Below are 57,671 nucleotides of genomic sequence, written 5' to 3' on the forward strand. Positions count from 1 at the left end.
CATTCACTTGGAGGGCAGCAAGATGACGAATCCCATCGTCCGCGTCACGAACCTTTCGACCCAAGCGGTATGCATCGAACGCGATCCCAATTGGGACGATCAGGTTTTGACGATCGACGGCGCGCGTATGCATCACACGCTGTGCCTCTCCCCCGGCGTCGACGCCAACGTCAGCATCGACGCGAACGGCGATACGTCTACCAATCCCAATTTGATGGGCGTGATTTTCTCCGATGGCAAAGACGTCACTTATGGCAATGCAGGCGGATATCAAACGACGATCGGCCATGATGCCGACTCCGGTCTGCTCGCCGTGACCGACGAATTCAAGCTGCGCTCGCCGTCCATCCAGTACTCGCTCGGCAACCAAACGCAATGGTCGATGGACATGACGTTCGCGGACGTGTAATACGCCGCGTCGACGGTGATGCCCAGGGCGACTCGGCGCGTTCCGGGCATCGTTCGACCGCGCGTAGCCATTGAATTCGCCATTGCCCGGCGATGTTTACCTCACGCCGGCGACGCATTCACTCGGAAGGCATAGCGTTGTAGAGCGTGGCAGAACATTTGCTCACAGAGATCGCATCGGGCGTCGCTTCACGCAGGAGGCGTTATGCGAAATCGTCGATCGATGGCCATGCTCTTGTACTCACTCGCGAGCATGGCCTTTTCTTCGCCAGCCTGGACCCAGCCGAGTGCGGCGTCCGCCGTCAGTGGCGCCCTACCCGGCTACCTAGCGCAGATGCGCGGGTCGCCTCAGCGGCAAGCGGCCACCGCCGGTTTGGCAGCGCTTGCCGACCGCTTGCCAGCCTCCGCGCAGCCCACTCGCGAGAATCGAATCTTCAATGTCGACGACTATCGAGTATTACGTGACGCGACGATCGGCAACGGATTCGAGATGTATCTCGTCGATTCCGACGCTTTGATGGCGGGCAAGTCCGTCGAACAAAGCCTTTACGGCAGCGGCGAATGGCGATTCATCGTCATGCGGGGCGGCAGAGGCATCGGCCTCGTCACGGTGGCGCAAATGAATGGGCAATGGAAGATGGTCCAAGCCGGGGCAAGTCAATTGGCCGACGAACTGGTTTCCGTCGCGCAACGCTATGCCCAGCAGGCGCCACGGCCTACGCTGCGCTTCGTCCGATGCCAGCCGGCCGTAGCCGACTTCATCGAAGTTTCGGCGCAAAGCGCAAGCGCAACGCCATCCATGTCCACCGCTAGCCCGTTCTACGTGCCGCTCGCCGGCGCGCGCTCCAAGCCGACAACGTCGGCTGGCACGGCGGCGCCCTCTTCTTCACCTCGCCTTTCCGAAGCCGAGCTCGGCGATGCGCTTCGACACCGCTTGCAGCGGGGCTTGCGCGATCCGAGATTCATGCATTGAGGGAGGTTGCCGTGGACCCTGTACTTAGCGCTCGCCTGCTGTGCTGCCTCGTCGTCGCGACCGCTTGCGCGCCCGTCTTTGCGAGCGAGCGGCAAATCAATGTTCCCCATGTCACGCAGGCGCACAGCGAATGGTGCTGGGCCGCCGATTCGCAAGCGGTGCTCGCCTATCGCGGCATCCCGAGCCGCCAGTGCGCGATCGAAAATTGGGTCGACTCGATCGGGTACGCGTGTCGAAGCGCCCCGTTCTATTGGAACGCTCCCGCCAACTCGCCCAATATGATTGCGGGTACGACGGGCATCAGCGGAATTCTTTGGTCGCTGGGCCGCCGCAATTCGCGCTATGTCGGAGCGGCGCTTTCTTACCGGGCGGTCGGCGCGGCGATAGACCGAGGCGACCCCGTCGTCATCTTATGGACCTGGCCAGGAGGCGGGGGACACTTCGTCGTCATCGACGGCTACGACGATGGGCAGCATGCGCTCTATTTCATGAACCCGTGGCCCGGCGAAGGCCCCGGGTACGGCGATTACGATTGGATGCGCTACGGCTCCGGCAACATGGGCACGCACTGGTGGGCCGAATCGCTCGTCGTTTATTGAACCGAAGCGATCCCTCGCGATCGTCACCGAGGCAATGGCTGGCTGAACCGCGGTTCAGCAACCGTTGAAGATTGGTCGACTCGCTATCGACCGCACAGGCCCGCGCCGTGCGCCGACGCACGATGGCCGCGCAAATCCGGATGCGCACGCGCACGGCATTGACTACGCTGATAGCACACTGCATTCGCGCGAGCCAAGCGCGCCATTACCGTCATGAAACTCGATCTCGTGCGCCATCCCGCATCGTGCGCCTGCGGGCTTATGCGCGTCGTGGCTCTAGGCGCGATGCTCGTCACGGCGGCTTGCACGATCACCCCGCCCTCGCGTCCGCCCGCCGCGACGTTGCCGCCCCCCGCCGCGGTCAATAGCGCGACGCTCGATCAATATCGGGAAGCGATCGCTCGCCGAATCGCCGCACGCAATCCGTCTTATCTCGAGCGACGGGCGCCGCAAGCCATGCTGCGCTCGCTCGTGGTCGTCGCCTTCACCGTGAATCGCAGCGGTGAGGTCGTGCGCTCGTCCATCTACCGGACGAATGGCGACGACGAAGCGGAAGCGACGGCACTGGCCACGTTGCACCGAGCCTCGCCGTTGCCGGCGCCGCCGGCCAAGCTGCTGAACCGGCTCGGTCAGGTCGAAATCATGGAAGATTGGCTCTTCAACGACGACGGCATGTTCCAATTGCGCGAGCTCGCGGCGCCGCAAGCGCTGACCTTCGATTGACGGCGCCCGGCGCACTTGCTTGCATTGGCGCGCGCCGCGCCTCCTCGCTATAATTTTTCCCACCGCGCGGCCGGAGTTCCGGCCATGCTCGCGGTGCGCCGCCTACCCGGCTGCGCGCCGCGGCGCCCGACGCTGCCACCCCGCGCCACGGGCGCGTCAAGCTGTCAAATCTGTCGAATCTGTCGAATCGCATTTCACGTTGTTTCTCGTCGTTCGCATCCCGCCCGCGTGCTTTCATGTTCGCCAGCGAACATCGGCGCGCAGTTCGCCTCTTTACCGAATGTCGCTTCACTGGCGCGCCCGCGCGCGGCGCCGCCCTACGCCACTAGGAGATCCTTTATGTCCGTTTCGCCGTCTTCGCCCTCCGTGACGACCGCGTCGACCGCGGCGAGCGCGCCCGGGCGATCACGCATCGTGTTCGCCAGCTTCATCGGCACAGCGATCGAGTTCTACGACTTCTATGTCTACGCCACCGCGGCGGCGCTCGTGATCGGCCCCGTTTTCTTTCCCCACGGATCGGCGATGGCGCAAGCGCTGTCGGCTTTCGTCACGTTCGGCATCGCGTTCGTGGCGCGTCCGATCGGCTCGTTCCTATTCGGCCACTTCGGCGACCGCATCGGCCGCAAATCGACGCTCGTCGCGTCGCTGCTCGTCATGGGGCTATCCACGACGTTGATCGGTTTCCTGCCCGGCTACGATGCAATCGGCTCGCTCGCGCCGATCCTGCTGTGCATTCTGCGCTTCGGCCAAGGCATCGGGCTCGGCGGAGAATGGGGCGGCGCCGCACTGCTCGCCACGGAGAATGCGCCCGCAGGCCGACGCGGCTGGTTCGGCATGTTCCCCCAGCTCGGCCCGTCGGTCGGCTTCCTGGCATCGAACGGTCTGTTCTTCACGCTCGCGCTGACACTCTCCGACGCGCAGTTTCGCGCTTGGGGCTGGCGCGTGCCGTTCATTTCCAGCGCCGTGCTGGTCGTGCTCGGCTTGTACGTGCGCTTGAAGATCGCCGAAACGCCCGCCTTTCGCGCCGCGATCGAGCGGGCCGAGCGCGTGCGCGTCCCGCTCGTTTCGCTGCTCGCGCACCATAGCCGCGCGACGCTCGCGGGCGCATTTGCGATGGTGGTTTGCTACACGTTGTTCTACATCTCGACCGTCTTCACGCTCTCTTACGGCGTGTCGACGCTGCACATACCGCGGCAAACGTTCCTTGGCATGCTGTGTTTCGCCGTGCTGTTCATGGCGCTCGCCACCCCGCTCGCGGCCTGGGCGAGCGACCGCTTCGGCCGCCGACCCGTGCTGATGGCCGGCATCGCCGCAGCGATCGCCTCGGGCTTCGCCATGGCGCCGCTCGTCGGCAGCGGCTCGCCGGTGCTCGTCACGGTGTTTCTGACGCTCGAGCTGTTTCTGATGGGCGTCACCTTCGCCCCGATGGGAGCGTTGCTGCCCGAGTTGTTCCCGACCGCCGTGCGCTATACGGGCGCCGGCGTCGCGTACAACCTGGGCGGCATTCTGGGCGCGTCGGTTGCGCCCTACATCGCGCAGATGCTGGCCACCCGCGGCGGCCTGGCGTGGGTGGGCGGCTATGTTTCGATCGCCGCGGCCGTGAGTCTCGTAGCCGTGTTCGCCATGCGCGAAACGAAGGACGTGCGGTTGTCGTGAGTGGCGCCAGCTAGCCGAGCCGGTCATCCATCCGGAGTTTTCCCGGCTTGTCGCCAAAGTGCGCGTGCCTATACTGTGTTCAACGCACACAAATAAGGCGCTTTTCTGCACACTTCGCACCGGGAGACGACGATGAACATTCATATCCACAACGCCGACATCGTGGCCATCCTCGCCCTAGCCTTGCTAGGCTCCTTGTTGCTTGCCATGCGCTTTCGCCCGAAGACATGGTTCGCCATCCTCGTTGAAGCCATCGCGGCGAACGCGGCGGCGTTCGCCGCCGTCCTGGCTGTGGAAGCGCTGCTGGCCTAGGGTGGCGAACGTCGCGCGGCGCGCGTCCTCGGCCCTCGTCGCACGCGCCTATCGCTCGTAGTAATGGTCATGGTGGTGGTGATAGCCGCCGTAATAACCGTAGTACCCAGGCGCTGGCGCAATCACGCACCCTCCGAGCAGCAACGCCACCAGCGCGCCTGCCATCAATAATGCCGTCGAGCGTTTCATTGTCTTTTCCTCAAGTCGCTGTCGCTACGTTCGACCGCATGTCGAACGATTGCGATTGAACAGCACGGCAGGCAGGCGCAGCGTTGCAATTTGTAAGCACCGCACCCTCCTTATTACAAGGGCGGAGCCAACCGGCTGTGCGCGCCGCGCGGCGCGGGCGCCGGGCCGTTTCCCAGGCATTTCCCCGGCAATAGACAGCGACACGTTTAACAAAGTCGTAACTTGATGAAAGCGCCTCGCAATGTGGATCCTCGCGGCGGCACATGCCGGCCGGCGATCGGGGCACAGGCATTGCGCACGTATAATCCTTGCTTTGGCTAGCTGACCATCATGGCCCGGACCTCGCTTTTTCATTCCTCCGGCGTCGTCCGGCGCGCCCGGCAACTCTGGCGGCGGTATGGCGTGTTTTGGCTAGGCGCAATCGCTGTCGGCCTCGTGGCCGTGTTCTACGCCCGGCTCATCGATTGGGGCTACGGCCAGTTCCGCGCCGTGCAGCAACAACATGTCTGGCTGCCGCTCATCGCCACGCCCCTCTTGGCCGCCGCTTGCGTCTGGCTCACGCGCCGCTTCTTCCGGGGCGCCGAGGGCAGCGGCATTCCCCAAGTCATCGCCGCATTGCATGAAGGCACGAGCACGCTGGGGCCGCGCACGCTGACGCTCAAGCTCCTAGCCGGCAAGATCCTCGTGTCGCTGCTCGCCATCCTGGGCGGTTTCACGATTGGCCGCGAGGGCCCCACGGTGCAAATCGGCGCCGCGATGATGTACAACCTGCGCCGGTTCTATCCGCGCTCGAACGCGCTGATCGAGCGGCAGCTCGTGCTCGCCGGCGCGGCCGCCGGTCTGTCGGCCGCGTTCAATACGCCGCTCGCGGGCGTCGTCTTCGCCATCGAAGAATTGACGCGCAGCTTCGAAGCGCGCGCGAGCGGCGTGTTGATCACGGCCATCATCGTCGCCGGTGTCATCGCGCTCGGCCTGAACGGCAACTACACCTACTTCGGCACGATCGAGATCGGTTCGCACTTTCCCGATCTGCTGGCCGTGGCCGTGGTGCTGACGGCCATCGTGACCGGCATCGCGGGTGGCATATTCGGCTGGCTGCTGCTGCATACGTCGCGTTGGCTACCGGCGCCGCTCGTGCAGATGCATCGCGAGCGCCCGGTCCAGTTCGGCGCATTGTGCGGGCTGGCGATCGCCATCGTGGGTTTGGTTTCGGGCGGCACGACGTTCGGCAGCGGCTATGCAGAGGCGCGCGGCCTGCTGGACGGACGCGAGCAGTTGTCGCTGCTTTATCCGTTCCTGAAGATGGCGTCGATGGTGGGGTCGTACCTGCCGGGGATTCCCGGCGGCATTTTCGCGCCGTCGTTATCGATCGGCGCGGGTTTCGGCAATTTGCTGCATCACGTCTTCAGCAACATGCAGTTGCCAATGCTGATCGCGTTGGCGATGGTCGGCTACCTCGCCGCCGTGACGCAATCGCCGATTACGTCGTTCGTGATCGTGATGGAGATGATCAACGGGCACGCGCTCGTGATCTCGCTGATGGCGACGGCGCTCATCGCCAGCCGCGTGGCACGCCTGTTCGCGCCCCCGTTGTACGAAGCGCTGGCGCTTCGCTATATGACGCCGCCTGCCCCGCAGGGAGCGCCGGCCGAGCCCGAAACGCCGAAGACGTTGGAGCCGCTGTTCGAAGACGAGCCGGCCGACAAGCGCGAGGGCGAGTCCTCGTCCGATACGCCACGCGGGTGAACCCGCCTCTGCGCGCGCGGCTCAACGCCAGCGACGGCAGCGCATCGCGATGCAATACGACGCCGGCTCGCCCGGCGCCGAACGAGCCGATCGCGTCAGCGCGCCCAGTGCCCCGGGACCCACGCCCAATTCGGGCCGCGTCGCGCCCAATGTCCGGGCGCCCAGTGATAGCCGACGCGCACGCGCTGCCAATGGCCCGGCACCCATACATAGCCGCCGCGCTGCCAGCGCCAATGGCCGCGATCCCAAACATAGCCTACGCGCGGCGCCGGCACGACCTCGTAGCGCGCGGGCGGCGGCGCGTGGGGCGCGACCAGGACGACTTCGGCAGCCGAAGCAGGCGCCGACGCCGAGATTGCGAACGCACCGGCCGCGGCCAAGATGAGTTGGGCAACGAGAAAGCGAGTGGACATTTTCATAAGAGGCCTCCGAATGGCGAATGGGGACGCCGTACGCAGCGACGACGTTACTCCCATAATGCGCGAGGCGACGATTGCGACGACAACAGCCGTATTACCGCGGGGCCGAAAGTGCAACCGAGTATTTTCGGAGCGCGCCGCCACCGGCGACCGCGCCCGAAAATCAGTAAAGGACTGGAGAAGAGATAGCGCGGGAGGCCCGGCGCAATGCCGCCCCGCTTCAGGCCTGCGGAATTTCGATCTTGACCTCGAGCACTTCGAGATCGTCTTGGCGCTCTAGGCTCACGCGGATGTCATCGTCGGAAATCTTCACGTACTTCGAAATGACGGCGACGAGCTCGCGCTGCAAGGCGGGCAAGTAATCGGCCGGCGGATGACCGCCGGCTCGCTCGTGGGCGATGATGAGCTGCAAGCGTTCCTTAGCGACCGCCGCAGATTTCTTCTTCTCGCCGAGCAAGAACGACAAAATCGACATATCGTTCGCCCTCCTTAGCGGGTGCCGAAGAGGCGCTGCAACAGGCCCGGCTTCTGGTAATCGGTGAAGCGCAGCTCTTTTTCCTCGCCGAGGAAGCGCGCGACTATGTCCTTATAGGCTTCTGCCACATCGGTGCCGTCCATGTGGACCGCGGGCAGACCCTGGTTGGACGCATGCAATACGGCTTCCGATTCGGGCACGACGCCGATCAAATCGATGCGCAAAATCTCCTGGATGTCCGACAGCGAGAGCATCTCCCCTTCGCTGACGCGCTTGGGGTTGTAACGCGTGATGAGCAGGTGTTCCTTGATCGGATCCTTGCCTTCGATCGCGCGCTTCGTCTTGGACGACAAAATGCCGAGGATGCGGTCCGAATCGCGTACCGACGAGACTTCCGGATTGGTTACGACGAGCGCTTCGTCGGCGAAATGCATCGCGAGCAGCGCGCCCGATTCGATGCCGGCCGGCGAATCGCAAACGATGTAATCGAACCCCATCTCGGTCAGATCGTTGATGACCTTCTCCACGCCTTCGAGCGTCAGCGCGTCTTTATCGCGCGTTTGCGAGGCCGGCAGCACGAACAGGTTCTCGCACTTCTTGTCCTTGATGAGCGCCTGGTTGAGATTCGCCTCGCCTTGTATCACGTTGATGAAATCGTAAACGACGCGGCGCTCGCATCCCATGATCAGATCGAGATTGCGCAGGCCGACGTCGAAGTCGATCACGGCCGTTTTGTGGCCTCGTAGCGCAAGGCCCGACGCGAAGCTCGCGCTCGTGGTGGTTTTGCCCACACCGCCCTTGCCCGAAGTCACCACAACGATTTTTGCCATTTCCCCTTACCCTGTATTCGTCAAATTTCGTCAGTTGAGTTCGACGCGCGCTGAAGTGGGGCGCGTCGGCGCCGCTTGCCTGCTAGGTCAGCCGCAGCGGTTCGATCATGAGTTTTTCGTCCGCCAGCCGGATCTGCACCGACTTGCCGATCACATCGGCCGGCAGCGGATTCTCCGTCGTCCGATAGATGCCGGCGATCGAGATCAGTTCCGGCTCGAGGCACGTGCAGAAGATCCGCGCGTCGTGATTGCCATGCACGCCCGCGAGCGCCCGCCCGCGCAACGGCGCATAAATATGGATATTGCCCTCGGCGATCACCTCGGCCCCGTAGCTCACGAGACCGAGTATGACGAGATCGCCCTTCGCGTAGATCTGCTGCCCCGAGCGCAGCGGCTTGTCGATGATGAGCGTTTGCGATGAAGGCGTGCCGCGCGCATTCGATTCGGCCTCCGGCGCGACCGGCGCAGGCGCCTGGGCGGCCTCGGGCGCGGCCTGCGGCGCCTCCCCTTTGCCTGCCGAGCTACGCCGCTCGCGCGCCTCGACGAGCGGCAACTCGCCGCTGCCGGCCCACTCGCGCTGCGCTTCCAACGCCACGACACCGATCGGCCGCATGCGCACGCCATCGAGCAAACGCGCGATCTCGGCAACCGGGGCGCGCTCATGCTCGCCCAGGCGGCGCACGTCGATCGTCACGACTTCGCCCGAGAAAAACTCCGGCGTCGCCTCGAAGCGCCGCGCAAGCTCGCTCTTTAGCGCGTCGAGGTCCGTGGTTTTTACGACGAATTGAAGTGCGTCGACGGAGCCGCTGCGAAGTTCGAAGAATGGCGTTTTGTTCAGCGACATGGGGCTCGCGGCGAAAAATTTTGCGTATTTTACAGGGGTCTGCGCCCTGGACCAGATTTTTTGCTTTGGCGCGACGATGCCTGGCGCAGGCGCGGCGCCATGGCAGGATCGATAGCGAGGCGTGGCGTTACGGGTGCTTTACGTGCCGCACGAGCAGCGACTGCCCCTCTTGCGGCGCGCGCGCGATCGGTTGATGCTCGCCGGTCGGGCCGAAACCGAGCGCTTCGTAAAAGCGCATGGCGTTGCGATTGGCGTCGGCCACCCAAGCGTAGATTTCGTGAGCGCCACGCTCGGCGAGCCAGCTGCCTGCCGTATTCACGAGCAGTTCGCCGCCACGCAAGTGGCGCACGGCCGGCGCCACCCAAAGCGCACAGACGAATGCTTTGCGTTCGGGCGTGTCGTCGAAGTAGGCGCCGACGAGCCCGGCCGGATGGCCTTCGGTATACAGAATGAACGACGCGGAAACCTCGGAGGTGGCATGCCGCTCGGCGGCGGCGTCAAACGTCTCTGCTTGTTCGGACAGGGCTTCTTCGAGCGTCTCGTCGAAGGCATCGGGCGCGTCGCGCAAGGCGGCGGTGCGCAACTCGCGCAAGGTGGCGCCCTGATCGGCAGCGATACGGCGAACAGTCAGCGATGAACTCATGAGGCTCCGATTGGCGCGAATGGAACTGGCTTCGTCCGAGCGGACGGGTGAGTCAAACCGATATTTAAACGGTACTGGAATGACTCGTCTACCGCCGCGCATTGTGCAGAGCACAATAAAACGCGTCGGCGATAGCGCGCAGTCTACCGGTTCCGCGCACCGATGTCGGACGTCGATCCACGCCGGCCGCGACTTGCCGTTGCACGATACGCTTACAGCCAGCCCGACTTCTTGAGTTTGCGATAAAGCCAAGCACAGCCGGCGAAGGTTAGGCCGAGCGTCAAAGGATAGCCCCAAGCGGCCTTCAATTCGGGCATGTTTTGGAAGTTCATGCCGTACAGACTGAACACGATCGTCGGCACGGCCAACACCGCGCCCCAGCCCGCCAGTTGCTTGACGATGTCGTTTTGCCGCACGGACACGAGCGCGAGATTCACGTGCATCGCGTTCGTCAGCATTTCGCGCAGATCGTCGCTGGCCGCGATGACGCGGTGCGCATGGTCTTGGATATCGCGCAAATAAGCGCGAAGCTCCTTTGGAATGATGTCCTCGTGAAACCGGACGAGCTGATTGCAGATTTCATCCATCGGCACCGCGGCGTTTCGGAGTTCGATCAGATTGCGGCGCAATTCGTAGCTTTCCTGAATCACGGCAAGATCGAAATCTGCCTTGAACATGCTTGCCTCGATCCGATCGAATTGGGCGTCGTAGCTGCTCATGATGGGCTGGTAATTGTCCACCACGAAATCGAGCACCGAATAGAGCGCAAAACCAGGGCCTTTCGCCAGCAGATGGGGATTTTGCTCGACGCGCGTGCGCACCTGCGCGTAGCTCGACGATGCCCCGTGCCGCACCGTCACGAGGAAATTGCATCCCACGAACACGTGCGTTTCCCCATATTGCACCTCGCCCTCGATGAGCTGCGCCGTCTTGACGACGACGAACAGCGACGACCCGTAGGTCTCGATCTTCGGGCGTTGATGGGCTTTGAGAGCATCTTCGATCGCAAGGTCATGCAGTCCAAATTCGTGCTGAACTTTGCGCAGCAAGGATTCGTCCGGATGATGCAGACCGACCCAGATCAACGTACCGGGCTCGGCCACGAACTCGCTGATCGCGTCGATCTCGATCTCGCGCACACGCTTACCCGCGCGATAAAGCACGCTGTTCACGACCATATTCATTTGCGTTTCTCCCTTGCGTTTCGGCCATTTTGCACGCGTTGCGCCTTCTCTATGCCCGTCTTGCCACATCAGGCAACGTCGCGGCCTCCGGGGCCGGTAGCCGAGCGGATGGCCGAGGAGGACGTCAGCCCCTACACATTGAACGATCCGGATGGAACCGCTTCGAGACCGAGCGGCTGCAAACGCACTGGCTTCAGAGCCGATTGGCCGCGCCCGCCTGCGACAGCAGCGACACGGCAGCCGGATCCGGCATGCCATCGGCGCCGATCGCCCCGGCACTCGCCAATGCCTCGAGGTCGCTATCGACGCCCGCTTGTCCCACCGTGAACGGCGTCGTCAGAAACGACGGCGCCGTCAACGCGACGTTGTAGCGCTGCTGCAGATTGGAGACGACCGCCGATTGCGCGGCCAAGACATCGCCCGCGTTTGCCAATACTTGTTGATAGCGCCCGTTGGTCGACAAATCGGCGACCAAATGAGCGGTGTCCGTACCCAGTTGAGAAGCCAGGTAGACCAGCATCAAGTCGGTTTCCGGCGTGACGTTGAACGTGCCGCCCGCAAAGGCCACCGAATGCAGCGTCGTCCCGCCCGCCGTCGCCGTGATCACGCATGGCAAAACGGCATCGACCGTGAGGCGGTAATTGCCGCCGATGTCCGACACGGTAGCGGCGCCACCCGCAGCGCAGTCGAAGCGAACCGTCGCGCTCGCGAGTGCCCTGCCCGTCGCCGCGGTCCCCGAGAGCGAGATGGTTTGCACGTCGCCATCGTCGAAACAACCGTCGGTGCCGAGGCACACGCTTCCACGGCAGGCCGATAACGCGGCGAGCGAAGCCAAGCACAACGCGCTTGCTGCCGCGCGGAGAAAGCGGGGGCGATGAGCGTTCATAGCGGCAGCGATGGAGGAGAGGAAAGCAACCGAGCTCACACCGGTGGACCGGCGATGACCGACATTCTAGGCGCAACCCCGCCCGAGCGCCTAGCGCGCCGACGCCGGTTTTGCTCGGCTGTCTGGGATCTGCACCGAGCTTTCGCCGCCGAAATAAAAAGAGCGGCGCCGCCCTTCCGGCCGCGCCGCCCCAACGTTCAACCGAACGGGGTTGCGATCGTCACTTGGCCGTGGGCATCGCGAACTCCGCGCCCTTTTCGATGCTTTCGGGCCAGCGCTGCATGATCGACTTTTGCTTCGTATAGAAACGCACCCCTTCTTCGCCATAGACATGCGTGTCGCCGAACGCGCTGCGCTTCCAGCCGCCGAAACCGTGCCATGCCATCGGCACGGGGATGGGCACATTGATGCCGACCATGCCCACTTCGATGCGCCGCCCGAATTCCCGCGCAATGCTGCCGTCGCGCGTATAGCAGGCGACGCCGTTGCCGAACTCGTGCCGGTTGATCAGGTCGACGGCTTCCGCGAAATCCTTCACGCGCACACACGCGAGCACGGGACCGAAGATTTCCTCTTTGTAGATGCGCATGTCGGGGGTGACGTGATCGAACAGCGTGCCGCCCGTGAAGAAGCCGCCTTCTCTTCCGGGCACTTTCAAGCCACGTCCGTCGACCACGAGCTTCGCGCCCTCCTCGATGCCGGCCGCAATGTAGCCTTCGATCCGCTCGAGCGCTTGCCGCGTGACGATCGGCCCCATCTCGGCATCGGGCTCCATGCCGTCCTTGACGACGAGCTTGCCCGCGCGCTCGGCCAAACGCGGCACGATCTTATCGGCCACATCGCCCACCAGCACCGCAACGGAGATCGCCATGCAGCGCTCGCCGGCCGAACCATAGCCTGCACCGATCAGCCCGTCGACGGCTTGGTCGAGGTCCGCATCGGGCATCACGACCATATGATTCTTCGCGCCGCCCAAGGCTTGGACTCGCTTGCCGAGGCGCGCGCCGGTCTCGTAGATATAGCTTGCGATGGGCGTGGAGCCGACGAAGCTGATGGCCTTGACATCCGGGTGCTCGAGTAGCGCGTCGACCACCACCTTGTCGCCTTGCACCACGTTGAACACGCCGTCGGGCAAGCCCGCTTCTTTGAGCAGCCGCGCCATGAAAAGCGATGCCGACGGATCGCGTTCGCTCGGCTTCAGGATGAATGTGTTGCCGGTAGCCAAGGCGACCGGGAACATCCAGCACGGCACCATGCAAGGAAAGTTGAACGGCGTGATGCCGGCCACGACGCCAAGCGGCTGACGAATGGTCCAGTTATCCATTCCCGTCGACACTTGATCCGTAAAATCGCCCTTGAGCAGTTGCGGAACGCCGCAGGCGAACTCGATCACGTCGATGCCGCGCGACACTTCGCCCTGGGCGTCGGAAAACACCTTCCCGTGTTCCGCCGTGATGATCGCTGCTAGTTCGTCGCGGTGCTGATTCATCAGTTCGAGGAATTTGAGCATCACGCGCGCACGCCGGATGGGAGGCGTGTTGCTCCACTTCGAAAATGCCGCCTTGGCGCTCGATACCGCCGCTTCAACGTCGCTGCGCTCGCCGAGCAGCAGCCGGCGAGGACTGTCGCCGGTGGCGGGATTGAAGATGCGCTGCGTGCGCTCGCCTTCCCCGCGCGTGCGCTCGCCGTTGATATAGTGCGTGACGTCGGCGGTATCGTTGTAGGGTTGCATCTTTGCTCCTCGAATGGATTTGACGGTCCCTACAGTGTATGAACCTGTTGGCGCTACGCAAAGCGGCCACCGCTGAACTGATTGTTTTACCTGCCGAACAATAGGCTTATGGACGCTCACGACATCGAGAACCTTTGGATCCATCTGCGCTGGCTGACGGTGCTGGCCGAGCAAGGGTCGTATACGGCCGCCGCGGCCCGGCTGAACGTCAGCAAGGCGGCGATGAGTCAGCGCATCTCCGAACTCGAGCGCGCGGCGGGCGTGCAGCTCGTCAAGCGCACCACGCGCAGCATCGGCCTCACGGAGGCTGGGCAACGCCTCGTCGAAAGCACGCGCGCTCAGTACGATCAGATCGCCTCCGGCTTTTCCACGGTCAGGGAGATGGCCGGCGTGGCGCGGGGGCTGATCCGCGTAACGGCGCCGGTGTCGCTCGCGCGCCAGCAGTTGATACCGAGCATGTCGGCGTTTCTTCGCGCCAATCCCGAGATCAAGGTGCAGCTCGAGATGTCCGACCGGCTGGCGTCGATCTCGACCGAAGGCTACGATCTCGCGATCCGGCATAGCGAACACGTGCCGGAGACGCACGTGGCGTGGAAGCTGTGCGATACGCATTCGGTCATCGTGGCCACGCGGGCCTATCTCGAGCGCCGGGGGCGGCCGCGTCACCCGTCCGAACTGCAAGCGCACGATTGTCTGTTCTATCCCCGGGCGGCCGGCCGCGGCGTCTGGACGTTCGAGCCCAAGGCTGCGCAAAAGACGGCCGAGGCGCCCATCGTCGTCACGGTCGACGGTTGCCTCTCGGCCAACAACAGCGAAGCATTGCGCGACGCGGCAATCGACGACCTCGGCATCGCCCTGCTGCCCGATTTCACGGCGCAGCAGGCCGTGCGCGAGGGACGGCTCGAAGTCTTGCTCGATGAATGGCGCCCGGTAGGCACGTTTGCGAATCAACTCTACGTGATTCGCCCTTACGCGCCGCACGTCTCGCGCGCCGTCACCCTGCTCATCACCTACCTGCGCGAAACGTTTAAAAAAGGATTCGTCTTTTGACGGTGCGGCGGTGCGGCGGTGCGCTAATGAAGGCCCGAGTCGGCGGCGCTCAGCGCGCTGGCCTCGGGCTGCGCCGGGCGGCGCAAACTATCGGGCTCGCCGTCGAGCTCCCAGGCCCAGCGCTCGTGCGACAGGGCGATGAAGGCCGCCATCGCCGATGAGGGCGACACGTCGTTACGCCGGACGAATACCGTTTTGACGTTGGCGATTTCGGCAGGGATGCGATGGATGCTCAGCGCCGAGCGCAAATGGCAGCGCTCGATGACCGTTCGCGGCAACAACGTCACGCCCATGCCCGATGCCACGCACGAGAGGATGCCATCGAGCGTGCCCATCTCCATCACTTCGTTCGGGGCCAGCCCGGTTTGATAGGACCAGTGCTCCAACGTCGAGCGGTGAAAGCAGCCCGTGCGAAAGACGAGCACCGTCTGCTTAGGAATCGCCCGAGACAACTCGGCGAGCGAGGTGTAGTCGCGGCTGCTCGCAACGACGAGTTCCTCCTCGAACATCTCCTCCTGCACGAGCGCAGTATTGCGCTGCAAGCCGCCGATGAACGCGCCGTCGAGCCGATAGTCTTCAACGGCTTTGACGAGCGCTGCCGTTGTGTCGGTCGCCAGCGATAGCCGCACAACCGCCGTGCGCAAAAAAACCATATCGACGTATCCGGTGACGGCTTCATTCACACGATCGGATCACTCCCTTGGAGGTGACATGCAACAATCCGCCGCATCCCATGCGCAGCGTTCCTCGCCGAGCCGCGACCGCCCAAGCGCGACGGCACTTCGAGATAACGGCCTACGGTTTTCCCCGGTCACCATTGTTTTGCATTGGCTCGTGGCCGCATTGGCCCTGTCGATCATCGTCATCGAGTCGCTCGGGCTGCTTCGGCCCGATCCAAGCCGCGCGCGACTCGAGAATCTGCTTGCCGCCCTGCTATTGCCGCTCTCTGTTTACCGATTCTGGGCGAGAGTCACCTCGTACCGCCCGCTACCGCTCGGCACGCCCAATCCGGTGGAGGTGATCGTGAGCCGCTCGGTGGCGATCCGGATACGAGAAACGCGAGAACTGACGGATCGACCTTTCGGCGTCAACTTGGTGCCCTCGTTCGGCGGCCCGGAGGTTTTCGAAGCGCAGGTTCAAGTGGTTCTGCAGGAAAACGTCCGGGCGCTGTCGCGCTTCTATGCTGAAGACTACCCGGATGTGATTCCGCGCGTGAAAGACGCAGGCATGGTCGTGATGGTGCAGGCCGGATCGCTGGCCCTTGCCAAGCTCGCGCTCGAGCGCGGAGCCGACATCGTCATTGCGCAAGGCGCCGAAAGCGGGGGGCACCTGAACAAAGGCACGATCTCGTTGTTTTCATTGCTGCCCGCGATCGTAGACATTGCAAATGGGCGGCCGGTAGTCGGCGCCGGCGGAATCACGGACCGCGAGGACGTGGCTGCAGTGATGCGCGCCGGTGCGGCCGGCGTCCTCGTGGGCACGGCGTTCGTCGCATGCGACGAGTCGAACGCGCATCCCCTGTATAAGCAGAAGATCGTCGAGGCGACGGTCGACGACACGGAGTATCGAACCGGCTACTCGTTCGGCTGGAAATACGGCACGCCTCACCGCGTCATTCCGAACCGCGATCGATGGAACCTGCTGCGATTCGTCGGCGGCGGTGCGCGCGCAATCGACAAACCGAAAATGGCGCAGAAGCTATCGCTCTACGCCGGGCAAGGCGTCGGCAAAGTCACTCGCGTCATGCCCGCCGCCGCACGCATGGCGGAACTCGCGGCAGGACTGACGCATGCGATTGCCCCGCCTCGCGCGCAAGCCGGTCGCGCCGCGCCGGTACTCGGCGAACGAGGGATCGCCGACGCGGCCTCCATTGAAACGCTGGTGCGAGCATGATGCCGTTTCGACTTGCGCGGCTCGGGCAGCAGGTCGAAACAGACGCACGCGTCGTTGCTCGAACCGTCCAGGTCACGTTGGCTGACGATACACGGCGCACAGCTTGTTGCCATCGGGGTCGCGCAAATAGGCGAGATAGTAGCCGCCCACCTGGGGGCCGCGCCAACCGGGCGGGTTCTCGATCGACTTGCCGCCGTGGGCGACCCCGGCGGCGTGCCAGCGATCCACTTCGTCCGTCGATTGGCAAGTGAAGCCGATCGTGCCGCCGTTTGCGTGTGTAGCGGGCTGACCATTGATCGGCTCGGTGACGAACAAGGCAGCCGTGCGCGAGCGATAGATGTAACACGGGCGCGTGCCGTTATTGTCTAAGCGGCCCTCGCTGATACCGAGCGCGCCCAGCGCGGCATCATAAAACCGTTTCGCTTTCTCCAAGTCGTTCGAGCCGACCACTACATGACTGAACATCGTTTGTTGACTCCTGAGAAGTAACACGCCCCGCGAATCGGGGCGTGCGATTGGAACCTTACTGCACCTGCGACGTGTCTTCGCGGCTGAATTCGTCCATTTCGCGAATCAGGCTTTGCGCGGCCAACCTCACCAACGCGCCGCCTTTTTCTCTCGATGCCAGCGCTGGATCGGAGCCCATCCGCCCATCCGGAAAACGCGCGCGGAAGTCGAGCGCTTCGCGAATCGGGCCCGACGGTGCGATTCGCGGGGCGTAGCTGGCCGTCTTGATGGTTTCGGGCAGCGCCCATTGCGTAATGGCGATCTCCGATGGCGTTGCATGCGAGCCGTGCCCCTCGGGGAACTGTTCGCGCGCGAGTTCGCCGACGCCTTCGAGGTCCCACCAGTTGCGCAGCTTCAATGCGAACCCGAGGCGGCGCTTGGTGAAGCTCGCCTCGGCGTAAATTTCGGAGAACGCCGCTTCGATCGACGCGATGTTGCCGCCGTGGCCGTTCAAAAACAAGATCTTCTCGAAGCCATGAACCGCCAGCGAGCGCACCCAATCGCCGAGCGCCGCAATGAACGTCGATGGGCGCAGGGAGATGGTTCCCGCGAAACCGAGGTGGTGTTGCGCCATGCCGATGTTGAAGGTCGGTGCGACCAGGATGTCAGCGCTGAGATGCGCCTCGCGCGCGATGATTTCAGGGCAGAGCCAGTCGGTGCCGAGCAAACCGGTCGGACCATGCTGCTCGTTGGAGCCGATCGGCACGACGATCGAGCGGCTACGTTGCAGGTATTGCTCGATTTCGGCCCACGTCGATAGATGTAAAAGCATTGCGTTCTCTCTGTTTCGCCGCATGCGGTCTGAACGAGTCCGAACGCGGCGCCTTGGGTTATCTACGACTCTCCGGGCTGCCGATGAAAACGACGACGACGCTTGGAGAGTTACCTGATTCCGGTTTCATGGTTGCGGCTCGAGCCTCTAACGCCCCGCCTCCGAGGGTAGTCGATTCACAACGAGCAGCACGGCGCCACAGCACGCCACCGCGGCGACGATCAGCAGGCCGAGATGAAGATTACCGGTTGCCGTCTTGGTCCAGCCGATGATGGCAGGCCCCCAGAATCCTCCCGACAGACCAATTGTATTGATCAACGCGATACCGCCTGCTGCCGCATCGCCTTTGATGTACTGCGCGGGAATCGCCCAAAACACCGTATAAGCCATCCACAACATTGTCGTCGCAAGCGTCAGTAGTATCAGCACGGCTACCAAGTGCCCATCGGCAAGGACGCACAGCGAAAGCAGCACCGCCGCCAGCAGCGCGGGTATCGAACTGTGATAGCGGCGCTCACCGCAGGCATCCGATCGACGACCGATGGCATACATACCCACTGCGGCGCCTACATAGGGGATCGCCGTGTACCAGCCAAGCAGGATCGTATCGTCCACGCCCTCCGACTTTACGATGGTTGGCAACCAAAAGCTGAGCGCGTAGATCGAAGCGATGATGCAAAAGTACGCGCAAGCGAGCAAATAAACTTTCGGGTTGCGCAGAACAGCCTTGAACGAATGCGCCTGTCCCGTTTGCGCCGTTTCCAATTCGGCTTGCAGCAAGCGCTTTTCGTCATCGCCAAGCCAGCGGGCTTGCGAAGGCCTGTCGGACAACACGAACAACGTCAGCACGCCCAATAAGACGCACGGCAGCCCTTCGGCAAGGAACATCCACTGCCAGCCCGCGAGACCGGCGGTCCCGGCGAGCGAGGTCATCAGCCATGCCGAAACCGGACCGCCGACGATGCCCCCGATCGGGCCCGCCAAAAACACGATCGCGATGGCTCGAGCCATTCGTGACGGGCCGTACCAGCGCGACAGATAAAAGATCATGCCGGGCGCGAACCCCGCTTCGAAGATACCGAGCAAAAATCGCATGCCATAAAACATGTGCACGTTGCGCACGAACAGCATGCAAGCCGAGGTGATGCCCCACAACACTAGGATCCGGGAAAACGTCTTGCGCGCGCCGACTCGCGGCAGCATGAGATTGCTCGGCAGCTCGAACAGCACATAGCCTAAAAAGAAAATACCGGCGCCGACGCCGTATGCCGCATCGGAAAATCCAAGATCGCTTTGCATCTGCAATTTGGCGAAGCCGACATTGACGCGATCCATATAGGCAAACAAATAACAGACCAGCAGAAACGGCAGAATGCGCCAGTTGAGCCTGTCGTAGAGCGTGCGCTGCTCGCTCCCGACGATTGCGGTTTGAATGGATGCCATGGTCGTCTCCGGTTTCGGTATTGGGTTCGGCGGTGAGGTGCGTAAATCTTCGCGAACCCGACCGGAACCAGCAAGAGCAACTAAGTTCACGTTGCGTTGCTTATAGAGCAACAGCTACGATAGCGGCGCGCGCAGCGCTGGCACGAGCGCCGAACGCGATCCATGGCAGACACGGCGGCAAGGGGACGGCCAACATGCGTGAAATCAATCAGCAACGCCTGCGGTATTTTTATGAAGTATTGACGCACGGCACGATTCGCGGTGCGGCGGACCACCTGAATACGTCGCCTTCGGTCGTGACACGGCAAATCAAATTGCTCGAAGACGAATTGGGCTCGATGCTGTTCGAGCGGCAAGCGCGCGGCGTCAAACCGACCGAAGCGGCCGCGCATCTACTCGAGTTTTGGCGGGGATACCGATCGCATCAGGAGAAGCTGGAAGACCAGCTTCACGCGTTGAAAGGGTTGCGGCAAGGACATGTGCAACTGGCGATCAGCGAAGGCTATGTCGATGCGCTCATCGACGAAGTGCTGACGCCCTTCTGCGCGCGGTACCCCGAACTGAGCATCGGAGTTCAAAGCTTGGGGGTGGACGACATCCTGAACGAAGTCGCCGAAAGCCGCGCACATATCGGCCTTGCCTACAATCCGCCACCGCACGATCGCGTGGAATATCGTGCGACGTCATCGCAGCCAGTGGTGCTGCTCGTTCGTCGCGGACATCCTCTGGCGGTGCGAGGCGGGGCGGTGACGATCGACGATTTGCTCGCCTATCCGCTCGCCTTGATGCCCGCCACCTTCGGCATCGGGCATGCGGCGAAGATGCTGGCGTTCGCCGAGAACATCGAGATTCGCCCTACGCTCACCACGAATTCGCTGACCGCACTCAAGCGCATCGTCGCCTGCGAGAATTTCGTGACGCTCATTGGCGAATTTGCTGCGTACCGGGAGATCGCCTCGGGCGAGTTGACCGTGGTGCCGATCGACCATCCCTTGTTTCGAGCCGCCAAAGCAAGGCTGGTCGTCAAATCGGGCCGCCCGCTCGTGGCTGCAGCGCAAGAGCTGCTCGATTGGATCTTGGGCCGGATGAGCATGTTCGCGAACTCGGAGGATGGCGCGGCGCGGGGTTGACCGGCGCCCCGCTGCCTGCATGCGTTACGGCCGCTTTCACTTCGCTTCTTCACCGGCCACTTCGCATCGCGCCCAGCGCAAACAATGCGACTACGATTTTCCGGACTACAAAACCATTCCCCATTGCTTCCATGATCGAGTTTCGAACGCTCGTCTTGGGCTCGCCTCTGTCCACCCGCTAAGCACGAGAGTCGCTTACGAGGCGAGGTGACTGCGTGGATCAGCCGTCGCTTACCGTTCCTTGAAACGATGCGAGGACAACCAGGCCGCATCCGTGGACATGGTTGTGATCGAGGGTCTGAATACCAGGGGCGCTAGCTTCGGGAGCGGAAATCGTATTGCGGGCAGGTTCGTGGCAGGAGCATCTGACCGACGTCGGACATCCGCGCGAACAGGGTGAAAGTGCCAAGGAGCACGGGCTTCGCGTCACGGGCAGTTTCAGGAACCGCCCTGCACCGGAGCCCACAGGCAACCGTGGCTACGAATGAAAGCGTAACCGTGCGGCCACGAATCGGCAACGCCCACCTCTGCCCGCGTCGATTGGCAGATCGAAAAACAAAAAACCCCGCAAGCCATCGACTTTACGGGGTTTCTGCTGGAATTCTGGCGGAAAGGGTGGGATTCGAACCCACGGTACGGTATAACCGTACACCGGATTTCGAGTCCGGCGCATTCGACCACTCTGCCACCTTTCCGACTTCTCGAATCGGGTTGCCCCGCCTTCGCTTCGCCAAACTGGTCGTCGTTTGGCGAAGCGAAGATTATAGGATACTCGTCACAATATTCCAAGCTTTTTTGCACAAAAGAAGGCCTGGAACGGTGCGGCCACCCTCAGGCCGCCGCGTCGCGTTCGAGCCGCTCCACCCCGCCCATATACGGGCGCAGCACAGCAGGCACCGTCACCGACCCGTCCGCGTTCTGGAAGTTCTCGAGCACAGCCACGAGCGTGCGCCCGACCGCCAGCCCCGAGCCATTCAACGTATGCACGAGCTCAGGCTTGCCCTGCGCGTTGCGATAGCGCGCCTGCATCCGCCGCGCCTGGAACGCCTCGGTGTTCGAGCAGCTGGAAATCTCGCGGTAAGTGTTCTGCGCCGGCAGCCACACTTCCAGGTCATACGTCTTCGCCGCAGTGAAGCCCATATCGCCCGTGCACAGCGTAATCACCCGGTAGGGCAACTCGAGCTTCTGCAAAATCGCCTCGGCGTGCCCGACCATCTGCTCGAGCGTGTCGTACGACGCCTCCGGCGCCACGACCTGCACCATCTCGACTTTGTCGAACTGATGCTGACGAATCATCCCGCGCGTATCGCGACCGTATGCCCCCGCCTCCGAACGGAAGCAAGGCGAATGCGCCGTCAACTTGATCGGCAGCGCCGCGCCATCGACGATGCTCTCGCGCACCGTGTTCGTCAGCGGGATTTCCGAGGTGGAAATCAAATACTGCGTCACCACGTTCTCGCCACCGCCCTTCTCCACGCGGAACATATCGTCGGCGAACTTCGGCAGTTGACCCGTGCCGTACAGAATTTCCGGGTTGACGATGTATGGCGAATACACCTCGGTATAGCCGTGTTGCTGCGTATGCGTGTCGAGCATGAACTGCGCCAACGCACGATGCAGCCGCGCCATCGCACCCCGCAGCATCGTGAAGCGCGCGCCGGCGAGCTTTGCGCCCGTCTCGAAATCGAGCCCGAGCGGCGTACCGACATCGACGTGATCCTTCACCTCGAAATCGAATTGGCGCGGCGTGCCCCAACGACGCACTTCGACGTTGTCCTTCTCGTCTTCGCCAGCCGGCACGCTCTCGTGCGGCAGATTCGGCATCTCGAGCATCAGCTTCGACAAACGCGATTGCACGTCGTCGAGTTGCGCCGCCGACGCTTTCATCTCGTCGCCGATGCCGCTCACCTCGGCCATCACCGCCGTCGTGTCTTCGCCGCGCCCCTTCATCGCGCCGATCTGCTTCGACAAGCTGTTGCGCCGGGATTGCAGCTCTTCGGTGCGGGTTTGGATGTCGCGGCGTTCGGCTTCGAGCTTGGAAAACGCCGCCACGTCGAGCGTGTAGCCGCGAGCGGCGAGGCGCTTCGCGACGCCGTCGATATCTTTGCGCAGCAACTGAATGTCGAGCATGTTGAATACGAGTCGTATCGTGAGTGAAGTCGCGATTTTAACGCACCGGCCAGCCGCGCCGCGCGGCCGGCCGAACAAACCGCAACCGGTCAATGAACTCGCAGCGCCGGCGCGGTCAGTCGCCTTTCTCTTTATGCTCGCGCCGCCACGCCGCATCGAGGCCGGCCAAACGAGATAGCTTCTCCCCGATCTTGCTCTCGAGCCCGCGCGGCGTCGGCTGATACCAGCGCGGCTCGCGCATGCCGTCGGGCAGATAGGTCTCGCCCGCCGCGTAGGCATCGGGCTCGTCGTGCGCATATCGATACTCGTGCCCGTAGCCGAGCTCTTTCATGAGCTTCGTGGGCGCGTTGCGCAGATGCACGGGCACGCCGCGCGATCGATCCTTGCCGACGAAACGGCGCGCTTCGTTGTAGGCGACGTACCCCGCGTTAGACTTCGGCGCCACGGCCAAGTAGATCAACGCCTGCGCCAATGCGAGCTCGCCCTCGGGCGTGCCAAGGCGCTCGTAGGTCTCGGCGGCATCGAGCGCGATGCGCGGCGCGCGCGGATCGGCAAGGCCGATGTCCTCCCACGCCATCCGCACGATGCGCCGCGCCAAGTAGCGCGGATCGGCCCCGCCGTCCAGCATGCGGCAGAACCAATAGAGCGCGCCATCGGGATTGCTGCCTCGCACCGATTTGTGCAGCGCGCTGATTTGATCGTAAAACGCGTCGCCGCCCTTATCGAAGCGGCGCAGGTTCTCGGTCAGCGCGCTCGCGATCAACTCGCCGTCGATGCGCTGCGCCTTTTGCGCCGCTGCCGCACGCGCGACGATTTCAATGTTGTTGAGCAGCTTGCGTCCGTCCCCGTCGGCCGAGCCGATCAGCGCCTCCTTCGCTTCGTCGGCCATCTCCACGCCGCCGAGCGCCGCGAGCGCCCGTTCCAGTAACTCGCGCAGGTCGTCGTCGTCCAAACTCTTGAGCACATAGACGGCCGCGCGAGAGAGCAACGCGCTGTTCACTTCGAACGAAGGGTTTTCCGTCGTCGCGCCGATGAAGACGAACAACCCCGACTCGACGTGCGGCAAGAACGCGTCTTGCTGGCTCTTGTTGAAGCGATGCACCTCATCGACGAACACGAGCGTGCGCCGTCCATGCGCGCGGTGGTTCTGTGCGACTTCGACGGCCTCGCGAATATCCTTCACGCCCGAAAGCACAGCCGACAAGGCAATGAACTCGGCGTCGAATGCGTGCGCCATCAGCCGCGCGAGCGTGGTTTTGCCGACGCCGGGCGGCCCCCACAAAATCATCGAATGCGGCTCGCCCGATTCGAATGCCACGCGTAGCGGCTTCATCGGCCCGAGCAAATGCTTTTGGCCGATGACCTCGTCGATCGTGGTGGGCCGCAGCCGCTCGGCGAGCGGCATGCCTGCGCGGGTCTCTTCAAACATGAGTCAGTCCGGGTCGTAACGGCGGTGACGGCGGCAACAACGGATCAGGCACTTTCAGGCACAACCGCATCGGGCCGGAAAAACCAACCGGCCTCGCTGGCATGCGCTAGCCGTTGATCACATCGGCGCCCTTGGGCACCGTGAACTTGAACGCGCCGGGCTTCAAGGCCGGGTTCTTTTGAATGTTCGAGAACGTGAGCAGCGTCACGTTGCCGAACACATCGTGCAGTTCCATCGCCTCGAGATTGCCATCGCGAAAACCAATGCCCACCCGCTCGAACTGCGTGTCGCGCGATTTCGGGATCAACTCGAGCCAGTCGATGCCTTCCTTCACACCGGCGTCGTGCAACGTGAAATTCTTTTCCAGATCGTTGCTGCCGAACAGGATCGCCGCCGGGCTCGCACCCAATGCGCCGCCGAGCTTGCGCACCGTGACCTGGTTCAAATCCTTGTCGTACACATACAGATTGTCGCCGTCGGCCTGCAATACCTGTTCGTACGGCTTCTCGTACGACCAGATGAACTTGCCCGGGCGCGCGAACACGAACGTGCCGCTCGACGTGCCGCCGAGCGTGGGCACGACCGCGCCGCCGCTCGCGGCCGCGTTCTTCGCCGGCGCCTTGACTTCGCGCTGCACGAAGTCGCCCCGCGCCGCATGCACCTGCGACACGAACGCCTTCAGTTGCGCCGTGCCGCTTGCCCATGCCGCTGGCGCGAACACCGCGATGGCGACGCCGAGCGCCGCCGCCTGCACGCCGCGCGTGATGGCACGCCGCACGCCGCCGCCATCGACGCGATGCGCGAGCGAGCGAAGCGCCGGCAAACAAGCGCCACGGCGGAAAGAAAATTGCTTCGAATTCAACATAACACTCCGTGTTGGGTCGGAAAACGCGCGATGCCCCAAGACGGCAGACGACGAGGCGCCTGCCCAGAACCTGTTCAATCGACGTCGCGCGATGGGACCAGGATTTCGCGATTGCCGTTCGAGGACATCGCCGAAACGAGCCCCGATTGCTCCATTTGCTCGAGCAGCCGGGCGGCCCGGTTGTAGCCGATGCGCAGATGCCGCTGCACGAGCGAAATCGATGCGCGCTTGTTCTTGACGACGACTTCGACGGCTTGGTCGTAGAGGGGATCGGACTCCCCGCCGGCTTGGCCGCCGCTCGCCGCCGAGCCCTCGTCGCCCTCTCCGGCCAAACCGCCTTCGAGCAGCCCTTCGACGTAATTGGGCTCGCCATGCTCTTTGAGCTTTTGGACGACGCGATGCACTTCATCGTCGGACACGAACGCGCCATGCACGCGAACCGGCAACCCGCTGCCGGGCGGCAGATACAGCATGTCGCCCATGCCGAGCAGCGATTCGGCGCCCTGCTGATCGAGAATCGTGCGCGAATCGATCTTCGAGGAAACCTGGAACGCCATGCGCGTCGGCACGTTCGCCTTGATGAGGCCCGTGATGACGTCGACCGACGGCCGCTGCGTGGCAAGAATCAAGTGGATCCCCGCCGCACGCGCCTTTTGTGCGATCCGCGCGATCAGCTCTTCCACTTTCTTGCCGACGACCATCATCAAGTCGGCCAATTCGTCGATCACCACGACGATGTGCGGCAAGCGCGTGAGCGGCTCGGGCGCATCGGGCGTCAAGCTGAACGGATTGGGCAGCTTTTCGTCGCGCTTGGCCGCTTCGTCGATCTTGTTGTTGTAGCCCGCCAAGTTACGCACGCCGAGCTTGCTCATGAGCTTGTAGCGGCGCTCCATCTCCGCGACCGCCCAGTTCAGCGCGTGCCCCGCCTGGCGCATGTCGGTCACGACGGGGCACAGCAGATGCGGAATGCCCTCGTAGACGCTCATTTCGAGCATCTTCGGGTCGATGAGGATCATGCGCACGTCCTCGGCGCTCGCCTTGTAGAGCAGCGAGAGAATCATCGCGTTGATACCGACCGACTTGCCCGAGCCCGTGGTGCCGGCAACGAGCAAGTGCGGCATTTTCGCGAGATCGGCGCAGACCGGATTGCCGCCGATGTCCTTGCCCAAGCCCATCGTGAGCTTCGAGGACGCATCGGCATACACCTCGGAGCCGAGGATTTCCGACAAGCGCACCGTCTGGCGGCGCTGGTTCGGCAATTCGAGCGCCATGTAATTCTTGCCAGGGATCGTCTCCACGACGCGGATCGAGACGAGCGAGAGCGAGCGTGCGAGGTCCTTGGCCAGGTTGACGATCTGGCTGCCCTTGACGCCCGTGGCCGGCTCGATTTCATAGCGCGTGACGACCGGCCCCGGATAGGCCGCGACCACGCTCACGTCCACGCCGAAATCCTTGAGCTTCTTCTCGATCAGGCGCGAGGTGAACTCGAGCGTATCGGCTGAAATCGTCTCCTGCGCGGGCGGCGCCGGGTCGAGCAAGGCGATCGGCGGCAACGTCGAATCGCCGGGCAGATCGACGAACAGGGGAACCTGCTTTTCCTTTTCGACGCGCTCGGATTTGGGCGGCGACGTGACGGGCGGAACGATCGTCACGGGCTCGTGCTCTTCCAAGCGAAAGCGGCTTTGCTCGATCTTGCCTTCGCGCTTGACCGCCGCGGCTTCACCGAGCTTGCGGTCGCGCCCTGCCTCGCGCCTGAGCTTGGCCAACGTGACCGCCGAGATGATCGAATCGCCCACGCGCTCGGCCACGGACAGCCAGGAAAAACGGAAATAGAGCGACAAGCCAATCGCAAGGGCCAGCAACAGCGCGAGCGTGCCGCCGGTGAAGCCGAGCGCGTGCGAAGTGGCGCGCGCCACGGCGTCGCCGACGATGCCGCCCGGCGCCCGCGGCAACGGGACCCGCAGCGACCACATGCGCAGCGCCTCGATGCCGTCGCAGGCGAGCAGCACGAGCACGAACGAGACAGCATCGGCAATCCAAGCGCCGTCGCGCGGCGCGTCCTCTTGCGCCGCGCCGTGGCGGTTCAGGCGCCGATAGTTGGCGGCGATGCGGCGCACGAGCAACACCACCCACCAGTACGCCGACAAGCCGAACAGCAGCAGCAGGATGTCGGAGGTCCACGCGCCGACGCGCCCCGCCCAGTTGGCGATGCGATCGACCTGCGCGGCATGCGTCCAGCTCGGGTCGTGGCGGCTGTAGCTGACGAGCGCCATCACGAGGAACACGCAGAGCGCGACCTGCAAGATCCAGCGAATTTCGGTGAAAAGGCGCGACATGCGATGCGGCAAGGCTTGCGCAGGCGCCGAATAAGGAGCTTTGGCCATGAATCCGTAGCAGCGTGGCGGGAGCGCCCGCCATGGGGTCGATGCGGGCTATTGTAAACGTTGCGTCGAGACGCCGGCTGTAAATGACGGTAACCGTCGCCAGGCGCGTAAAACCCTATCGCGACGATTGACCGCGCCTTCAGCGCCAGGCGCGGCAGCCCTTTATAATCACGCGGGTGTGCCCAACTGACACGTTGCGGCGCGGCGCGGCCGCTCGACGGCTTCGCGCCCGCGCCGCCGGGCAGCCCTCCTTGCCGCAATTCTTCTCACGGAACGAACAATCATGTCCACGCGCAAACACGCCAAAGTGCTCATTCTCGGTTCCGGCCCCGCCGGCTATACGGCCGCCGTCTACGCTGCGCGCGCGAATCTGTCTCCCGTGCTCGTGACGGGCCTCGCCCAAGGCGGGCAACTGATGACGACCACCGACGTGGAGAACTGGCCCGCCGATGCGAACGGCGTCCAAGGCCCCGAACTGATGCAGCGGTTCCTCGAGCACGCCGAGCGCTTCAACACGGAAATCGTGTTCGACCACATCCACACGGCCAAACTCAACGAGAAGCCGATTCGGCTGATCGGCGATTCGGGCGAGTACACCTGCGATTCGCTCATCATCGCGACCGGTGCGTCCGCGCAATACTTGGGGCTGCCTTCCGAGGAAGCGTTCATGGGCCGCGGCGTCTCGGCCTGCGCCACCTGCGACGGCTTCTTCTACAAACAGCAGCACGTGGCCGTCGTCGGCGGCGGCAACACGGCCGTCGAAGAGGCGTTGTATCTGGCCGGCATCGCCAGCAAAGTGACCGTGATCCACCGCCGCGACAAATTCCGCGCCGAGCCGATCCTGATCGACCGTCTGCTCGAAAAGCAGAAGGAAGGCGTGGTCGAGATCAAATGGAATCACGTGCTCGATGAAGTGACGGGCGACGATTCGGGCGTGACGGGCGTGCGCATCAAGCACACGCAAACGGGCGAAACGTCCGACGTCGCGCTCCAGGGCCTGTTCGTCGCGATCGGCCACAAGCCGAACACCGATATCTTCGAAGGCCAGCTCGAAATGAAGAACGGCTACATCATCACGAACGGCGGGCTCAACGGCAACGCGACCGGTACGAGCGTGCCGGGCGTGTTCGCGGCCGGCGACGTGCAAGACCACGTCTACCGCCAAGCGATCACGAGCGCCGGGACGGGCTGCATGGCCGCGCTCGATGCCCAGCGCTACCTCGAAAGCGTTCACGAGCTCCATCAAGATCACGTGATGAGCGCCGAAGCCGATCGGTAAAATGGCCAGCGCCGTCGCGGCGCGGCTCGCAGCCAGGCGCGTCGGCAGTTGAAGGAGGGCCGCGGCCGCCGGGACAGCGGCCCTCGTCGCGTGGCGCCGGGCCACGCATTACGTTCGACCGCCTTGCACATAGGGCCTACGCGCAGGGCGGTCGAAGCCCGAACCCCGTTTTCGCATTCGCTTCCCGCCGTCGTCGCACCGTCATGTCGAAGAATCGTCCCCGTCCGAGCGAGACCCAGCGTCCCGAGACCGCCGCGCGCGGCTCGGGCCTCTCCGACCTCGCCGCGCTGCGAGACGCGCTCAAGCAAAGCGCCGCCGAACGCGAACGCGAGCGCATCGCCGCGGCCAAAGCAGCGCGCGAAGCGGCGGCCGAAGCCGAACTGTTTCGCCGCGAAGTCGGCGACGTCGCGCCGATCGCGGCCGCGGCCCGCGCCGTTCACGGACGCCAGCCGCCGCCCGCGTTACCGTTGCAAACGCAACGTGACGAGCAAGCCGTGCTCAGCGAGGCGATCTCCGACGAGTTCGATCCCGAAGTCCTGCTCGACACCGACGAATCGCTGTTCTATTGCCGGCCCGAGATCAGCCACGAAGTCGTGCGCAAATTGCGGCGCGGGCATTGGATCGTGCAAGCGCAATTGGATTTGCACGGCATGCGGCGCGAGCAGGCGCGCGAGGCCCTGGCCGAATTCATTCGCGAGAGTGTCAAGCACGGCCTGCGTTGCGTGCGCGTGATTCATGGCAAAGGACTGGGCTCGGTCGGCAAGGAGCCCGTGCTCAAGGGGAAGGTGCGCGCGTGGCTCGTGCAGAAAGCCGAAGTCATCGCGTTTTGCCAGGCTCGCGCGCACGACGGCGGCGCCGGCGCCGTGCTCGTCCTGCTGCAGCCAGGGCCCGCCAAGCCGAGCGTCACGCGGGGGCAAAGGGAGCACGGTAGTGCATCCTAGGCTCACGTTCGCGCTCGCCATCATCGAGGGCCTTGCGATCCTCGCCTATGCCTTCTCCGGTTTCATCGAAGCGCGCAAGCGCCGGCTCGACGCCGTCGGGACTTTTCTCGTCGCGCTGGCGACGGCCTTCGGCGGCGGCACCGTGCGCGACGTGCTGCTAGAGCGGCGGCCGTTCTATTGGGTCGAGCATCAAAGCTATGTGATCCTCATCTTCGTGCTGTCGCTGTTCGCACCGATCGTACTGCGCATGGCCTCACGCCTGTTCAACGAGCGCGCGTTGCTCATCGCGGATGCCATCGGTCTCGGTCTGTTCAGCATCTCTGGCACATCGATCGCGCTCGACGCGAGCATGCCGCCGTTCATCGCCGTCATGATGGGCGTCGTGACCGGCGTATTCGGAGGCATCATCCGCGACGTGGTCTGCAACGAGGTGCCGCTGCTGCTGCGCGACTCGCGCCCGTATGCGACTTGCGCGTTCGCCGGGTGCTGGGTCTATCTGCTCCTCGATCATCTGCAGGTCGATTCGGTCTACAGCGTCATCGCCGCCACCGGGTTCATCCTCATCGCTCGGCTCGTCACGTTCAAGCTCGACGTGCGCCTGCCGCATTGACGCACCACCCCGAGCTATTGCGCCGTGACCTTCACGGCCACTTCGACGGTATGCGCCCCGCCGCCGAGGATGATGCCGCGCAATAGCGAGACGTCGCTGTAATCGCGCCCCGTGGCCAGCGTGACGTGGTCGAGGTCGGCCAACACATCGTTCGTGGGATCGAGATCGACCCAGCCCACGTCCGGACAAAAAACCGATATCCAGGCATGCGAAGCATCGGCGCCGATGAGACGCGGCGCGCCTGCCGGGGGCAGCGTGCGCAGATAGCCGCTGACATAGCGCGCCGCCAATCCCAGCGAACGCAGACAACCGATCATCACCTGCGCGAAGTCTTGGCACACGCCTTGGCGCAAAGCGAACGCGTCCAGCGCCGGCGTATCGAATGCGGTCGCCTGCGGCTGATAGGCGAAGTCGGTATGAATCCGGTGCATGAGGTCGATCGCGCCCGCAACGAGCGGCACGCCAGGCGCAAAGCTTGGCAACGCGTACGTGCGCAACTGCGGCGCGAGCGCAATATTCGGCGAAGCGAAAACGAACTCGCTTTCGGGCCGATAGAGGCCGCCCGCGCAATAACGCAGGTCAGCGGCGACGTCGTTCCACGAGGGCGTCGCCAACGGGTCGAGGCCGCCCCAGCGCGGCGTCAGCACGACCGTCGTCTCGCTCGTCACGAGCAAGCTATCGTGCGCCGAATCGAACGAAAAGTAGCGCACTTCGTTGTCGAACGCATCGATGCGGGCGCTCTCGTACGACGGCGCCGGATCGATGCTCACGCGATGCGAAAGCACGCGCTGCCAAGGACGATCGAGCGGCCGCACCGTCGCGAGGTGCAAAGCCGTCTCGACGGGCGTCGAGTAGCGATAAGTGGTGGCATGCAACACCGACAAAGTCACATCGGCGCTCATGACGAGACCCTCGCCGCAAGTGCGTTGTCCGCATGAATGAAAAAGCGGGCGCTGATCTCGTTCGATGCGGCCGTGACATGCGCGGCAAGCTCGTCGCACAGCGCCGAGAGCCTTGCGTAGCGCCCCGCTGCGTCGGTCGCGCACAGGCGCTCGAGCGACGGCAGCGACGCGACGGGCGGCATCATGTCGCCAAAGGGCGGGCGCGGCGGGCCGCCTGCCGCCGCGGCGATCTCGTCGAGCTTTTTGGCGAGCCGCTCGTAGACGCCGTACAACCCGCGCGGATTGGTCGGATCGACCACGACGAGATCGAGCAGCGCCGGCACTTCGAGCCGCCCAGGATAAAGCGAGCGGTAGGTCAGCGTACTGTCGAAGAGTTGCAGCAGCAGATCGAAGCCGGCCGTCGTCGCCAATACGCCGGCGTCGGCCGCGACCTGCAGAAATGCCGTCATGCCGATCACGCGCTCGATGTGCCGCCCGGCGAACAGCAGCCGCCACGCTTCGTCGCGCACCATGCGGTCGCCCTGCGCGCCGCTGATCGCCGAAAGTTGCATCGCGAGCGTCTCGAGCGCACTCATCAGCGCGACCCGATCGTAGGATTCGTAGCGCTCGCCGCGCGCTGCCCCGCCGCCCTCGCCTTCGCCGTCCGCAGCCGGGCCGTCAGGGGAGGAAGCGAGCGACAGCGCATGCAGCGCATCGCGAAAGTCGTTGCGCGCGGCGAGAATCGTGCGCCAGTGATCGTTCGAGAGGCGTGCGCGGATCTCGCCGCATGCCCTCACCTGGCTCGCGATGGTTCGGCCCACGCTCGCGGCGCCCGAGTGCTCGTGCAAACCCGCCGCGAGTGCGCGCTCGAACGCGTGCCGCGTGCCGCGGACGGACGGATCGGCCGGCGCGATCAGTTCGAAGCGCGCGGCCAGTTCGGTGAGCGCGGGCAGCATATCCCCAGCGTCGTCGTTGTCGAGCGACTCGAGGATCACGCGAGCGAGCCGCACGCTGTTTTCCGCGCGCTCGCAATAGCGCCCCGCCCAAAAGAGGTTCTCGGCGGCGCGGCTCGACACCGTGCGCCGGCGATGGGCGAAATCGCCCGGCTTCATCGGCGAAGGCAGCAGCGAGAAGCTCGGGCCCGGTCGGCTCGACAGCACCCAGGTATCGACGCTGCTGCCGCCGGACTGCATCGACACGCTCGTTTGGCGCGCCCCCGCCATCCGCGTGAACGCGCCCGGCAGCACACTCCAGCCGCCGGCGACATCGGCGACCGCATAGACCCGCAGGGAGCATGGCCGGTGGGTCAGCGTCCCGTCCTCATAGCGCGGCATGCATGAATGCGGCAACGGCGCTTGTATCGTGAACGCGTCCGGCGCCGCTTCGATGCTCGCGCGCCAATCGGCCAGCACCTGGGGGCCAGCGGCGAGCCCCGGCGGCATATCGGACGATGCCGGATGCGGCACGCCGGCCCAGGTCGGCATGAGCCATCCCTGCGAAAGCCGCGCAAGCGCGTCTTCTCGCACGGCCTGCTCGCCGCACCACCAGGTCGCCACGCTCGGCAACGCGAGCGTCTCGCCAAGCAGCGCATTGGCGATGCCGGGCAAAAACCCATGCAACGCCGCCGATTCGACGATGCCGGCTCCCGGCGCGTTCGAGACGACGACGTTGCCTGCGCGCATGACTTGCAAGAGGCCCGGCACGCCGATGGTCGAATCGGCGCGCAACTCGACCGGATCGCAAAAGCTGTCGTCCAGCCGGCGCAGCAGGCCATGCACGCGCTCGAGGCCGGCCAGCGTTTTCAGGTAGAGCTTGTCCCCGCGCACCGTCAGATCGGACCCTTCGACCAGTGTCAGGCCGAGATAGCGAGACAGGAAGACATGCTCGAAGTAAGTCTCGCTGAACGGGCCGGGACTGAGCAAAGCGATGTGTGGCGAGCCGGCCCGCGCGCGCCGCTCGTCCTCGGTCATCGTCGTGCGCGCGGCCTGCGCGAGCGTGGCGATGAGCTGCGAGTAGGACGGGGCGAGGCGCCGCACGCCCAACGAGCGAAACGGTTCCGTAAAGAGGCTGGCGACGATGAGCCGGTTCTCCAGCGCATAGCCGAGCCCCGAAGGCGCCTGCGTCTTGTGCCCCATGACGGTCCACTCGCCGCCCGGCCCGCGCGCGAGATCGACGCCCACGATCTGCAGATGTCGGCCGCCCGGCGGCACGGCGCCTTTCATCGCGCGCAGATAGCCCGGGTGCCCGAATACCAGCGCCGGTGGCAACAGGCCGCGCTCGAGCATCGTTTGCGCCCCGTAGATATCGGCGATCAGTGCATCCAGCAGCCGCGCGCGCTGAGCGACGCCGCGCTCGATCGCGGCCCATTCGTCCTCGCCGACGATGAAAGGCAGCACATCGAGCGCCCACGGCCGCGGCTCGCCGTTATCGGCGTAGGCGTTGTAGGTGATGTCGTTGTCGCGGATTTGCCGGGCGACCGCCGTCGCGGCGTGTTCGAGCCCAGCCACGCCCTCTTCCCCGAGCAGACCGAAAAACCGCCGCCACGGTGCGCGCAGCATCCCCGCGCCATCGCGCATCTCGTCCCAATGGCCCGCAGGCGCGGGAACGTCGCACAAACGCGCGAGGACATCGTTGACATCACCTGCGACATCGAACGGCAAAATCGATTGGAAAGGCAAATTGCACTCTGGCTTCGGTCAGTCGTCGAACCCGGCCCGCCGCAGATCGAGCGTGAAAGGCATCTCGAGGCTGCGCTCGCGCGTTTTCACCGATATCGGCCCGGGCGTATGGCCGATCGTGAGAAAACGCGCGCGCTGCCGGCTCTGCGCTTCATAGGCGTTGACGGGAAACGTCTGATAATTGCGTCCGCCCGGATGGGCGACATGATACTGGCATCCGCCCAGCGAGCGCCCGGCCCAATTGTCGATCAGATCGAAGGTGAGCGGCGCATGCGAGCCGATGGTCGGATGCAGCGAGGCCGCAGGCTGCCATGCACGGTAGCGCACGCCCGCCACATACTCGCTCGTGCGCCCCGTGGGTTGCAGCGGCACAGGCACGCCATTGACCGTCACGGTGTGGCGGTTTTCGTTCAGACCGAGCGCGCGCACCTCGATCCGCTCGAGCGACGAATCGACGAAGCGCACGGTGCCGCCGGGCGCGCCTTCTTCGCCCATGACGTGCCACGGCTCGAGCGCGTGACGCAGCGTCAGCGCGACGCCGCTCGCGTTGAATTCGCCGACGAGCGGAAAACGGAACTCGAAATGCGGCGCGAACCAAGCGCGCTCGAATGCGTAACCGGCGGCCCGCAACTCGGCCAGCACATCGTCGAAGTCCATCTGCACGAAGACGCCGAGCATGAAGCGATCGTGCAATTCGGTGCCCCAGCGCGTGAGCCGCGTCGTATACGGCGTGCGCCAAAAACGCGCCACGAGCGCGCGCAGCAGCAACTGCTGCGCTAAGCTCATGCGCGCATGCGGCGGCATCTCGAACCCGCGCAACTCGAGCAACCCGAGCCGGCCTGTGGGACCGTCGGGCGAATAGAGTTTGTCGACGCAAAATTCGGCGCGGTGCGTATTGCCCGTCACATCGATCAAAATGTTGCGCAGCGTGCGATCGACGAGCCAAGGCGGCACCGGTTGCCCGCCTTCGCCAAACGCCGCGAGGCGGTCGAGCTGACGCTGCAGTTCGCGAAAGGCGATTTCCAGTTCGTAGACTTGATCGTTGCGCGCTTCGTCCACGCGCGGCGCTTGACTCGTCGGGCCGATGAAGAGCCCGGAAAACAAGTACGACAGCGACGGATGGTTGTGCCAATAGGCGATGAGGCTCGCGAGCAGATCCGGGCGACGCAAAAAGGGGCTATCGGCCGGCGTCGCTGCGCCCAGCACCATATGATTGCCGCCGCCCGTGCCGGTATGGCGGCCGTCGAGCATGAACTTCTCCGGGGCCAGATACGATTCGTGCGCGGCGCGGTAGAGAAACTCCGTGTGCTCGACGAGTTCGCCCCAGTTTGCCGCCGGATGGATATTGACTTCCACCACGCCCGGATCGGGGGTCACCTGGAGCAATTCGAGCCGGGCGTCGCGCGGCGGCGGATAGCCTTCGAGCACGATCTCGAAATCGAGGTCGGTCGCCGTCGCCTCCACCGCGGCAAGCAAGTCGAGGTAATCGTCGAGCGCAGCAAGCGGCGGCATGAACACGTAGAGCGCCCCGCCCTTGCTTCCGGCTGCCGACGCTTCGGCTTCGGCTTGAGGCCCGGCCGCACGTGAGGGGTCGCGCGCTTCCACGCACAGCGCCGTGCGCCCCAGCCACGAGGCCGACTCGCCGTGCTCGGGCGCACGCGCATCGGGCGTGACGCCATCTGAACGTTGCGCTCGCGGGGCATCGGCGTGCCGCGCATACTGTGCGCGCAACTGAACCGCACCGCGCAAGGTCGGCGGCGGCCCAAACGGATCGTGCTCATGTAGCCACGGGTAGTCCGCAGCGCTCACCCAAGGCAACGAATCGAGCGGCAAGCGATAGCCCATCGGCGAATCGCCAGGCATCAAGTACATGCGCTCGTCACGGAAAAACCAAGGCCCCGTGACCCAACGCGGCCCCGCGAGGGTGGCCGCGGTATCGCGTTCGCGCGCGAGCGGCAGAGCGTAGCCGGTCGGCGCCGAGAGCCCCGCATCGAAGACGCGCCGCAGCCGCACCCGTTCCAGCTCGTCGTCCAGATGCGAGTCGAACGGGTCGACGTTGACGGGCAAGCGCCGCTCGCGCCACAGGTAGTACCAGACGTCTTCATAACCGGGTTGGATGTGACTGTCGTCGAGCGCGAGCTTGCCTGCGAGATGGCGAATGAAGCGCTCGGCATCGTCCGACGTGTAATCCATCGGCTCTCGTTCATCGGCGAATCGCGCCGGGTCTTGCCAGCACGGCTCGCCATCGGCGCGCCAAAACAACGACAGAGCCCAGCGCGGCAATTGCTCGCCCGGGTACCACTTGCCCTGCCCCACGTGCAGGAACCCGTTCGCGCCATAGCGCGCGCGCAGCTTGTCCATCAGCGAAACAGCATAGCCGCGCTTGGTGGGGCCGAGCGCATCGGTATTCCATTCCGGCGCGTCGCGATCGCGCACCGAGACGAACGTGGGCTCGCCGCCCATCGTGAGCCGCACGTCCATCGATTGAAGATCGGCATCGACGCACGCCCCCATGCGCTCGATATCGCGCCAGAGCGCTTCGTCGTAAGGCTTGGTCACACGCGGCGTCTCGAGCACGCGCGTAATCGACATCGAATGAGCGAACTCGACCTCGCATTCGTCGAGGCCACCCGACACCGGCGCCGCGCTGCCCGGCCGCGGCGTGCAAGCGACGGGGATATGGCCTTCGCCGGCGAGCAACCCCGACGTGGGATCGAAACCGATCCAGCCTGCGCCGGGCAGATACACCTCGCACCACGCGTGCAAGTCGGTGAAGTCCACCTCGGCGCCGGAAGGACCATCGAGTGCTTTCTCGTCCGGCGCGAGCTGCAGCAGATAGCCCGACGCGAAGCGCGCGGCCAACCCGAGGTGGCGCAGCGTTTCCACGAGCAACCAGCCCGTGTCGCGACAGGAGCCCGAGCGCTTCTCAAGGGTCTCCTCGGGCGTTTGCACACCCGGCTCCATGCGGATCAAATAGCCGATTTCACGCGCGAGCCGTTGATTGAGCGCCACGAGAAAATCGACCGTGCCGCAAGGCGTGCGATCAATGCTTTCGACGAAGGCGGCAAAGCGCGGCGTCGGCTCGGCGGCACGCTCCAGATACGGCGCGAGCTCGGCCGCGAGCGCGGGAGCGTACTCGAAGGGGAAAGTCTCCGCCTCCGGTTCGAGAAAGAAATCGAACGGGTTGTAGACCGCCATCTCGGCCACGAGGTCCACCGTGATGCGAAACTCGCGCGTAGGCTCGGGGAACACGAGGCGCGCCTGATAGTTCGCAAAGGCATCCTGCTGCCAGTTGACGAAGTGATTCGCCGGTTCGACGCGCATCGAATAGGAGAGGATGGGCGTGCGGCAGTGCGGCGCGGGCCGCAATCTGACCACTTGCGGGCCGAGCGTCACCAACCGGTCATAGCGGTACTGCGTGACATGATTTAACGCGACGCGGATCGACACGTTTGAACCTCGACGAGATGACCGGAACGAATCGGCCCGCAACGGTCATGCCGCATGCGGATGGATCTGCGATTGCGATTGAGATTGCGAAGGGGACGACGACGATTGCGACTGGCTTTGGGACTGCTCGGCCGCCGGTTCGGGGGCGAGCGGGACCAGAAAGTCACGGCTGATGCAACTGCCCAGCTCGTTGATGCGCGCGAGAAAATCGGTGAGCCACAGATGCAGGCCTTCGCGCAAAATGTCGGCGATCTGCGCTGCGCGCACGTCGGCATGCAGCCGAGCGGCCATCGCTTCGGCCTGCGCCGAGCGAGGATTGCGCACGCGGCCCATGATCTGCCGGAGCTCGTCCAGATTAGCGGCGAGCGAGCGCGGCCAATCGGCGAACAGAATCAGCAAATGGGCGACACGCTCCGGCATGATCACGTCGCGATAAACCTTGCGATAGACCTCGAAGCCCGACACCGAGCGCAGCACCGCGGCCCAGTGGTAGTAGTCGAGCGATTGCGCGAGCGGCTGCGCCGATGCGCCGCCGCGCTGCTCGAGCATCTCGTACTTGACGTCGAGAATGCGCGCCGTGTTGTCGGCGCGCTCGAGAAACGTGCCGAGGCGCATGAAGTAAAACGCTTCGTCGCGCACCATCGTGCCGAGCTGCACGCCGCGCGAGAGATGCGAGCGGAACTTGACCCATTCGAAGAATTCGCCCGGATCGCGCTCGAGCACGCCGTCGGCGAGCATGCGCTGCGCGTCGAGCCACGTCGTGTTCAGCGTTTCCCAGAGGTCGGTGGTGATCGAGCCGCGCACGGCGCGGGCGTTCTCCCGCGCCGCCCGCAAGCAATTGACGATCGACGAAAGATTGTCGCGGTCGCTCGACATGAATGCGATCACGTCTCGGCTCGTCATGTCCGGATGCGCCGCCGTATAGACGCCGGTGAGCTCCGAGATCGAGAGCATCGCCCTCCAACCGAGCGCCGCATATTCGTCCGATTGCGGCACGAGCGCGAGTTGATAGTTCGCATCGAGCATGCGCGCCGTATTCTCGGCGCGCTCGGTGTAGCGAGCCATCCAAAAGAGATGATCGGCGGTGCGGCTTAGCATGTTGCCTCCGAAGGGGCGTTGATCGAACGAGGTGCAGGACGGCGTGAATTACTGCTCGAGAACCCACGTGTCCTTGGTGCCGCCTCCCTGCGAAGAATTGACGACGAGCGAGCCTTCGCGCAGCGCGACGCGGGTCAGGCCGCCCGGCACCATGCGCACTTCGCTGCCCGAGAGCACGAACGGGCGCAGATCGATGTGACGCGGCGCGATGCCTGCTTCGACGTAGGTGGGGCACGTCGAAAGCGCGAGCGTCGGCTGCGCGATGTACTTGTCGGGCTGTGCGAGCAGCGCCGCGCGAAACGCCTCGATTTCGGCCGCCGTCGAGGCGGGACCGACGAGCATGCCGTAGCCGCCCGCGCCGTGCGTTTCCTTGACGACGAGCTCCGGCAGATGATCGAGCACATAGCGCAAGTCGTCCGGCTTGCGACACATCCAGGTCGGCACGTTGCAGAGGATCGGCTCTTCGCCGAGGTAGAACCGGATCATGTCCGGCACGTACGGATAGATCGACTTGTCGTCGGCGACCCCCGTGCCGACGGCGTTGGCAAGCGTGACGTTGCCCGCGCGATACGCCGAGAGTAGACCGGCCGCACCGAGCGTCGAGTCCGGACGAAAGACCTCGGGATCGAGAAAGTCGTCGTCGACCCGTCGATAGATCACGTCGACGCGCTGCGGCCCTTGCGTCGTGCGCATATAGACGAAACCGCCGTCGACGAAAAGATCCTGTCCCTCGACGAGCTCGACGCCCATTTGCTGCGCGAGAAACGCATGCTCGAAATACGCCGAGTTGTACATGCCAGGCGTGAGCACCACGATCGTCGGATCATCCGCCCCATGCGGCGCCGCCGCGCGCAACGTGTCGAGCAGCAGATCGGGATAGTGCGCGACGGGCGCGACACGGTTGCGCGCGAACAGGTCGGGAAACAGCCGCATCATCATCTTGCGGTTTTCGAGCATGTACGACACGCCGGACGGCACGCGCAGGTTGTCCTCGAGCACGTAGAACTCGCCCGCGCCGGCTCGCACGATGTCGATGCCGGCGATGTGCGCATAGATATCGCGCGCGACGTCCACGCCCTGCATCTGCGGGCGGTACTGGCCGTTGGCGAGAATCTGCTCCGCGGGGATGATGCCCGCGCGCACGATCGCCTGGTCGTGATAGATGTCGTGAATGAATCGATTGAGCGCGCCGACGCGCTGACGCAAGCCGCGTTCGAGGGCAGCCCACTCGTGCGCCGGAAAGATGCGCGGGATGACATCGAACGGGATTGTGCGCTCCGTGCCGACACCGCTTTCGTCCTTGGCGCCGTAGACGGCGAACGTGATGCCCACACGCCGAAAATTCAGATCGGCTTCCGCGCGCTTGGCGCTGATCTGCTGCTCCGTTTGCGCGCACATCCACGTGAAGAACCCGTGGTAGTGTGCACGCGCCTGGCCGCTTTGCTGAAACTCGGCAGGCGGCACGCCCGCGACCGCAACTTCATTGCGCTCGAACATCTCGCTGAAGAAAGCTTGCTTCATGGCCGATATTTCCGTTCGTTGTTCGGGGCGGCTCGCGTAAAAACGCGTGCCCCGGTCGAGCCCGGCTGTCGCCCATGCGCGGGCGCAGTCGTTCGGTTATCAAGCATTCTTCGATGGAGACGGTGGCAAGCGCCTACCGCCTCGCGCGGACGATCCATGTAGGTCGTCCGGCCTCTTAAGGTGGCCCGCAGCGACGCATTGGGCAATACCGGGGAAACCCGCAGCATGCACGGCTTCGTGCGCCATCCAAAGACGGAGGGGAGTTAGGCAATTTGCATGCCGATGCCGGCAGGCCGTCCCTCCGCGGCCGATAGCGGTGGAAAGCGGTAACGATGGATGGCGGTTTGCGCACCGGTGCGGGGCATGACGCACGGTTCGATGCACCGAGGCGGGACGAGTTGCGGCGAGCAGTTGGCCGCGCTGTCGGCGAAAGCGTCGGCGCTACGACGCAAATGGAATCGACGCTCGATGCCGCTCGATAGGCGTGGTGATGCATGGGGCGTCGAAGCGAGGTGATCCGAGCCGAGAAGAAGCGTGGCGCGGCCAGGTGAGGCGAGGTGATGCGCGGGCGAGGCGAGACGACGTGTATCGCCGCCCCGCCCGCCTGATACCGGTGTTAAGCGATGCGCGCTTCGGTTTTCGGATCGAACAGCACGGCCTTCGACACGTCGGCGAGCAGCGTCATGTCTTGCTGCGCCTGGGGGTTCGAGGCCGGGTGGACGCGGCTCACGGTGCGCTTGCCGTTGATTTGCGCGAACACGAGCGTGTCCGGCCCCGTCGGCTCGATCACATCGACCTTCACCGTCAACGGTTGCAGATCGCTGCTATTGGCATCGTGTGCGCCGCGCGCGTCGGTGATGCGCTCGGGGCGCAGACCGAGAATCACGTTCTGGCCCACATGCGCCTTCACGCGATTCGTTTCGAACGGCAGCCTCAGAACGCTGCGCGCCACGCCCGTATCGATTTCCAAGCCGATGCCCGCCCCTTGCTCGACGAGTTTGCCTTCGATGAAGTTCATCGGCGGCGCGCCGATGAAGCCTGCGACGAAGAGGTTCGACGGCGAATCGTAAATCTCTTGCGGTGCGCCGAACTGCTGCACGATGCCGTCTTTCATCACAGCGATGCGATCGCCGAGCGTCATGGCTTCGATTTGATCGTGCGTGACGTAGACGATCGTCGTGCCCAAGCGCTGATGCAGCAACTTGATTTCCGAGCGCATCTCGATGCGCAGCTTCGCGTCGAGGTTCGACAGCGGCTCGTCGAACAGGAACATCACGGGATCGCGCGCGAGCGCACGCCCCATCGCCACGCGCTGGCGCTGACCGCCGGAGAGCTGCCCCGGCTTGCGATCGAGCAAATGATCGATCTGCAGCATCTGCGAGACGCGATCGACGATTTGCGTCTGCTCCTTCTTCGGCACCTTGCGGATGTTCAGGCCGAACGAGATGTTCTCGCGCACCGTCATCGACGGATAGAGCGCATACGACTGGAACACCATCGCGATATCGCGATCCTTCGGCGAGAGATCGTTGACGACTTTGCCGTCGATGCAAATCTGGCCCTTGGTGACCGTTTCGAGGCCGGCGATCATGTTGAGCAGCGTCGACTTCCCGCACCCGGAGCCGCCGACGAGAATCAAGAACTGGCCGTCCTCGATCTCGATGTCGACGCCCTTCAGGACGGGCACGCCGTTCGGATAGGTCTTGTATACGTCGCGGATGGAAAGGCTTGCCATGCTGAAATCCTCTAATCTGCTTGCTGCTTTCGAATAATCGAATATGCGTTGCGATGGTTGCGTCTCGCGGCGCGTCGCGATGGCGGCGCGCCGAGCGAGAGCGCCGTATCAGCCCTTCACCGCGCCCGCCGTCAAGCCGCGCACGAAGTAGCGGCCCGCGACGACGTAGACGAGCAGTGTCGGCAAAGCCGCGATGATGGCGGCGGCCATGTCGACGTTGTATTCCTTCACACCCGTCGAGGTATTCACGAGATTGTTCAGGGCCACCGTGATCGGCATCGAATCGACGCCCGAGAACACGATACCGAACAGGAAGTCGTTCCAAATCTGCGTGAATTGCCAGATGACGCACACCATGAAGATCGGCAGCGACACCGGCAGCAGGATCCGCGTGAAGATCATGAAGAAGCCGGCGCCGTCGATGCGGGCGGCCTTGACGAGCTCAGCCGGAATGCTCACGTAGAAGTTGCGGAAGAACATCGTCGTGAACGCGATCCCGTACACCACATGCACGAGGACGAGCCCCGAGATCGTGTTGGAGATCCCGACGAAACCGAGCAGTCGCGCCATCGGCAACAGGATGGTCTGGAACGGGATGAAGCAGCCCACCAAGAGCATCGTGAAGACGAGATCGGCGCCGCGAAAGCGCCAGTGCGTCAGCACGTAGCCGTTGAACGCGCCGATGATCGACGAGAGCAACACGGCCGGAATCACCATGCGCACCGAGTTCATGAAGAACGGACGCATGCCGTCGCAGCGCACGCCCGTGCACGCCTCGCTCCACGCCTTGATCCACGGCGCGAAGGTCCAGTGCGACGGCGGCGTCAGCAGATTGCCGGTGCGCAGTTGGTCGAGATCCTTGAACGACGTCGACAGCATGACGTAGATCGGAAACAGGAAATACAGGGCGAACAGGATAAGCGCAGCGTAAATGAACGCTCGGCTAATCGTCATCTTAGGCTGCATTGCGCGTGCTCCTCGATTCGAGATACATGAGCGGAACCAGCACGGCAACCACCGTTGCGAGCATCATCATCGACGACGCCGCGCCCACGCCGAGCTGGCCGCGGTTGAACGAGAACGTGTACATGAACATCGCAGGCAACGACGACGATGTGCCCGGGCCGCCCGCCGTGAGTGCGACGACGAGGTCGAACGTCTTGATCGTGATGTGGCAGAGGATCAAGAGCACTGAGAAAAACACGGGCCGCATGCTCGGAATCACGATCTTGCGGTAGATCGTGGGCAGCGTCGCGCCATCCACTTGCGCGGCTTTGAAGATTTCCGCGTCGACACCGCGCAGCCCGGCAAGGAACAGCGCCATGACGAAGCCCGTCGATTGCCATACGGCGGCGATCACGATACAGAAGATGGCCTTGTCCGGATCGTCGAGCCAGGTGAACGAGAAGCTCGTCCAGCCCCAGTCGTGCAGCACTTTCTCGAGCCCGAGCGATGGGTTCAAGATCCACTGCCAAGCCGTGCCTGTGACGATGAACGAAAGCGCCATCGGGTACAGGAATACGGCGCGCAGCGCGCCTTCGTTGCGGATCTTTTGATCGAGCAAAATGGCCAGGAAGAGCCCGAGGCCGATGCACACGCCAATGAACGGGATGCCGAACCATCCGAGGTTCTGCGCCGACGTCCACCACACATCGTTGTCGAACAATTCGCGGTAGCGCGTGAGGCCGGTGAACGTGTAATTGGGCATCAGCCGCGAATTGGACAGCGACAGGTACCCGGTGATCAGAATGAAGCCATAGACGAAAACTAGGCTGATCGCCACGCTGGGCGAGAGCACGAGTTTCGGGATCCAACGATCGGCAAGCGCCGACAACGACGAGGTGCGGTGGGATACGGGCGCCACGTTGTTCCCTTTTCCGCTGAGAGAGGCAGCCACTACTCGACTCCTGAGTGCTTGCAGGCCGGCCGAAGCGCGCCGAACGCTCGATGCGCCCGGCCGGCTAGAGTGACGCAGGCAGACGCCGCATGCAGCGAACGCCCGCCCCTTTGACTACGCTTACTTCGTCTTGGCCGCCCGCGCGAGCGCTGCCACGGCGTCTTGCGACGATTCGTTCGAGTTCATGAACTTGGTCACGACGTCGCTGAGCGCACCGGCCGTGGCATCGCCTTGCGCCATGCCGTGAGCCAGCGACGGCACGTAGCCTCCGGCCTTGATCGCCGCTTGCTCATCCGCGTACGACTTCTTCGCGCAATCGTCGTAGCTGCTCATGTCGACACCCAAACGCACCGGGATCGAGCCCTTGTACAGGCTGAATTGCTTCTGGAAGTCGGGGCTCATGATCGTCTTGGCGAGCGCGAGCTGGCCCGGCGTAGCCGCCTTTTGGCCCTTCTGCTGGAAGAACACGAAGGAATCTACGTTGAACGTGTACGCCTTCGCGGTGCCCGGCACGGCCGTGCAGACGTAATCGACGCCGGCCTTCTTGTTCGCGTTCGCGAATTCGCCCTTGGCCCAATCGCCCATGAACTGCATGCCGGCCTTGCCGTTGATGACCATGGCGGTGGCGAGGTTCCAGTCGCGGCCCGTGCGCGAGCTGTCGAAGTAAGTCGTGAGCTTACGAACGGTGTCGAACACCTTCACCATTTGCGGCGACGTGAGCGTCTTTTGATCGAGGTCGACGATCGCCTTCTTGTAGAAGTCGGCGCCCTGCGACAGCACGACGTCTTCCCACACCGTGAAGTCTTGCCACGGCTGGCCGCCCATTGCGACCGGCTGATAGCCCGCCGCCTTCATCTTATCGGCGACGGCGAAGAATTCGTCCCACGTGGTGGGCACCTTGCCGCCCGCCTTATCGAGTGCGGCCTTGTTGATGTACAGCCAGTTCACGCGGTGCACCGAGAACGGCGCGGCGACGTAATGGCCGTCCACTTGCATGATCTTGTCGATCTGCGGCGGCAAGTTCTTCTTCCAATCTTCCGACTTCGCCGCGGAATCGACGTTGACCAGCACGCCCTGATCCGCCCACTCCTTGATCAGCGGCCCCTTGATTTGCGCGGCGGTGGGCGCGTTGCCCGAGATCACCTGCGTCTTCAGAGCCGTCATGGCCGCGGCGCCCGCACCGCCCGCCACCGCGAAGTCCTTCCACGTATAGCCTTGCTTCGTCATGTCGTCCTTGAGGACGCCGATGGCCTTGGACTCGCCGCCCGAAGTCCACCAGTGCAGCACTTCGACGGATTCGGCCGCCTGAGCCGCCGACACGCCCACCATCAGCCCCGTGGCGCACAGCGCAGCCATGATCGCGCGAACTTTCATTCTTTATCTCCTCCAGACTACTGACCAAGTAACGATGTCTCCCCTCTTCGACAGGCAGGGGAACGGTGGTTGGATGCAACAGAACAGAACAACAACACTGAACGTGACCGAGGCGCGGCGCAGGCTTCGATGCGCACGCACGAGCGCTCGCCCAGTGGGCGAACCCGGCTGCGATGCCTCGTCAGGAAACGGGTGGTTCCAAGCTCGACGACTGTCTCCTCTTTGAATTCGGCTGGCCCGCCTCGCGCGGACCCAGCTCGGGGAGGCAGCGCTCGCGAAACCGCGCTGCTAACATGCACGCGCGATGAAAATAGGGACGCGCGGCGCACTGCCCGCCGACCGCCTTGAGAGCCTTGCGCCACGAAGAAGGCGCAAACTTTTTTCAATCGATCGACGTTACCTCTTGATTTGGATTGTAGTTAAACTACAATTCAGTGTCAAAAATATTTTTATCGCGCTACAGACGTCGCAACTCGAGCAGCCCATCGGCCAAGACACGTTTCTCGAATCGCGCCCGCAACCCTTCGACCTTCGGCTCACGACTCATGCAAATCGATTCAGGCTTCACTTTCGTTCTCTTTGGCGGGACTGGCGATCTGTCGATGCGAAAGATCCTTCCGGCGCTCTACGAGGCCCACCGCGCGGGCATGCTCTCCGAACACGGCAGGATCGTCGCCGTGGCCCGGCACGCCGCCGACCGCGACGGCTACCTCGAGTGGGTCGACAGCAACGTAAAGGCCCATGTGTCGAAGGGCGGCCTGGATCAAGCCGCCTGGCAACGCTTTCTCGATCGCATCGCCTACGTGAAGCTCGATCTGGGCAAGCCCGAGGATTTCGTCCTGCTGCGCGACGCGCTCGAGAACCACGCCGGCACGCGCGTGTTCTATTTGGCGACGGGGCCGTCGTTGTTCGTGCCGATTTGCCGCGCGCTCGCCTCGGTCGGCCTGAACGAGAACGCCCGCATCGTGCTCGAAAAGCCGCTCGGCTACGACTTGCGCTCGTCCAACGCGATCAACGACGCCGTGGGCGAGATCTTCGCCGAGGAACAGATCTATCGAATCGACCACTACCTCGGCAAGGAGCCCGTGCAGAACTTACTCGCGCTGCGTTTCGGCAATGCGCTGTTCGAGCCGCTGTGGCGCCGCGAGTGGGTGGAGAGCATTCAGATCACGATCGCCGAGGAGCTGGGCGTCGAAGGGCGCGGCGATTTCTACGACAATACGGGCGCGCTGCGCGACATGGTGCAGAACCACCTGTTGCAGTTGCTGTCGATTGTCGCGATGGAACCGCCCCACTCCATGGATTCGGACTCGGTCCGCGACGAAAAGCTGCGCGTGCTGCGCGCACTGAAGCCGATCGATACGCGCGACATCTCCAAGATCGCGGTGCGCGGCCAGTACCACGCGGGCGTCATCAAAGGCACCTCGGTCCCCGCCTATGCGACCGAGCACGGCGTCAAGCCGCAAAGCACGACCGAAACCTTCGTCGCGCTGAAAGTCGAAATCGAAAACTGGCGTTGGTCGGGCGTGCCGTTCTTCCTGCGCACGGGCAAGCGCCTGGCCGAACGCGTCGCCGAGATCGTCGTCAACTTCCGGCCCGTGCCGCATTCGGCGCTCGGCGCACCGGCGCTTCGGCCCGGCGCGAACCGTCTCGTGATCCGGCTGCAGCCGAACGAGTCGATCCGCCTTTACTGCCTGGCCAAGCAGCCGGGCGAAGGGATGAACCTCTCGAGCGTCCATCTGGATCTCGCCTTCGACCAGTTCTTCAAGGAAGGCCAGATGGAGGCGTACCAACGCCTGCTGCTCGACGTCATCAACGGGCGCCTTGCCCTGTTCGTGCGGCGCGACGAACAAGAGGCCGCCTGGCGCTGGGTCGAGCCCATCCTGAACGAATGGGCTGCCTCGAACAAGCCGCCCAAGCCTTATGCGTCGGGCACTTGGGGCCCGGCCGCTGCGAGCGCGATGCTCGCTCAGCACGGCACCTGCTGGCTCGAGGAAGAAAATTGATCTGATGCAAGAACGGCTCGGCGGCACTATGCTGCGCGGCGTACTCGAGCTTCGAGCGCGCGGCTTCGCTGCCGGCGATGTTGGACATACAAAAAGCAGTCTGGAGGAGAAGTGATCGAGCTTCACGCTTTTGACGACCCGCGCGCCCAAGCCGGCGCGCTGGCGAAAGCGGTCGGCGGCGCGCTCAGCGCGTCGCTTGCCGCGGCTATCGGCACGCGCGCCACGCTCGCCGTCTCGGGCGGCACGAGCCCGCGCCCGTTCTTTCAGGCCCTTGCGCTCGAATCGCTCGATTGGGCGCGCGTGGACGTGACGCTGGTCGACGATCGTTGGGTGGCCGAAACCGACAACGCGAGCAACGCGCGGCTCGTGCGCGAAACGCTGCTCACGCAGGCGGCCAGCGCCGCGCGCTTCGCGCCGCTCGTCGACGTATCGGTCTCGCTCGACGCACGCGTTGCCGCGTTGAACGCCGATCCATCGTATGCCCAGCCGAACGTCGCCGTGCTCGGCATGGGCGAGGACGGTCACACGGCGTCGCTGTTCGCCGATGCGCCCGCTCACGAATGGACGCACGCGCTGCAAACCGGCGAGCGCTACGTCGCCGTCCATCCGGGCGCGGCGCCGCACGCGCGCATCAGCCTGTCGATGTCCGCCCTCAAGCGGGTCGAGCGGCTGTTTCTGTTGATCTCGGGCGAACGCAAGCTCGACGTGCTCAAGGCGGCCGCATCCGCGCCACAAGAAAACGCCATCTCGAAGCTGGCAAACGACAAGGGAGTCAGACTCGATGTCTACTGGTCTGCAAAATAAGGCGGTTTCGATACCCGGCGCACGCCAGCACGCCGACGGTCCGCGCCTGCTGGCCGATATCGGCGGCACCAACGCGCGCTTCGCGCTCGAAACGGAACCCGGGGAGGTTTCGCAGATCCGCGTCTATCCCTGCGCCGACTATCCGACGATCGAAGACGTCCTCAAGAAGTACTTGAAGGACGCGAAGGTCGGCCGCGTCAATCATGCGGCAATCGCCATCGCCAACCCCGTGGACGGCGATCACGTCAGCATGACCAACTTCAAGTGGGCGTTCTCGATCGAGGCGACGCGGCGCGCGCTCGGCTTCGATACACTGCTCGTCGTCAACGATTTCACCGCGCTCGCCATGGCGCTGCCGGGCCTCACCGACGCGCAGCGCCTGCAAGTGGGCGGCGGCGCGCGCCGGCAGAACAGCGTGATCGGGCTGCTCGGCCCCGGCACGGGCCTGGGCGTATCGGGGCTGATTCCTGCCGACGATCGCTGGATCGCGCTCGGCAGCGAAGGCGGCCACGCGAGCTTCGCGCCGCAGGACGAGCGCGAAGATCTCGTCATGCAGTACGCGCGCAAGAAGTGGCCGCACGTCTCGTTCGAGCGCGTCGCGGCCGGGCCGGGCATCGAGCTCATTTACCGCGCGCTGGCGGCCCGCGACAAGAAACGCGTCCCGGCTACCGTCGATCCTGCCGAGGTCGTCACGCGCGCCCATGCGGGCGAAGCGCTCGCGCTCGAGGCGGTCGATTGCTTCTGCGGCATCCTCGGCACGTTCGCGGGCAATCTTGCCGTGACCCTCGGCGCGCTGGGCGGCATCTATATTGGCGGCGGCGTCGTGCTCAAGCTCGGCGAGTTGTTCATGCGCTCCTCGTTCCGTCAGCGCTTCGAGGCCAAAGGCCGGTTCGAGCCGTATCTGGCCAACGTGCCGACCTACCTCATCACCGCCGAGTATCCGGCGTTCCTCGGCGTGTCCGCGATCCTGGCCGAACAATTGTCGAACCGGGCCGGCGGCGGCTCGTCGGCCGTGTTCGAGCGCATCCGCCAAATGCGCGACGCTTTGACGCCGGCCGAGCGCCGCGTGGCCGATCTCGCGCTCAATCATCCGCGCTCGATCATCAGCGACCCGATCGTCGATATCGCGCGCAAGGCCGATGTCAGTCAGCCAACCGTGATCCGCTTCTGCCGCTCGCTCGGTTGCCAGGGGCTGTCCGACTTCAAGCTCAAGCTCGCGACCGGCCTCACGGGCACGATCCCGGTCAGCCATAGCCAGGTGCATCTGGGCGATACGGCGACCGACTTCGGGGCGAAGGTGCTCGACAACACGGTCTCGGCCATCTTGCAGTTGCGCGAGCATTTGAACTTCGACCATGTCGAACGGGCCATCGAGGTGCTGAACGGCGCGCGGCGCATCGAGTTCTATGGGCTCGGCAATTCGAACATCGTTGCGCAAGACGCGCACTACAAATTCTTCCGCTTCGGCATCCCGACGATCGCTTACGGCGATCTATATATGCAGGCGGCGTCGGCCGCGCTGCTCGGCAAGGGTGACGTGATCGTGGCGGTGTCGAAGTCCGGGCGCGCGCCGGAACTGCTGCGCGTGCTCGAAGTGGCCATGCAGGCCGGCGCACAGGTGATCGCGATCACGTCGAGCAACACGCCGCTCGCCAAGCGCGCTACCGTCGCGCTGGAAACCGATCACATCGAGATCCGCGAATCGCAGTTGTCGATGATTTCTCGCATCCTGCATCTCGTGATGATCGACATCTTGGCCGTGGGCGTGGCGATTCGCCGCGCCGAGCCTACGGCGGAGATGGCGCAAGCCGTCGTGAAGGCGCGTTCTGCCTCCACCGACGACGCCACCGCCGTGCTCGACTGGCTCAGCCACGGGGCGGCGTCCTCGGCGGCGGATTGAGCGCGGCGGCGCGCCGGGGCCTCGGCCCTGGCGCGCCGCGCGTGGCACCTCGCCTTCCTTGCGAACGACGCTTGCACCAAGCCGATCGTCCTTTCCTTCTCGCCTTGCCGCGATCGCACAAACGCTCGCACCCCACCCCGGCCAACCGGCAAAAATGCCGCGAGCGCCCCTCCTTACTGGCGCGCTCGCCCGGCTCTGCACCGAAACGTCGACTTTTCTTCAACGTATTCGCAACAATGGTGCGTCAAAAAATGTCGCGCCCGCGCAACACTTCAAGGAAAGAATTAAGCATCCGCTTTCACCTCTTTCCTTATCTGGCAAGGCCCTGCATGATTCGTCGGCGGATATAGTCCTTTTCACTACACGCAATAATGTTCGGCAACTAGTGTTTCTACCAATGAGGGTACGGAGGCCAGATGCCTAGTATCCCCATCGACGCCTGGACCCTGCGGCGGCGCCAAGACACCCAAGAGGTGGAATGGGTCCGCGGCAAAGAAATTACCCAATCCGGGTTGCTCACACTGCAACTCTCTTCGTCTCGGAGACCATTTGATGAAAAAATCGCTTCTCGCCCTCGCCGTGACGAGCGCCTTCGCAGCACCGGCGTTCGCACAAAATAGCGTTACGTTGTACGGCGTGATCGACGCCGGTCTTACGTATGTGAACAATGCTGGCGGCGCCAGCAAGTGGGCCATGCAAAGCGGCATCGTTCAAGGCAGCCGTTGGGGCCTGAAGGGCTCGGAAGACCTGGGTGGCGGCACGAAGGCCATCTTCCAATTGGAAAACGGCTTCAACGTGTTCAACGGCGGCCTGGCTCAAGGTGGCCGTGAGTTCGGCCGTCAAGCCTACGTTGGCTTGTCGAACAACCAATTCGGTACGTTGACGCTCGGTCGTCAATACGATCCGGTGGTCGACAACGCACAGGCAACGACGTTCAACGGCCAATGGGGCGCCTACTTCTCGCACCCCGGCGACATCGACAACACGGATAACGGCTTCCGCGTGAACAATGCGGTCAAGTACGTTTCGCCGCGCTTCGGTGGCGTTCAAGGCGAATTGTTCTACGCATTCGGCGGCGTGGCTGGCCAGTTCGGCGCCCAAAGCACGATCGGCGCAGGCTTGAACTACTCGGGCGGCCCGCTGTACATCGGCTTGGGCTACTTCTACGCGAAGAACCCGGGCCTCGCCTCGAGCACGGTTGCGACCGATGGCAACTTCGGCACGTCCACGGGCATCTGGACGCTGGTCGGCGCGCCCCGGAACATGCAAAGCATCAGCGGCGGCGCAACGTACACGTTCGGCCCGGCCACTGTCGGTGCGAACATTTCGGACGTCCGTTTCAACGACGCGTTGGTGGCGGGCCAAACGACCCGCTTCGACAGCTTCGAACTGTGGGGCAACTACAGCCTGACGCCGGCGGCAACGCTGGGCGCCGGCTACACCTACACGACGGGCAAGGTCGACGCGACGAGCCAAAAGCCGAAGTACGGTCAAGTCAACCTGATGGCCGACTACCGTTTGTCGAAGCGCACGGACGTCTATGCAATGGGCGTCTACCAGCACGCGATGAGCGGCGGCGTGACGGCCGACATCTACGCCGGCATCACCGGCGCTGCCAGCACGAACAGCAACCAAGTGCTGGGCCGCGTCGGCATCCGTCACAAGTTCTAAGCACAGCGACATGTCATCCGGTGGGTTTCGGCCCGCCGGAGCATGGTTGCCGCAGCATCTTCAAAGCGCCCCTCGGGGCGCTTTTTTTGTGCCCGCTCGTCCCGCATTAGCCATTTGGCCAGCGGCCCCACCGCCCCGCTTTCGGTACAATTGGCGCCATCCTACCGGTCATGGCCGCGGCGCTCGATGCGCCGGCGCCTGCCTTTAGCCGGTCCCTCGTCGATCCCATTTCGCCCATGTCCAGCAATCAAGCCCTCTTTGAACGCGCACAGCAAACCATCCCCGGCGGCGTCAATTCGCCCGTGCGGGCCTTTCGCTCAGTAGGCGGCACGCCCCGCTTCGTCAAACGCGCTCAGGGGCCGTACTTCTGGGATGCCGAAGGCACGCGCTACATCGACTACATCGGTTCGTGGGGCCCGATGATCGTCGGCCACGTCCACCCCGAAGTGCTCGAAGCCGTGCAGCGCGTGCTCGTGGATGGGTTTTCCTTCGGCGCGCCAACCGAGGCGGAAATCGAGATCGCCGAGGAAATCTGCAAGCTAATGCCCTCGATCGAAAAGGTGCGCTTGGTGTCGAGCGGCACCGAAGCCACCATGAGCGCACTGCGCCTCGCGCGCGGCTTCACGCAGCGCAATCGCATCGTCAAATTCGAAGGCTGCTATCACGGGCACGCCGATAGCCTGCTCGTCAAAGCGGGCTCGGGCTTGCTCACGTTCGGCAATCCCACGTCGGCCGGCGTCCCGGCGGATATCACGAAGCACACCACAGTGCTCGAATACAACAACACGCAGGCGCTCGAGGAAGCATTCGCGGCCTTCGGCGACGAAATCGCAGCCGTCATCGTCGAGCCCGTGGCCGGCAACATGAACCTCGTGCGCGGCAACCCGGCGTTTCTGCAAGCGCTGCGGCGTCTGTGCACGCATCACGGCGCCGTGCTGATTTTCGACGAAGTCATGTGCGGCTTTCGCGTGGCGCTCGGCGGCGCTCAGGCGCTGTACGGCATCACCCCGGATCTCACCTGCCTTGGCAAAGTGATCGGCGGCGGCATGCCGGCAGCGGCGTTCGGCGGGCGGCGCGACATCATGTCGCTGCTCGCGCCGGAAGGCGCCGTCTATCAGGCGGGCACGCTCTCGGGAAACCCGATCGCCGTTGCGGCAGGCCTGAAGACGCTCGAGTTGATTCAAGCGCCCGGTTTCTACGATCGTCTGTCGGCGCAAACGGCGCGGCTCGCGAGCGGCTTGACGGCCGCGGCGCGCGAGGCGGGCGCGACGTTCTGCGCCGACGCCGTGGGCGGCATGTTCGGACTGTACTTCACCGAGCGAGTGCCGGCGAGCTTCGCCGACGTCTCGCATAGCGACATTGCGCGTTTCAACACGTTCTTCCATCAAATGCTCGATGCCGGCGTGTACTTCGCGCCGTCGGCCTACGAGGCAGGCTTCGTGTCGAGCGCCCACGACGACGCCGTGATCGACGCGACGATCGAAGCGGCGCGCGGCGCGTTCGCCGTGCGCGCGTCCTAACCCCGCGCGCCGATGTTCTCCGAAGCCGACTTCATCCATATGCAGCGCGCGCTCACGCTCGCTGCGCGCGGCATGTACACGACCACGCCGAATCCGCGCGTGGGTTGCGTGCTCGTCAAAGACGGCATGCCGATCGGCGAAGGCTATACACAACCGGCCGGGCAGGACCACGCCGAGGTGCAGGCGCTCAAGGACGCGCGGCGGCGCGGACATGATCCTCAGGGCGCGACGGCCTATGTTTCGCTCGAACCGTGCAGCCACTTCGGTCGCACGCCGCCGTGCGTGCATGCCTTGATCGACGCGCGCGTGAAGCGCGTCATCGCGGCGATGGAAGATCCGAATCCGCAGGTATCCGGGCGGGGGCTATCGAGGCTGCGCGAAGCGGGCATCGACGTGCGCTGTGGCTTGCTGGCGAATGAAGCGCGCGAATTGAACATCGGTTTCGTGTCGCGCATGACGCGCGCGCGGCCGTGGGTGCGAATGAAAGTTGCGGCATCGCTCGACGGGCGCACGGCGCTGCCTTCGGGCGAAAGCCAGTGGATCACGGGCGCCGCCGCGCGCGCCGATGGCCACGCCTGGCGCGCACGCGCTTGTGCGATCTTGACGGGCATCGGCACGGTGCGCGACGACGATCCGCAACTGACGGTGCGCGAAGTGCAAACGCCGCGACAACCGCTGCGGGTGCTCGTCGATAGCCGCTTGGACGTGCCGCTCACGGCGCGCTTGCTCGACGGCGCCCCGCCGCTCGTCTTTTGCGGGCGCATCGAACCCAGCAATGCGGCGCGGGCCAACGCGTTGGCTGCGCGCGGCGCCGAAGTCGTGCCGCTTGCGAACGCGCACGGCAAGGTCGATTTACCCGCGATGCTGAAGGTGCTAGGCGAGCGCGGCATCAACGAACTGCATGTCGAAGCGGGACATAAGCTCAATGGCTCGCTGCTGCGCGAGGGGTGCGTGGACGAACTGCTCGTCTATCTGGCGCCCAGTCTCCTCGGTTCGGATTCAGCCGGGATGTTCGACTTGGCCGCGCCAGCCACGCTCGATGCACGCACCCGGCTGGTCTTTCACACGGTCGAGCGCATTGGCGACGATCTTCGCATCTTGGCGCGACTGCAACCGCCGTCCGCACCCAATTGAACGATAAAGGAACACAACGATGTTTACGGGAATCGTCGCGGCCGTGGGCCGCATCGAAGCAGTGAAGCCGCTCGGCGCGGATCCCGCTGCCGGTGTGCGCCTGACGGTGGATGCTGGGGCGCTCGATCTGACGGACGTGGCGCTTGGCGACAGCATCGCCATTCAGGGCGCTTGCATGACCGTCGTGGAAAAGACGGCGCGCACCTTCGACGTCGATGTCTCGCGCGAAAGCCTGAACTGCACGGTTGGGCTTGCCGAGCCGGGCGAGGTCAATTTGGAGAAAGCGCTGACGGCGCATGAGCGGTTGGGCGGGCACATCGTCTCGGGCCACGTTGACGGGCTTGGCGTGGTCACGCGTTTTGCCGCTGTTGGCGAATCCCACGAGCTGCGCATCCTTGCGCCGCAGGACATCGGCCGCTACCTCGCCTACAAGGGCTCGATCACGGTCAATGGCGTGAGCTTGACCGTCAATAGCGTTGACGATCGCGATGACGGCTGTGAGTTCTCGATCAATCTCATCCCGCATACCGTGGAAGTCACGACGCTCAAGCACTTGAAGGCTGGGGCACGGGTGAATCTCGAAGTGGATTTGATTGCGCGGTATGTGGAGCGGATGCTCGCATCGTCTCCTGACGGCTATAAATCGTTGAAATGATTCGGTTTTTGGCGAGTTGACTGTCTGCTGCCGTATCACCAAATCTCGCTGAATCTACGGTTTGGTGACGGTATTTCTGACGGTATACGGCCGTTTTCTGCGGCTCGTATACCGTCGCGCCTCCGCAAGAACACATCTACGAGCGTTGGCTTTCAGATACCGCGGCCTTCATCTTCTCAACCATCTGGTTCTTTCGGAACATCTTCTTCGCCAATGCAAGCTGAGTCCGCAGATGAGGAGCGAAATCGTCTCCCTTGCCCAGCTTGTCTGACTTGAGGAACGCATTGAGGTCTTGCATCCTTGCGAACTCGGGCTCCTGGAACAGTGAGTCCTCGTTACCAACGGTAAGGTAGACACCTGCATTGTCAAGGCTCTCAACGTATGGGCACACAACCATGGCTCTAGCACGGCCGCAGTCCCGATCGTCAAGCTCTCAGTGTAAAATTTCACGTGTTCCATTTTTTGGTGCGCCGAGTAGATCTCACACCCGCCGCCATTGATTCAGCAAACAGAGGGAGTGTGGCTTGATGACAGCCGGTGCCCCACAGGCAAGTAAGACGGTTGACTACGATCCAGCCGAACATCGGGTCAAGCACTGTTGGTCTGAACCGAGAGCAGACTTTGTCACTACTGGTGTCGGAATTATCGGAAAATGTCCATCGACCTTGTCCAAGGCTCAAGCTCGCGAGCTGTTGAACGACGCCGAGTTTGAGGGGAAACAGCCAGATCAAACCGTCGCGGAAGTGATGCCTGAACGAGCGTGGAACGTGCATGAGGGTGTTATCTATGAAGCCGTCCCGTCAGGCCCCAGCGCCTACCATGGGTATCCTTGGCGTGGTCGCCCCGGTCGCAACCGTCTTGCACGCGGGGTTAAGCGCGCTCTGCAGCAGAAGGCGGAGGCGCAAGGCTACGGACGGGAGTTTAAAGATTGGCTAGAGCGATATGAATCCTGATTCGTCGATACGTTTCGAGTTCCTCCCATCGGAAGACGAAGCCGCCCGCAAAAACGGCTGGGGCAGCGGGATCTTGTACGTCCTCGACATTCCGTACTGGTATTCCAACAGCGATGTTCAGCCCCATCCCGTTGAATGGACCTGGGTCGATTTGCTTGAGCATGTTGCCTCGAATTGGGGGGCGTTGGTCTTTGAGCAATCGTATCCATTCTCTTGGCTAAATGATGTCGCTCACCCCGGGGACGTATGGAACGTGGCCGAACGAAGATGGGCTAGGCTCGGCGACGAACTCGCCGAGGCAGAGGAAACCGAGCTTCTCGCCTTTGAGCGGCGACATAACCTGGCCGCCGCCTGGAAGGGTCTATCACTGCCATCGCTCACATTGATGCGCAATGGCGGTGTGTGCTGGATTTGCGTTGACGGCCGGGCACCCATAAGAGCTCCATTCGAAGAATGCCGTACTGCGCTGGTCTCAATTTGCGATGCATTGGCGCAGTCGTTCGAAGGCTCACCCAACCCCAGGGTGGCAAGCGCAGTCAATCGATGGCGCAATCGCGGTGTCACTGCCAAGAATAGCTTCTTCAGGTCGGTGACAGGCATGTCCCAGGAACTGCTCGCCGCTGTTCAAGGCGACGCTGACCCATTTGAGTTCTGGGGCGTGGCCGCCAATGACCCTTGGGCGGACGGGCTCGTAGAAGAAGGGCCTCTTCTGGCGGCAGCTCGTATGACGGCTGGGATCTGCGACGGCGCGACGATTCGACGCGTACTCGACGCGATTCGTCGAGTACCCCGTGGCAAGCTAGATGCATTGGACAGAATTAGCGCCCAGGCTCGCCAACATCTCCAGAGGGCACCGGCTCAGTACGCCTTTTCCAGCGGGTATGCTGCCGCTGAGTTTGTGCGCGAGACGCTCGGCAGAGATCGCCGAGTCCGCTTCGAAATTGAAACCGTCTTCGCGGAACTGGGCATCGATGTAACACCGCTAGATCTAGGTAAAGAAACAATCGATGCGGTGGCGGTTTGGGGGACTCGTGGCCCCTGCGTAATCTTGAATTTAGACCGACAGCACATTTCGCCAGAACGGACCCGGATGACGCTTGCCCACGAGCTGGGGCACTTGGTTCTGGACCGAGCGGGGGGGCTCCCCTTCTGCGAGGTACTGGGAGGCACAGTAGACGACTTCATGGAGCGACGAGCGAACGCATTTGCAGCGGAGTTGCTGCTCCCAAGAAGTATCGTGGAATACAGGCGCACCACCAAGAGGGCGACGATTGGCGATTTCGTTGCGGCCTTGAAACAGGACTTCGGGGTGAGCAAGTCTGTGGCGTGCGCGCAGATCTACAACTCGCATGTCTTCGCTAGCTTAACCAGCCAGGAGCAGCGTTTCCTGGAGTCACGGCTGAATCTGACAGCGAATGCCTTTGGCTCCCAAAATGCTATTAAGGTGCAGCCGACGGGCGACGTCATGTAGGATAGTTTTGGCGCTGCAGGACATCCAATTGACTATCAGCAAGAAACTGGTCCGCGTCAGGCTCAGTCCTCCTGAAGGTCTCACGGGCCTTTATATGTAGCGTGGTCACTTGGCGTTCTTTCGTGTCCGTCTCCCGGCGTCTCGCTACGAACCTCGCGACGTGACGGTATTTCTGACGGTATACGAGTGCCTTTTCGCGGCCCCATCTATATAGCACAAGCGCTCCCCGCCAGACTCCACATAATTGCCCGGTATGTGGAGCGGATGTTGTCGACGGAGTCTCCTACGAAACTTCGATAATTCGTTGGAATGGAGTGAAGCAAGACTGCCGTTCGGCGCGTCGCACTGTCATCCCGGCTCATCCAGCCAACGAGCGCATCGTCGCCCCAGCGGCTTGCCAAATTTTGCCAAACTGCTAGCATACGACTCATGAGCACCATGAACATCTCCCTTCCCGAGTCGTTGAAAAGCTTTATCGACGATCAGGTAACCGAACGCGGGTACGGCACCAGCAGCGAGTATGTCCGCGAACTGGTCCGCCGTGATCAACAACGCCAGCAGTTGCGGGCATTATTGCTAGCCGGGGCGGCCTCCGCCCCGACGGCTCCGGTCGACGCGAACTACTTTGACTCCCTTCGCGCCCGCGTGCGCAATCAACGGAGATGAAAGCCAGGCCTGTCATCCCGAGAGAGATAGCCCGGCAGGATGTCGACGAAGCGATCAGTTACTACCTGGAAGAAGGCGCGGTACAAGCTGCACTCGGGTTTATCGAGGCGCTTGAGCAGGCATATTTGCACCTGGCGCGACACCCTGACATGGGGTCTCCCCGATACGCTGTCAAGCGCATTCGAAATCTGAGCCACTTCGCGCG

General features: G+C 63.7%; 50 protein-coding genes and 1 tRNA gene (1 of these 51 cut by a window edge). 23 read left to right on the forward strand and 28 right to left on the reverse strand.

Annotated features, from left to right (window positions below; all coding sequences use genetic code 11):
- The first annotated feature begins 22 nt into the window (after positions 1–22).
- From MMB74_RS20425 to MMB74_RS20450, 6 genes are all read left to right on the forward strand, one after another.
- Positions 23–409, forward strand: a complete 387-nt coding sequence (locus tag MMB74_RS20425) for a hypothetical protein (protein ID WP_277430469.1) — start codon at positions 23–25, stop codon at positions 407–409.
- A 228-nt stretch (positions 410–637) separates the two neighbouring features.
- Positions 638–1,381, forward strand: coding sequence for a hypothetical protein (locus MMB74_RS20430; protein ID WP_277430470.1), 744 nt, complete (start codon positions 638–640; stop codon positions 1,379–1,381).
- Between the two features lie 11 nt (positions 1,382–1,392).
- Positions 1,393–1,980, forward strand: a complete 588-nt coding sequence (locus MMB74_RS20435) for a papain-like cysteine protease family protein (protein ID WP_277430471.1) — start codon at positions 1,393–1,395, stop codon at positions 1,978–1,980.
- Between the two features lie 213 nt (positions 1,981–2,193).
- Positions 2,194–2,703: an energy transducer TonB gene (locus MMB74_RS20440; protein ID WP_277430472.1), complete on the forward strand. Its 510-nt coding sequence runs from the start codon at positions 2,194–2,196 to the stop codon at positions 2,701–2,703.
- A 339-nt stretch (positions 2,704–3,042) separates the two neighbouring features.
- The gene (locus tag MMB74_RS20445) at positions 3,043–4,359 is read left to right on the forward strand and encodes an MFS transporter (RefSeq protein WP_277430473.1); all 1,317 of its coding nucleotides are present in this window, start codon (positions 3,043–3,045) and stop codon (positions 4,357–4,359) included.
- Between the two features lie 132 nt (positions 4,360–4,491).
- A complete protein-coding gene (locus tag MMB74_RS20450) occupies positions 4,492–4,671 on the forward strand; it encodes a hypothetical protein (protein ID WP_277430474.1) in 180 nt (59 codons plus the stop codon).
- A 48-nt stretch (positions 4,672–4,719) separates the two neighbouring features.
- Here MMB74_RS20450 and MMB74_RS20455 read toward each other — a convergent pair whose 3' ends face one another.
- Positions 4,720–4,860: a hypothetical protein gene (locus MMB74_RS20455; protein ID WP_277430475.1), complete on the reverse strand. Its 141-nt coding sequence runs from the start codon at positions 4,858–4,860 to the stop codon at positions 4,720–4,722.
- A gap of 330 nt (positions 4,861–5,190) precedes the next feature.
- On the opposite strand from MMB74_RS20455, the gene MMB74_RS20460 reads away from it, so the two are divergent.
- A complete protein-coding gene (locus MMB74_RS20460; protein ID WP_277430476.1) occupies positions 5,191–6,606 on the forward strand; it encodes a chloride channel protein in 1,416 nt (471 codons plus the stop codon).
- A 95-nt stretch (positions 6,607–6,701) separates the two neighbouring features.
- Here the strand turns inward: MMB74_RS20460 and MMB74_RS20465 are convergent, their stop codons facing one another.
- The 8 genes from MMB74_RS20465 to MMB74_RS20500 form a co-directional block, all read right to left on the reverse strand.
- Positions 6,702–7,025, reverse strand: a complete 324-nt coding sequence (locus MMB74_RS20465; RefSeq protein WP_277430477.1) for a YXWGXW repeat-containing protein — start codon at positions 7,023–7,025, stop codon at positions 6,702–6,704.
- A 220-nt stretch (positions 7,026–7,245) separates the two neighbouring features.
- The gene (gene minE, locus MMB74_RS20470; RefSeq protein WP_102608594.1) at positions 7,246–7,500 is read right to left on the reverse strand and encodes a cell division topological specificity factor MinE; all 255 of its coding nucleotides are present in this window, start codon (positions 7,498–7,500) and stop codon (positions 7,246–7,248) included.
- 14 nt (positions 7,501–7,514) lie between these two features.
- Positions 7,515–8,330 (reverse strand): septum site-determining protein MinD, encoded by an 816-nt coding sequence (gene minD / locus MMB74_RS20475; protein WP_277430478.1) that lies wholly within the window; start codon positions 8,328–8,330, stop codon positions 7,515–7,517.
- Between the two features lie 82 nt (positions 8,331–8,412).
- Positions 8,413–9,174, reverse strand: coding sequence for a septum site-determining protein MinC (minC, locus tag MMB74_RS20480; RefSeq protein ID WP_277430479.1), 762 nt, complete (start codon positions 9,172–9,174; stop codon positions 8,413–8,415).
- Between the two features lie 127 nt (positions 9,175–9,301).
- On the reverse strand, positions 9,302–9,817 hold the full coding sequence (locus MMB74_RS20485) for a GNAT family N-acetyltransferase (protein ID WP_277430480.1): 516 nt from the start codon (positions 9,815–9,817) through the stop codon (positions 9,302–9,304).
- Positions 9,818–10,029: 212 nt separating this feature from the next.
- Positions 10,030–11,001: a magnesium and cobalt transport protein CorA gene (locus tag MMB74_RS20490; RefSeq protein ID WP_277430481.1), complete on the reverse strand. Its 972-nt coding sequence runs from the start codon at positions 10,999–11,001 to the stop codon at positions 10,030–10,032.
- Positions 11,002–11,194: 193 nt separating this feature from the next.
- Entirely contained in the window at positions 11,195–11,887 is a 693-nt protein-coding gene (locus MMB74_RS20495) for a hypothetical protein (RefSeq protein WP_277430482.1), read from the reverse strand.
- A 220-nt stretch (positions 11,888–12,107) separates the two neighbouring features.
- On the reverse strand, positions 12,108–13,619 hold the full coding sequence (locus MMB74_RS20500; RefSeq protein WP_277430483.1) for a CoA-acylating methylmalonate-semialdehyde dehydrogenase: 1,512 nt from the start codon (positions 13,617–13,619) through the stop codon (positions 12,108–12,110).
- A gap of 108 nt (positions 13,620–13,727) precedes the next feature.
- Here MMB74_RS20500 and MMB74_RS20505 point away from each other — a divergent pair, with 108 nt between their 5' ends.
- Entirely contained in the window at positions 13,728–14,669 is a 942-nt protein-coding gene (locus tag MMB74_RS20505) for a LysR family transcriptional regulator (RefSeq protein WP_277430484.1), read from the forward strand.
- Between the two features lie 23 nt (positions 14,670–14,692).
- On the opposite strand, the gene MMB74_RS20510 is transcribed toward MMB74_RS20505, so the two are convergent.
- Positions 14,693–15,352, reverse strand: a complete 660-nt coding sequence (locus MMB74_RS20510; RefSeq protein WP_277430485.1) for a LysR substrate-binding domain-containing protein — start codon at positions 15,350–15,352, stop codon at positions 14,693–14,695.
- Positions 15,353–15,380: 28 nt separating this feature from the next.
- On the opposite strand from MMB74_RS20510, the gene MMB74_RS20515 reads away from it, so the two are divergent.
- The gene (locus MMB74_RS20515) at positions 15,381–16,562 is read left to right on the forward strand and encodes a nitronate monooxygenase (RefSeq protein WP_277430486.1); all 1,182 of its coding nucleotides are present in this window, start codon (positions 15,381–15,383) and stop codon (positions 16,560–16,562) included.
- Positions 16,563–16,634: 72 nt separating this feature from the next.
- Here MMB74_RS20515 and MMB74_RS20520 read toward each other — a convergent pair whose 3' ends face one another.
- The 3 genes from MMB74_RS20520 to MMB74_RS20530 form a co-directional block, all read right to left on the reverse strand.
- Positions 16,635–17,027, reverse strand: coding sequence for a VOC family protein (locus MMB74_RS20520; protein ID WP_277430487.1), 393 nt, complete (start codon positions 17,025–17,027; stop codon positions 16,635–16,637).
- 58 nt (positions 17,028–17,085) lie between these two features.
- Positions 17,086–17,841 (reverse strand): creatininase family protein, encoded by a 756-nt coding sequence (locus tag MMB74_RS20525; protein ID WP_277430488.1) that lies wholly within the window; start codon positions 17,839–17,841, stop codon positions 17,086–17,088.
- Positions 17,842–17,988: 147 nt separating this feature from the next.
- On the reverse strand, positions 17,989–19,284 hold the full coding sequence (locus MMB74_RS20530) for an MFS transporter (protein WP_277430489.1): 1,296 nt from the start codon (positions 19,282–19,284) through the stop codon (positions 17,989–17,991).
- Positions 19,285–19,478: 194 nt separating this feature from the next.
- Here MMB74_RS20530 and MMB74_RS20535 point away from each other — a divergent pair, with 194 nt between their 5' ends.
- The gene (locus MMB74_RS20535; protein WP_277430490.1) at positions 19,479–20,414 is read left to right on the forward strand and encodes a LysR family transcriptional regulator; all 936 of its coding nucleotides are present in this window, start codon (positions 19,479–19,481) and stop codon (positions 20,412–20,414) included.
- 604 nt (positions 20,415–21,018) lie between these two features.
- Here the strand turns inward: MMB74_RS20535 and MMB74_RS20540 are convergent.
- The 5 genes from MMB74_RS20540 to MMB74_RS20560 form a co-directional block, all read right to left on the reverse strand.
- Positions 21,019–21,109 (reverse strand) — tRNA-Ser (locus MMB74_RS20540).
- Positions 21,110–21,245: 136 nt separating this feature from the next.
- The gene (gene serS / locus MMB74_RS20545) at positions 21,246–22,544 is read right to left on the reverse strand and encodes a serine--tRNA ligase (protein ID WP_277430491.1); all 1,299 of its coding nucleotides are present in this window, start codon (positions 22,542–22,544) and stop codon (positions 21,246–21,248) included.
- A gap of 115 nt (positions 22,545–22,659) precedes the next feature.
- Entirely contained in the window at positions 22,660–23,973 is a 1,314-nt protein-coding gene (locus MMB74_RS20550; RefSeq protein WP_277430492.1) for a replication-associated recombination protein A, read from the reverse strand.
- A 106-nt stretch (positions 23,974–24,079) separates the two neighbouring features.
- Positions 24,080–24,838 (reverse strand): outer membrane lipoprotein chaperone LolA, encoded by a 759-nt coding sequence (lolA, locus tag MMB74_RS20555; protein WP_277430493.1) that lies wholly within the window; start codon positions 24,836–24,838, stop codon positions 24,080–24,082.
- Between the two features lie 74 nt (positions 24,839–24,912).
- On the reverse strand, positions 24,913–27,222 hold the full coding sequence (locus tag MMB74_RS20560) for a DNA translocase FtsK (RefSeq protein WP_277430494.1): 2,310 nt from the start codon (positions 27,220–27,222) through the stop codon (positions 24,913–24,915).
- Between the two features lie 283 nt (positions 27,223–27,505).
- On the opposite strand from MMB74_RS20560, the gene trxB reads away from it, so the two are divergent.
- From trxB to MMB74_RS20575, 3 genes are all read left to right on the forward strand, one after another.
- Entirely contained in the window at positions 27,506–28,501 is a 996-nt protein-coding gene (gene trxB / locus MMB74_RS20565; RefSeq protein ID WP_277430495.1) for a thioredoxin-disulfide reductase, read from the forward strand.
- A 203-nt stretch (positions 28,502–28,704) separates the two neighbouring features.
- Positions 28,705–29,442, forward strand: coding sequence for a Smr/MutS family protein (locus MMB74_RS20570; RefSeq protein WP_277430496.1), 738 nt, complete (start codon positions 28,705–28,707; stop codon positions 29,440–29,442).
- Complete coding sequence (locus MMB74_RS20575; RefSeq protein ID WP_277430497.1) at positions 29,432–30,052, forward strand: trimeric intracellular cation channel family protein; 621 nt, start codon at positions 29,432–29,434, stop codon at positions 30,050–30,052. The genes MMB74_RS20570 and MMB74_RS20575 overlap by 11 nt, the downstream gene beginning before the upstream one ends.
- A 14-nt stretch (positions 30,053–30,066) precedes the next feature.
- Here MMB74_RS20575 and MMB74_RS20580 read toward each other — a convergent pair whose 3' ends face one another.
- From MMB74_RS20580 to MMB74_RS20620, 9 genes are all read right to left on the reverse strand, one after another.
- Positions 30,067–30,954, reverse strand: coding sequence for a transglutaminase family protein (locus tag MMB74_RS20580; protein WP_277430498.1), 888 nt, complete (start codon positions 30,952–30,954; stop codon positions 30,067–30,069).
- Positions 30,951–33,611, reverse strand: a complete 2,661-nt coding sequence (locus tag MMB74_RS20585) for a circularly permuted type 2 ATP-grasp protein (protein WP_277430499.1) — start codon at positions 33,609–33,611, stop codon at positions 30,951–30,953. Before MMB74_RS20585 ends, MMB74_RS20580 begins: the two co-directional genes overlap by 4 nt.
- A gap of 18 nt (positions 33,612–33,629) precedes the next feature.
- A complete protein-coding gene (locus tag MMB74_RS20590; RefSeq protein ID WP_277430500.1) occupies positions 33,630–37,061 on the reverse strand; it encodes a transglutaminase family protein in 3,432 nt (1,143 codons plus the stop codon).
- A gap of 45 nt (positions 37,062–37,106) precedes the next feature.
- Positions 37,107–38,159, reverse strand: a complete 1,053-nt coding sequence (locus tag MMB74_RS20595) for an alpha-E domain-containing protein (RefSeq protein ID WP_277430501.1) — start codon at positions 38,157–38,159, stop codon at positions 37,107–37,109.
- Positions 38,160–38,207: 48 nt separating this feature from the next.
- Complete coding sequence (locus MMB74_RS20600) at positions 38,208–39,656, reverse strand: circularly permuted type 2 ATP-grasp protein (RefSeq protein ID WP_277430525.1); 1,449 nt, start codon at positions 39,654–39,656, stop codon at positions 38,208–38,210.
- 640 nt (positions 39,657–40,296) lie between these two features.
- Positions 40,297–41,415 carry a sn-glycerol-3-phosphate ABC transporter ATP-binding protein UgpC gene (gene ugpC, locus MMB74_RS20605; protein ID WP_277430502.1) on the reverse strand — a complete coding sequence of 373 codons (1,119 nt, stop codon included), beginning with the start codon at positions 41,413–41,415 and terminating at the stop codon, positions 40,297–40,299.
- Between the two features lie 108 nt (positions 41,416–41,523).
- On the reverse strand, positions 41,524–42,381 hold the full coding sequence (locus tag MMB74_RS20610; protein WP_277430503.1) for a carbohydrate ABC transporter permease: 858 nt from the start codon (positions 42,379–42,381) through the stop codon (positions 41,524–41,526).
- Positions 42,371–43,312, reverse strand: a complete 942-nt coding sequence (locus MMB74_RS20615) for a sugar ABC transporter permease (protein ID WP_277430504.1) — start codon at positions 43,310–43,312, stop codon at positions 42,371–42,373. The genes MMB74_RS20610 and MMB74_RS20615 overlap by 11 nt, the downstream gene beginning before the upstream one ends.
- Positions 43,313–43,432: 120 nt before the next feature.
- Positions 43,433–44,686, reverse strand: a complete 1,254-nt coding sequence (locus MMB74_RS20620; RefSeq protein WP_277430505.1) for an ABC transporter substrate-binding protein — start codon at positions 44,684–44,686, stop codon at positions 43,433–43,435.
- Positions 44,687–45,231: 545 nt separating this feature from the next.
- Between MMB74_RS20620 and zwf the strand changes: the two genes are divergently transcribed.
- The 7 genes from zwf (at position 45,232) to MMB74_RS20655 (ending at position 54,376) form a co-directional block, all read left to right on the forward strand.
- On the forward strand, positions 45,232–46,692 hold the full coding sequence (gene zwf / locus MMB74_RS20625; RefSeq protein ID WP_277430506.1) for a glucose-6-phosphate dehydrogenase: 1,461 nt from the start codon (positions 45,232–45,234) through the stop codon (positions 46,690–46,692).
- 111 nt (positions 46,693–46,803) lie between these two features.
- Entirely contained in the window at positions 46,804–47,496 is a 693-nt protein-coding gene (pgl, locus tag MMB74_RS20630) for a 6-phosphogluconolactonase (RefSeq protein ID WP_277430507.1), read from the forward strand.
- Complete coding sequence (locus MMB74_RS20635; protein WP_277430508.1) at positions 47,474–49,396, forward strand: bifunctional transcriptional regulator/glucokinase; 1,923 nt, start codon at positions 47,474–47,476, stop codon at positions 49,394–49,396. The genes pgl and MMB74_RS20635 overlap by 23 nt, the downstream gene beginning before the upstream one ends.
- Positions 49,397–49,948: 552 nt before the next feature.
- Positions 49,949–51,067: a porin gene (locus MMB74_RS20640; protein WP_277430509.1), complete on the forward strand. Its 1,119-nt coding sequence runs from the start codon at positions 49,949–49,951 to the stop codon at positions 51,065–51,067.
- A 236-nt stretch (positions 51,068–51,303) separates the two neighbouring features.
- Complete coding sequence (gene hemL, locus MMB74_RS20645; protein WP_277430510.1) at positions 51,304–52,587, forward strand: glutamate-1-semialdehyde 2,1-aminomutase; 1,284 nt, start codon at positions 51,304–51,306, stop codon at positions 52,585–52,587.
- A gap of 12 nt (positions 52,588–52,599) precedes the next feature.
- On the forward strand, positions 52,600–53,721 hold the full coding sequence (gene ribD / locus MMB74_RS20650; RefSeq protein WP_277430511.1) for a bifunctional diaminohydroxyphosphoribosylaminopyrimidine deaminase/5-amino-6-(5-phosphoribosylamino)uracil reductase RibD: 1,122 nt from the start codon (positions 52,600–52,602) through the stop codon (positions 53,719–53,721).
- Between the two features lie 19 nt (positions 53,722–53,740).
- Positions 53,741–54,376 carry a riboflavin synthase gene (locus tag MMB74_RS20655; protein ID WP_277430512.1) on the forward strand — a complete coding sequence of 212 codons (636 nt, stop codon included), beginning with the start codon at positions 53,741–53,743 and terminating at the stop codon, positions 54,374–54,376.
- A gap of 136 nt (positions 54,377–54,512) precedes the next feature.
- Here MMB74_RS20655 and MMB74_RS20660 read toward each other — a convergent pair whose 3' ends face one another.
- Complete coding sequence (locus tag MMB74_RS20660) at positions 54,513–54,674, reverse strand: hypothetical protein (protein ID WP_277430513.1); 162 nt, start codon at positions 54,672–54,674, stop codon at positions 54,513–54,515.
- 644 nt (positions 54,675–55,318) lie between these two features.
- Here MMB74_RS20660 and MMB74_RS20665 point away from each other — a divergent pair.
- From MMB74_RS20665 to MMB74_RS20675, 3 genes are all read left to right on the forward strand, one after another.
- A complete protein-coding gene (locus MMB74_RS20665) occupies positions 55,319–56,800 on the forward strand; it encodes an ImmA/IrrE family metallo-endopeptidase (RefSeq protein ID WP_277430514.1) in 1,482 nt (493 codons plus the stop codon).
- 429 nt (positions 56,801–57,229) lie between these two features.
- Entirely contained in the window at positions 57,230–57,466 is a 237-nt protein-coding gene (locus MMB74_RS20670; protein ID WP_277430515.1) for a type II toxin-antitoxin system ParD family antitoxin, read from the forward strand.
- Positions 57,463–57,671: the 5' portion of a type II toxin-antitoxin system RelE/ParE family toxin gene (locus MMB74_RS20675; protein ID WP_277430516.1), read on the forward strand. Its footprint extends 16 nt past the window's final position; only the first 209 of its 225 coding nucleotides appear in the window; it begins with the start codon at positions 57,463–57,465; the stop codon falls past the right edge of the window. Before MMB74_RS20670 ends, MMB74_RS20675 begins: the two co-directional genes overlap by 4 nt.

The sequence above is a fragment of the Trinickia sp. Y13 genome, from assembly GCF_029522115.1.
Lineage (GTDB): Bacteria > Pseudomonadota > Gammaproteobacteria > Burkholderiales > Burkholderiaceae > Trinickia.

What these genes read in the sequence shown, in the direction of transcription:
- ribD (WP_277430511.1), top strand. Translation starts at nt 52,600, where the DNA reads ATGTTCTCCGAAGCCGACTTCATCCATATGCAGCGCGCGCTCACGCTC.
- minC (WP_277430479.1), bottom strand. Translation starts at nt 9,174, where the DNA reads ATGTCGCTGAACAAAACGCCATTCTTCGAACTTCGCAGCGGCTCCGTC.
- MMB74_RS20610 (WP_277430503.1), bottom strand. Translation starts at nt 42,381, where the DNA reads ATGCAGCCTAAGATGACGATTAGCCGAGCGTTCATTTACGCTGCGCTT.
- MMB74_RS20640 (WP_277430509.1), top strand. Translation starts at nt 49,949, where the DNA reads ATGAAAAAATCGCTTCTCGCCCTCGCCGTGACGAGCGCCTTCGCAGCA.
- MMB74_RS20485 (WP_277430480.1), bottom strand. Translation starts at nt 9,817, where the DNA reads ATGAGTTCATCGCTGACTGTTCGCCGTATCGCTGCCGATCAGGGCGCC.
- minD (WP_277430478.1), bottom strand. Translation starts at nt 8,330, where the DNA reads ATGGCAAAAATCGTTGTGGTGACTTCGGGCAAGGGCGGTGTGGGCAAA.
- MMB74_RS20635 (WP_277430508.1), top strand. Translation starts at nt 47,474, where the DNA reads ATGTCTACTGGTCTGCAAAATAAGGCGGTTTCGATACCCGGCGCACGC.
- MMB74_RS20450 (WP_277430474.1), top strand. Translation starts at nt 4,492, where the DNA reads ATGAACATTCATATCCACAACGCCGACATCGTGGCCATCCTCGCCCTA.
- MMB74_RS20660 (WP_277430513.1), bottom strand. Translation starts at nt 54,674, where the DNA reads ATGCAAGACCTCAATGCGTTCCTCAAGTCAGACAAGCTGGGCAAGGGA.
- serS (WP_277430491.1), bottom strand. Translation starts at nt 22,544, where the DNA reads ATGCTCGACATTCAGTTGCTGCGCAAAGATATCGACGGCGTCGCGAAG.
- MMB74_RS20600 (WP_277430525.1), bottom strand. Translation starts at nt 39,656, where the DNA reads ATGTTCGAGCGCAATGAAGTTGCGGTCGCGGGCGTGCCGCCTGCCGAG.
- MMB74_RS20665 (WP_277430514.1), top strand. Translation starts at nt 55,319, where the DNA reads ATGAATCCTGATTCGTCGATACGTTTCGAGTTCCTCCCATCGGAAGAC.
- MMB74_RS20425 (WP_277430469.1), top strand. Translation starts at nt 23, where the DNA reads ATGACGAATCCCATCGTCCGCGTCACGAACCTTTCGACCCAAGCGGTA.
- MMB74_RS20495 (WP_277430482.1), bottom strand. Translation starts at nt 11,887, where the DNA reads ATGAACGCTCATCGCCCCCGCTTTCTCCGCGCGGCAGCAAGCGCGTTG.
- MMB74_RS20460 (WP_277430476.1), top strand. Translation starts at nt 5,191, where the DNA reads ATGGCCCGGACCTCGCTTTTTCATTCCTCCGGCGTCGTCCGGCGCGCC.
- MMB74_RS20520 (WP_277430487.1), bottom strand. Translation starts at nt 17,027, where the DNA reads ATGTTCAGTCATGTAGTGGTCGGCTCGAACGACTTGGAGAAAGCGAAA.
- MMB74_RS20505 (WP_277430484.1), top strand. Translation starts at nt 13,728, where the DNA reads ATGGACGCTCACGACATCGAGAACCTTTGGATCCATCTGCGCTGGCTG.
- MMB74_RS20535 (WP_277430490.1), top strand. Translation starts at nt 19,479, where the DNA reads ATGCGTGAAATCAATCAGCAACGCCTGCGGTATTTTTATGAAGTATTG.
- MMB74_RS20465 (WP_277430477.1), bottom strand. Translation starts at nt 7,025, where the DNA reads ATGAAAATGTCCACTCGCTTTCTCGTTGCCCAACTCATCTTGGCCGCG.
- minE (WP_102608594.1), bottom strand. Translation starts at nt 7,500, where the DNA reads ATGTCGATTTTGTCGTTCTTGCTCGGCGAGAAGAAGAAATCTGCGGCG.
- MMB74_RS20550 (WP_277430492.1), bottom strand. Translation starts at nt 23,973, where the DNA reads ATGTTTGAAGAGACCCGCGCAGGCATGCCGCTCGCCGAGCGGCTGCGG.
- MMB74_RS20670 (WP_277430515.1), top strand. Translation starts at nt 57,230, where the DNA reads ATGAGCACCATGAACATCTCCCTTCCCGAGTCGTTGAAAAGCTTTATC.
- MMB74_RS20570 (WP_277430496.1), top strand. Translation starts at nt 28,705, where the DNA reads ATGTCGAAGAATCGTCCCCGTCCGAGCGAGACCCAGCGTCCCGAGACC.
- MMB74_RS20595 (WP_277430501.1), bottom strand. Translation starts at nt 38,159, where the DNA reads ATGCTAAGCCGCACCGCCGATCATCTCTTTTGGATGGCTCGCTACACC.
- MMB74_RS20430 (WP_277430470.1), top strand. Translation starts at nt 638, where the DNA reads ATGCTCTTGTACTCACTCGCGAGCATGGCCTTTTCTTCGCCAGCCTGG.
- MMB74_RS20525 (WP_277430488.1), bottom strand. Translation starts at nt 17,841, where the DNA reads ATGCTTTTACATCTATCGACGTGGGCCGAAATCGAGCAATACCTGCAA.
- MMB74_RS20655 (WP_277430512.1), top strand. Translation starts at nt 53,741, where the DNA reads ATGTTTACGGGAATCGTCGCGGCCGTGGGCCGCATCGAAGCAGTGAAG.
- MMB74_RS20580 (WP_277430498.1), bottom strand. Translation starts at nt 30,954, where the DNA reads ATGAGCGCCGATGTGACTTTGTCGGTGTTGCATGCCACCACTTATCGC.
- ugpC (WP_277430502.1), bottom strand. Translation starts at nt 41,415, where the DNA reads ATGGCAAGCCTTTCCATCCGCGACGTATACAAGACCTATCCGAACGGC.
- MMB74_RS20515 (WP_277430486.1), top strand. Translation starts at nt 15,381, where the DNA reads ATGCAACAATCCGCCGCATCCCATGCGCAGCGTTCCTCGCCGAGCCGC.
- MMB74_RS20620 (WP_277430505.1), bottom strand. Translation starts at nt 44,686, where the DNA reads ATGAAAGTTCGCGCGATCATGGCTGCGCTGTGCGCCACGGGGCTGATG.
- MMB74_RS20560 (WP_277430494.1), bottom strand. Translation starts at nt 27,222, where the DNA reads ATGGCCAAAGCTCCTTATTCGGCGCCTGCGCAAGCCTTGCCGCATCGC.
- zwf (WP_277430506.1), top strand. Translation starts at nt 45,232, where the DNA reads ATGCAAATCGATTCAGGCTTCACTTTCGTTCTCTTTGGCGGGACTGGC.
- hemL (WP_277430510.1), top strand. Translation starts at nt 51,304, where the DNA reads ATGTCCAGCAATCAAGCCCTCTTTGAACGCGCACAGCAAACCATCCCC.
- MMB74_RS20530 (WP_277430489.1), bottom strand. Translation starts at nt 19,284, where the DNA reads ATGGCATCCATTCAAACCGCAATCGTCGGGAGCGAGCAGCGCACGCTC.
- MMB74_RS20500 (WP_277430483.1), bottom strand. Translation starts at nt 13,619, where the DNA reads ATGCAACCCTACAACGATACCGCCGACGTCACGCACTATATCAACGGC.
- lolA (WP_277430493.1), bottom strand. Translation starts at nt 24,838, where the DNA reads ATGTTGAATTCGAAGCAATTTTCTTTCCGCCGTGGCGCTTGTTTGCCG.
- MMB74_RS20445 (WP_277430473.1), top strand. Translation starts at nt 3,043, where the DNA reads ATGTCCGTTTCGCCGTCTTCGCCCTCCGTGACGACCGCGTCGACCGCG.
- trxB (WP_277430495.1), top strand. Translation starts at nt 27,506, where the DNA reads ATGTCCACGCGCAAACACGCCAAAGTGCTCATTCTCGGTTCCGGCCCC.
- MMB74_RS20490 (WP_277430481.1), bottom strand. Translation starts at nt 11,001, where the DNA reads ATGAATATGGTCGTGAACAGCGTGCTTTATCGCGCGGGTAAGCGTGTG.
- MMB74_RS20455 (WP_277430475.1), bottom strand. Translation starts at nt 4,860, where the DNA reads ATGAAACGCTCGACGGCATTATTGATGGCAGGCGCGCTGGTGGCGTTG.
- MMB74_RS20440 (WP_277430472.1), top strand. Translation starts at nt 2,194, where the DNA reads ATGAAACTCGATCTCGTGCGCCATCCCGCATCGTGCGCCTGCGGGCTT.